45 protein-coding genes (2 of these 45 cut by a window edge) are annotated in these 57,671 nt (G+C 45.5%); 26 read left to right on the top strand and 19 right to left on the bottom strand.

Going from position 1 to position 57,671, the window contains the following annotated elements; all coding sequences use genetic code 11:
- On the bottom strand, window positions 1-1,628 hold the 5' end (the start) of the coding sequence (locus tag KDM92_RS14625; protein ID WP_212685187.1) for a PAS domain S-box protein. Its footprint begins 2,119 nt before the window's first position; 1,628 of the gene's 3,747 nt are visible here — the first part of the coding sequence; its start codon is at window positions 1,626-1,628; its stop codon lies beyond the left edge, outside the window.
- A 631-nt stretch (window positions 1,629-2,259) separates the two neighbouring features.
- On the opposite strand from KDM92_RS14625, the gene KDM92_RS14620 reads away from it, so the two are divergent.
- From KDM92_RS14620 to KDM92_RS14560, 13 genes are all read left to right on the top strand, one after another.
- Window positions 2,260-2,883, top strand: coding sequence for a uridine kinase family protein (locus KDM92_RS14620; RefSeq protein ID WP_212685186.1), 624 nt, complete (start codon window positions 2,260-2,262; stop codon window positions 2,881-2,883).
- A gap of 113 nt (window positions 2,884-2,996) precedes the next feature.
- The gene (gene rbsK / locus KDM92_RS14615; RefSeq protein ID WP_212685185.1) at window positions 2,997-3,947 is read left to right on the top strand and encodes a ribokinase; all 951 of its coding nucleotides are present in this window, start codon (window positions 2,997-2,999) and stop codon (window positions 3,945-3,947) included.
- 94 nt (window positions 3,948-4,041) lie between these two features.
- The gene (locus KDM92_RS14610) at window positions 4,042-5,037 is read left to right on the top strand and encodes a BMP family lipoprotein (RefSeq protein ID WP_212685184.1); all 996 of its coding nucleotides are present in this window, start codon (window positions 4,042-4,044) and stop codon (window positions 5,035-5,037) included.
- A 178-nt stretch (window positions 5,038-5,215) separates the two neighbouring features.
- The gene (locus KDM92_RS14605) at window positions 5,216-6,736 is read left to right on the top strand and encodes an ABC transporter ATP-binding protein (RefSeq protein WP_212685183.1); all 1,521 of its coding nucleotides are present in this window, start codon (window positions 5,216-5,218) and stop codon (window positions 6,734-6,736) included.
- Window positions 6,733-7,821: an ABC transporter permease gene (locus tag KDM92_RS14600; RefSeq protein WP_212685182.1), complete on the top strand. Its 1,089-nt coding sequence runs from the start codon at window positions 6,733-6,735 to the stop codon at window positions 7,819-7,821. Before KDM92_RS14605 ends, KDM92_RS14600 begins: the two co-directional genes overlap by 4 nt.
- Window positions 7,814-8,782, top strand: coding sequence for an ABC transporter permease (locus KDM92_RS14595; RefSeq protein ID WP_212685181.1), 969 nt, complete (start codon window positions 7,814-7,816; stop codon window positions 8,780-8,782). Before KDM92_RS14600 ends, KDM92_RS14595 begins: the two co-directional genes overlap by 8 nt.
- Window positions 8,783-8,855: 73 nt before the next feature.
- Complete coding sequence (locus KDM92_RS14590) at window positions 8,856-9,851, top strand: nucleoside hydrolase (protein ID WP_212685180.1); 996 nt, start codon at window positions 8,856-8,858, stop codon at window positions 9,849-9,851.
- Window positions 9,852-9,888: 37 nt separating this feature from the next.
- The gene (locus KDM92_RS14585) at window positions 9,889-10,731 is read left to right on the top strand and encodes an isopenicillin N synthase family dioxygenase (protein WP_212685179.1); all 843 of its coding nucleotides are present in this window, start codon (window positions 9,889-9,891) and stop codon (window positions 10,729-10,731) included.
- A 297-nt stretch (window positions 10,732-11,028) separates the two neighbouring features.
- Window positions 11,029-13,431, top strand: a complete 2,403-nt coding sequence (locus KDM92_RS14580; RefSeq protein ID WP_212685178.1) for a TonB-dependent receptor — start codon at window positions 11,029-11,031, stop codon at window positions 13,429-13,431.
- A gap of 218 nt (window positions 13,432-13,649) precedes the next feature.
- The gene (locus KDM92_RS14575; RefSeq protein ID WP_212685177.1) at window positions 13,650-15,362 is read left to right on the top strand and encodes a bifunctional metallophosphatase/5'-nucleotidase; all 1,713 of its coding nucleotides are present in this window, start codon (window positions 13,650-13,652) and stop codon (window positions 15,360-15,362) included.
- A 59-nt stretch (window positions 15,363-15,421) separates the two neighbouring features.
- Window positions 15,422-16,465 (top strand): S1/P1 nuclease, encoded by a 1,044-nt coding sequence (locus tag KDM92_RS14570; RefSeq protein ID WP_212685176.1) that lies wholly within the window; start codon window positions 15,422-15,424, stop codon window positions 16,463-16,465.
- 85 nt (window positions 16,466-16,550) lie between these two features.
- Entirely contained in the window at window positions 16,551-18,068 is a 1,518-nt protein-coding gene (locus KDM92_RS14565; RefSeq protein WP_212685175.1) for an amidohydrolase family protein, read from the top strand.
- Window positions 18,069-18,380: 312 nt separating this feature from the next.
- A complete protein-coding gene (locus KDM92_RS14560) occupies window positions 18,381-20,531 on the top strand; it encodes a putative bifunctional diguanylate cyclase/phosphodiesterase (RefSeq protein ID WP_212685174.1) in 2,151 nt (716 codons plus the stop codon).
- A 52-nt stretch (window positions 20,532-20,583) separates the two neighbouring features.
- Here the strand turns inward: KDM92_RS14560 and KDM92_RS14555 are convergent, their stop codons facing one another.
- Both KDM92_RS14555 and exaC read right to left on the bottom strand, forming a co-directional pair.
- Window positions 20,584-20,961, bottom strand: coding sequence for a DUF779 domain-containing protein (locus tag KDM92_RS14555; protein WP_212685248.1), 378 nt, complete (start codon window positions 20,959-20,961; stop codon window positions 20,584-20,586).
- 191 nt (window positions 20,962-21,152) lie between these two features.
- A complete protein-coding gene (exaC, locus tag KDM92_RS14550) occupies window positions 21,153-22,673 on the bottom strand; it encodes an acetaldehyde dehydrogenase ExaC (RefSeq protein WP_212685173.1) in 1,521 nt (506 codons plus the stop codon).
- Window positions 22,674-23,263: 590 nt separating this feature from the next.
- On the opposite strand from exaC, the gene KDM92_RS14545 reads away from it, so the two are divergent.
- The gene (locus KDM92_RS14545) at window positions 23,264-25,246 is read left to right on the top strand and encodes a sigma-54-dependent Fis family transcriptional regulator (protein ID WP_212685172.1); all 1,983 of its coding nucleotides are present in this window, start codon (window positions 23,264-23,266) and stop codon (window positions 25,244-25,246) included.
- A 171-nt stretch (window positions 25,247-25,417) separates the two neighbouring features.
- On the opposite strand, the gene KDM92_RS14540 is transcribed toward KDM92_RS14545, so the two are convergent.
- The 5 genes from KDM92_RS14540 to KDM92_RS14520 form a co-directional block, all read right to left on the bottom strand.
- Window positions 25,418-25,699: a hypothetical protein gene (locus KDM92_RS14540; protein ID WP_189347096.1), complete on the bottom strand. Its 282-nt coding sequence runs from the start codon at window positions 25,697-25,699 to the stop codon at window positions 25,418-25,420.
- Between the two features lie 569 nt (window positions 25,700-26,268).
- Entirely contained in the window at window positions 26,269-27,111 is an 843-nt protein-coding gene (locus KDM92_RS14535) for an SDR family NAD(P)-dependent oxidoreductase (RefSeq protein ID WP_212685171.1), read from the bottom strand.
- Between the two features lie 66 nt (window positions 27,112-27,177).
- Entirely contained in the window at window positions 27,178-27,912 is a 735-nt protein-coding gene (locus tag KDM92_RS14530; protein WP_212685170.1) for a histidine phosphatase family protein, read from the bottom strand.
- Window positions 27,913-27,920: 8 nt separating this feature from the next.
- Window positions 27,921-28,991 carry a phosphotransferase family protein gene (locus KDM92_RS14525; protein WP_212685169.1) on the bottom strand — a complete coding sequence of 357 codons (1,071 nt, stop codon included), beginning with the start codon at window positions 28,989-28,991 and terminating at the stop codon, window positions 27,921-27,923.
- A gap of 18 nt (window positions 28,992-29,009) precedes the next feature.
- Entirely contained in the window at window positions 29,010-30,236 is a 1,227-nt protein-coding gene (locus tag KDM92_RS14520) for an acyl-CoA dehydrogenase family protein (RefSeq protein WP_212685168.1), read from the bottom strand.
- 119 nt (window positions 30,237-30,355) lie between these two features.
- Here KDM92_RS14520 and KDM92_RS14515 point away from each other — a divergent pair, with 119 nt between their 5' ends.
- From KDM92_RS14515 to KDM92_RS14495, 5 genes are all read left to right on the top strand, one after another.
- Window positions 30,356-31,270 carry a LysR family transcriptional regulator gene (locus KDM92_RS14515; protein ID WP_212685167.1) on the top strand — a complete coding sequence of 305 codons (915 nt, stop codon included), beginning with the start codon at window positions 30,356-30,358 and terminating at the stop codon, window positions 31,268-31,270.
- Between the two features lie 249 nt (window positions 31,271-31,519).
- The gene (gene katG, locus KDM92_RS14510; RefSeq protein ID WP_212685166.1) at window positions 31,520-33,733 is read left to right on the top strand and encodes a catalase/peroxidase HPI; all 2,214 of its coding nucleotides are present in this window, start codon (window positions 31,520-31,522) and stop codon (window positions 33,731-33,733) included.
- A gap of 479 nt (window positions 33,734-34,212) precedes the next feature.
- Complete coding sequence (locus KDM92_RS14505; RefSeq protein WP_212685165.1) at window positions 34,213-36,597, top strand: bifunctional diguanylate cyclase/phosphodiesterase; 2,385 nt, start codon at window positions 34,213-34,215, stop codon at window positions 36,595-36,597.
- Window positions 36,598-36,860: 263 nt separating this feature from the next.
- A complete protein-coding gene (locus KDM92_RS14500) occupies window positions 36,861-37,562 on the top strand; it encodes a pirin family protein (protein WP_212685164.1) in 702 nt (233 codons plus the stop codon).
- A gap of 73 nt (window positions 37,563-37,635) precedes the next feature.
- Window positions 37,636-38,043: a DoxX family protein gene (locus KDM92_RS14495; RefSeq protein WP_212685163.1), complete on the top strand. Its 408-nt coding sequence runs from the start codon at window positions 37,636-37,638 to the stop codon at window positions 38,041-38,043.
- A gap of 117 nt (window positions 38,044-38,160) precedes the next feature.
- Here KDM92_RS14495 and KDM92_RS14490 read toward each other — a convergent pair whose 3' ends face one another.
- The gene (locus tag KDM92_RS14490; RefSeq protein ID WP_212685247.1) at window positions 38,161-38,493 is read right to left on the bottom strand and encodes a YnfA family protein; all 333 of its coding nucleotides are present in this window, start codon (window positions 38,491-38,493) and stop codon (window positions 38,161-38,163) included.
- A 287-nt stretch (window positions 38,494-38,780) separates the two neighbouring features.
- Here KDM92_RS14490 and KDM92_RS14485 point away from each other — a divergent pair, with 287 nt between their 5' ends.
- A complete protein-coding gene (locus tag KDM92_RS14485) occupies window positions 38,781-39,725 on the top strand; it encodes a LysR substrate-binding domain-containing protein (RefSeq protein WP_212685162.1) in 945 nt (314 codons plus the stop codon).
- 77 nt (window positions 39,726-39,802) lie between these two features.
- Here the strand turns inward: KDM92_RS14485 and ctlX are convergent, their stop codons facing one another.
- A complete protein-coding gene (gene ctlX / locus KDM92_RS14480; protein WP_268973427.1) occupies window positions 39,803-40,699 on the bottom strand; it encodes a citrulline utilization hydrolase CtlX in 897 nt (298 codons plus the stop codon).
- A gap of 257 nt (window positions 40,700-40,956) precedes the next feature.
- On the opposite strand from ctlX, the gene KDM92_RS14475 reads away from it, so the two are divergent.
- Entirely contained in the window at window positions 40,957-41,379 is a 423-nt protein-coding gene (locus KDM92_RS14475; RefSeq protein WP_212685160.1) for an Lrp/AsnC family transcriptional regulator, read from the top strand.
- A 79-nt stretch (window positions 41,380-41,458) separates the two neighbouring features.
- Here the strand turns inward: KDM92_RS14475 and KDM92_RS14470 are convergent, their stop codons facing one another.
- Both KDM92_RS14470 and grxD read right to left on the bottom strand, forming a co-directional pair.
- The gene (locus KDM92_RS14470; protein WP_212685159.1) at window positions 41,459-42,052 is read right to left on the bottom strand and encodes a UbiX family flavin prenyltransferase; all 594 of its coding nucleotides are present in this window, start codon (window positions 42,050-42,052) and stop codon (window positions 41,459-41,461) included.
- Window positions 42,053-42,059: 7 nt separating this feature from the next.
- A complete protein-coding gene (gene grxD / locus KDM92_RS14465; RefSeq protein WP_189347106.1) occupies window positions 42,060-42,371 on the bottom strand; it encodes a Grx4 family monothiol glutaredoxin in 312 nt (103 codons plus the stop codon).
- A 318-nt stretch (window positions 42,372-42,689) separates the two neighbouring features.
- Between grxD and KDM92_RS14460 the strand changes: the two genes are divergently transcribed.
- Both KDM92_RS14460 and KDM92_RS14455 read left to right on the top strand, forming a co-directional pair.
- Window positions 42,690-43,115, top strand: a complete 426-nt coding sequence (locus KDM92_RS14460; protein WP_212685158.1) for a DUF2141 domain-containing protein — start codon at window positions 42,690-42,692, stop codon at window positions 43,113-43,115.
- A gap of 25 nt (window positions 43,116-43,140) precedes the next feature.
- Window positions 43,141-44,655, top strand: coding sequence for a carotenoid oxygenase family protein (locus KDM92_RS14455; protein ID WP_212685157.1), 1,515 nt, complete (start codon window positions 43,141-43,143; stop codon window positions 44,653-44,655).
- A gap of 142 nt (window positions 44,656-44,797) precedes the next feature.
- Here KDM92_RS14455 and KDM92_RS14450 read toward each other — a convergent pair whose 3' ends face one another.
- The 4 genes from KDM92_RS14450 to KDM92_RS14435 all read right to left on the bottom strand — a co-directional run bounded on the left by KDM92_RS14450 (window position 44,798) and on the right by KDM92_RS14435 (window position 49,084).
- On the bottom strand, window positions 44,798-47,155 hold the full coding sequence (locus tag KDM92_RS14450; protein WP_212685156.1) for a Tex family protein: 2,358 nt from the start codon (window positions 47,153-47,155) through the stop codon (window positions 44,798-44,800).
- 170 nt (window positions 47,156-47,325) lie between these two features.
- Window positions 47,326-47,757 carry a GNAT family N-acetyltransferase gene (locus KDM92_RS14445; RefSeq protein ID WP_212685155.1) on the bottom strand — a complete coding sequence of 144 codons (432 nt, stop codon included), beginning with the start codon at window positions 47,755-47,757 and terminating at the stop codon, window positions 47,326-47,328.
- Window positions 47,748-48,584, bottom strand: coding sequence for a peptide chain release factor N(5)-glutamine methyltransferase (gene prmC, locus KDM92_RS14440; protein WP_212685154.1), 837 nt, complete (start codon window positions 48,582-48,584; stop codon window positions 47,748-47,750). The genes KDM92_RS14445 and prmC overlap by 10 nt, the downstream gene beginning before the upstream one ends.
- Complete coding sequence (locus KDM92_RS14435) at window positions 48,584-49,084, bottom strand: disulfide bond formation protein B (RefSeq protein ID WP_212685153.1); 501 nt, start codon at window positions 49,082-49,084, stop codon at window positions 48,584-48,586. Before KDM92_RS14435 ends, prmC begins: the two co-directional genes overlap by 1 nt.
- A 337-nt stretch (window positions 49,085-49,421) precedes the next feature.
- On the opposite strand from KDM92_RS14435, the gene KDM92_RS14430 reads away from it, so the two are divergent.
- Window positions 49,422-51,500, top strand: a complete 2,079-nt coding sequence (locus tag KDM92_RS14430) for a molybdopterin-containing oxidoreductase family protein (protein WP_212685152.1) — start codon at window positions 49,422-49,424, stop codon at window positions 51,498-51,500.
- Window positions 51,501-51,851: 351 nt separating this feature from the next.
- Entirely contained in the window at window positions 51,852-53,549 is a 1,698-nt protein-coding gene (locus tag KDM92_RS14425) for a long-chain-fatty-acid--CoA ligase (RefSeq protein ID WP_212685151.1), read from the top strand.
- 156 nt (window positions 53,550-53,705) lie between these two features.
- Here KDM92_RS14425 and KDM92_RS14420 read toward each other — a convergent pair whose 3' ends face one another.
- The 3 genes from KDM92_RS14420 to KDM92_RS14410 form a co-directional block, all read right to left on the bottom strand.
- Window positions 53,706-54,497 carry a substrate-binding periplasmic protein gene (locus tag KDM92_RS14420; protein WP_212685150.1) on the bottom strand — a complete coding sequence of 264 codons (792 nt, stop codon included), beginning with the start codon at window positions 54,495-54,497 and terminating at the stop codon, window positions 53,706-53,708.
- 315 nt (window positions 54,498-54,812) lie between these two features.
- Entirely contained in the window at window positions 54,813-56,015 is a 1,203-nt protein-coding gene (locus KDM92_RS14415) for a hypothetical protein (RefSeq protein WP_212685149.1), read from the bottom strand.
- A gap of 287 nt (window positions 56,016-56,302) precedes the next feature.
- Complete coding sequence (locus KDM92_RS14410; protein ID WP_189347117.1) at window positions 56,303-56,710, bottom strand: acyl-CoA thioesterase; 408 nt, start codon at window positions 56,708-56,710, stop codon at window positions 56,303-56,305.
- Window positions 56,711-57,030: 320 nt separating this feature from the next.
- On the opposite strand from KDM92_RS14410, the gene KDM92_RS14405 reads away from it, so the two are divergent.
- On the top strand, window positions 57,031-57,671 hold the beginning of the coding sequence (locus KDM92_RS14405; protein WP_212685148.1) for an ABCB family ABC transporter ATP-binding protein/permease. Its footprint extends 1,201 nt past the window's final position; the window shows 641 of its 1,842 coding nt (coding positions 1-641); it begins with the start codon at window positions 57,031-57,033; its stop codon lies beyond the right edge, outside the window.

Here is a 57,671-nt window from a genome sequence, read left to right as displayed (position 1 = left end):
AGGATGTGGCCTTGCAGGTCAAACTCAACTACGCCTAGCGAGCGGCTGATTGCATTGACTACGCCTTCAAATTCGGCATTGCGCCGCTTGTTATCGGAGATGTCGATGATGACGCCATCAATCCATTCGATCTCGCCGTTTTGGCCGCGCACGCCACTGGCACTTTCTGAGACCCAATGTTCTTTGCCGTCACGATCAATGATGCGATATTCCAACATATAGGGCATGCCACTATGCAGTTTTTCACTAACAATGTGGGCGGTCCACTCGCAATCTTCTGGATGCAGAATTTGCGAGAATGTTTTTTTGCCCGAGGTAAAATCTTCTGGCTTCCAGCCAGTTAGACGTTCCACAGCATCGCTTATGAAGAGCATGCTCCAATCTTGATCTAAGCGACAGCGAAAAGCGATACCAGGTAAATTGGCAATTAATGAACGGTATTGCAGTTCGCTATTGCGTAGTGCTTCTTCCATTCGTTTGCGTTCACTAATATCAGTGATAAAACCGACGAACAAAGTCTCGTTCTGCAATGCTGCTTCACCAAGCGCAAGCCGCATTGGGAAGCGTTCGCCATTTTTTCTAAGGCCGATCACTTCACGTCCAGAGCCCAAAGCTTTTGTGCTGATGTCGGTCAAATAGCCGCGTAAATAATTGGCTTCATTGTGACCTGTGGGAGCAGGTAAGATCACTTGAATATGTTGACCTATGATCTCATTCGCACGCCAAGCAAATATGCTTTCTGCGGCGCTATTAAATGCGCGAATGGTGCATTGATGATCAAAGGTGACGATACCATCGATAGCAGTCTCAACGATGGTGCGCGTGCGCGCTTCTGTATGGACCATGCGTTGATAGATGGTGCGGTAACGTAGCAAAATATTGCCAGCCACTGTAATGAGAATCGCCAGTGTCGTGATTCCAGCAATCGATAATGCCAGATCAAAATTTTCGACTGGTGCAAAATTAGATGCCGGATTATTTAAGAAATGCGTGGCTTTCATGCCAGTGTAATGCATCCCGGTAATCGCAATCCCCAGCACAATGCCGCTAATGATGTTGATTGGATTTGCTTTGAGTTTTTGATTGGCGATTAATTTAAAACGCAACCACAAAGCCAGAATCGATAGCGTGACGGCGACGATAATAGAGACACCAAAAATCACAGGATCGAAGCGCAGTGTTAATGATTTATGCACAGCTGCCATGCCGCTGTAGTGCATTACGCCAATTCCAGCGCCAACTAAAATGCCGCTGACTACAAGTTGCCAACGTGTGACACGTTCTTTGGCGATGAGTAGTAGTGCGACCCAGGACGCTAAAAAGCTTGGCAGCATCGAAAGCACCGTAATAATTCTGTCGTAACGAGCCGTGCTACATACGCTAAATGCCAGCATGCCAATGAAGTGCATAGACCACACACCAGATCCCAACACGAAGGCGCCCGATAGCAGATAAATTTGGCGATTGAACGGGCGCTTTTCCGTACGTGCCATGCCTGCTAGTTGGAACGCCATGATGCCCGCTAACACCGCGACAAAAAGCGATAGGGCGACTAAGGGGCGATCATAATCACCGGAGAGTATAGGCAGCGTTTGGCTGTCGAATAAAAAAAAGCGGTGAATTTGCATATCGAGCTTTTCATTGAAAGGGCGAAGCCCGAAATTAGAGAGGAACCAATGTTAAAAAGCTTACTTTGTGGCAATTGATTCTATTCGCTTCAACCTAAAGTCGCAAGCGTAGAAAATGCGTCATGTTGTGTTGCTTTACCTGGATTATTTGGATGAACCAAGTTCTTGCGTTGGAGTCGGTGACTTCTATGTTGATCGACTTACTGATGTGAATATGCAGATGTTAATGTTTGTACATGCTAATTGTTAATGAATTACTTAGTCGCCTTGATGAGCGCCACAAAAGTAATCAAAATTTGTGTGTAATTGTCTAGGATTTTGTCAAGTGTTTAAGTTGATAAGCAATTTAGGCATGATGTGAATCATCATAGAAAACCGCTATACTTCCGTCTTCATAAAATCCGGTCATTGTAAATATTTGGTTTGAAGTGGCTTTTTAAACAAGCTTCAATGTAGAACGCAAGCTCGTCATGTTTGGTAGCAAACTTTTGACACACAATGAATGCTTGGCACGGTTTGTAAAACATCTCGCGCCTGACTTAGCCGGTCACAGTCAATCATAATCAACTAAGTTTATTGCACTCGTATTGCGCTTAGTTGATTTTTTTATTTGAAGTTAGGTATTAGATCAATGAAACCATATCTTGTCGGCATTACCGGCGGTAGCGGTAGTGGCAAAACTACATTTATTAATTCCTTGCTGGCGGCGATGCCTGAAGGAAGTGTGGCGCTGTTGTCGCAAGATAATTACTACAAGTCCATCGATCAGCAATCCAAAGACGAAAATCGAATTGAGAATTTTGATATACCGTCTTCTTTAGATCTCGATAAATTCTATCAAGACGTATTGCGTTTGCGTGATGGTCATAGTTTAGAGATCAAAGAATATACCTTTAATAATGCGGATGTTGTGCCAAAGATTTTTCATATTCCAGCCGCACCAATCGTGCTGCTAGAAGGTATTTATGCGCTGCATAATCCGGCTTTGTACGACATCATTGATTTAAAAGTTTTTATCGATGCAGAAGAACATCATCGTCGCTATCGTCGTGTGCAACGTGACGCGGTCGAGCGTGGCTATGATCAAGACGATGTTTTGTATCGTTTAAGTAATCATCATCAACCCGCCTTTGAAAAATATATCCTGCCACACCGTAGTAATGCCGATATCGTGATTCCAAATAATCATGGTTTTGATAAAGGCTTAGCAATGTTGAGTGTGTTTTTGCAATCAAAAATTGGTAAACCCCTCTAATTTATTCTTGGTCAATTGAAGCTGTAAGTCGTTCGGAATGCATGATTTGTTGAGAGCGATGTCATCTTGGTACTTGTCGCAAGTTTGATGGAAATTGAAATGAGGCACTTGGTATGAAACCGCACATCGCTGTTGTTGGTAGCATCAATATGGATTTGGTTTTTCAGACGCCACGGATGCCGCTGCCGGGCGAGACTTTGATGGGGCATCGTTTTCATTTAGTGCACGGTGGTAAAGGAGCGAATCAAGCGGTGGCGGCAGCCAGAATGGGCGCTGCGGTGAGTATGATTGCGTGTGTTGGCGATGATGCGAATGGACACAGTTGCCTGCAAGCCTTGCAAGCTGATGCAATTGATACAGCGCGTGTGCGCGTAGTGCCAGATTGTGCGACGGGTGTTGCGGGAATTTTGTTGGACGATGCGGGACAGAATAGTATTGTCTTGGCAACTGGTGCAAATGCCTCTTTAGTTGAGTCTGACATAGATGCTGCGCGCAGCACTATTACACAAGCTAAACTGTTATTATGCCAGCTGGAAACACCGCTCTCGACGGTGTTGCATGCGATTCAATCTGCGAAGCAGGTTTCAGTCGCAGCGCAAGAGACCGGACAAGAGCCAGTGAAAGTGGTATTGAATCCAGCACCAGCACAGAAGTTAGATGCGCAGGTATTAAGGCAAGTCGATTATTTGGTGGTGAATGAAACCGAGGCGAGTTTGCTAAGTGATGTCAGCGTGACCGATTTGCCGAGTGCGCAAGCGGCAGCGACAGTGTTGCAGCAACTTGGCGCGAGTGTCGTGATCGTGACACTTGGTGCGATGGGGATTTGGGTGGCTGATGCAGATCAAGCCTATTCTCTGCCAGCGTTTCAAGTCAAGGTCGTCGATACGACGGCTGCTGGAGATACCTTTGTCGGTAGCTTCGCAGTAGCGATCGCAGAAGGAATGGATTTACGTGCTGCTTGTATGTTTGCACAAAGTGCGGCGGCATTAGCGGTGACCCAATTGGGTGCGCAGACCTCGATCCCACATCGAGGCGCGGTAGAGCGGCAGTTACAGAGTCTGTGAGTGCCATAAATTTTATGCTAATAAATTGGCGAGGCGCTGAATTCAAAGCCCCTTGCAAATGAAGCTTACCAAGCTATTCAGGAGTTATTAAAAAATGAAATTGCGTTCATCACTTCTATTCAGTGCATTGCTTTCCGTGTCCGCATTGGCTGCAGCGAACCAGCCTAAATATGCTTTGGTTTATGACGCGGGTGGTAAGTTTGACCGTTCATTTAATCAGTCTGCTTATGAGGGTGCGGAACGCTTCAAAAAAGATACCAAGATCTCTTACATAGATGTGCAAGTGATGAGTAATGCGCAGGGTGAGCAAGTGTTGCGCAATTTGGCTCGCAAAGGTATTGATTTAATTGCGGCGATTGGTTTCACGCATGCACAGCAAGTGCAAACTGTCGCAAAAGAATTTCCAAAAACGAAGTTTGTGATTGTGGATGGTGCAGCTACTGGTGCTAATGTCAGTTCTATCTTGTTTAAAGAACAGGAAGGTTCTTATTTGGTTGGCGTTGCCGCCGCGATGGCATCAAAATCAAAAAAACTTGGCTTTATTGGTGGTATCGATATCCCACTGATTCGCGCATTTGCTTGTGGTTATACGCAAGGTGCAAAATCGGTTGATCCGAAAGTTGACGTTGCGCAAAACGTGGTCGGTACAACTGCGACTGCTTGGAATGATCCAGCCAAAGGTAGCGAATTGGCGCGTGCGCAAATGGAGCGTGGCGTGGATGTGATTTTTGCAGCAGCTGGTGGTAGCGGCATGGGGGCATTACAGGCAGCAAAAGAAAAAGGCAAGATGGCGATTGGCGTTGACTCCAATCAAAATTATCTTTATCCAGGTGTGATGTTGACTTCAATGGTCAAACGTGTTGACAATGCTGTGTATGAGAATTTTATGCAGATGAAAAATGGCACATGGAAAGCCGGTGTGGCAAATTTAGGTCTGAAAGAAGGTGGCGTGGATTGGGCGCTCGACAAAGACAATCGTAGTTTAATCACCCCAGAAATTGAAAAGCGCGTCAACGCAGCGAAGCAAGATATTTTGAGTGGTAAAGTCAAAGTAGTTGATTATCGCGAAGCAAGCCGTTGCCCCTTATAAGTTTGATCAAAGCCGTAGCATTGGATGATGCTGCGGCTTTGCTTTATCTAAAAAGATTGTTCTAAAAATTTCACTGTAACTTTGCCTTGGTACTTTCGTAAGGCATTGGTTAGGTCCAAACTAAGCGCAATCTAAGCTAACACTGAGCTCAAACTGAGCTAATACCCAATTGAACAATATGTCCACAGCAGTAGAATTTCGCCAAATTTCAAAGCGCTTCGGGAAAGTTCTTGCGAACGATGCCGTGAATTTCTCCATCGCGCAAGGCACGATACACGGCATTATTGGTGAAAATGGTGCTGGTAAATCGACCTTGATGAGTATCTTGTATGGATACTATCACGCTGATGCTGGCGAGATACTCATCAATGGCGAAGTGCAAAACATACGTAATAGCCACACTGCGATTCAGCTTGGCATTGGCATGGTGTATCAACACTTCATGTTGGTTGAAGACATGACAGTGTTAGACAACATTATGCTTGGTATGGAAGGCGGTTTCCGTCTGCGTCAACAGCGTAAAAAAATCGCGGCTGACTTGGTGCAACTGTGCGAAGACTACGGGTTGGAAATCAAACTCGATGCGCGTATCGATTCCTTATCTGTTGGCGAACAACAGCGCGTAGAAATTTTAAAACAGCTGTATCGCAACGCCAGTATTTTGATTCTGGATGAACCAACAGCAGTGTTAACGCCGCAAGAGACCGATGCCTTGTTTGCGATTTTGCGTTTGTTTAAACAGCAGGGAAAAACCGTGATCTTAATCACGCACAAGCTCGCTGAGATTTTAGCGATCACCGACGCGGTGACGGTAATGCGCGCTGGTGGTGTCGTCGCAACGCTAGAGACTGTGCAATCAAATCAAGAGGATTTGGCGCACAAAATGGTCGGACGTAAAGTGGCGACCGAGTTGCCACGTCAAACTTTATCAGCCGGAGCGACCGTGCTGCGGGTTGATGATCTCAGCCTACAAAATGAACAAGGTGTGCATTTATTACGCGGCTTAAATTTTTCTGTGCAAGCGGGTGAGATCGTCGCGATTGCCGGAGTCTCCGGTAATGGACAGTCGGAATTACTCGAAATTTTGGCGGGAATGCGCAATTTAAAAGGCGACAAAATTAGCGGCAATGTGCATATTCAAGATTTAACGCTTAGCTTCAATAAGAAAGATCCTACTTTGGCAGCGACGCTGCGTAAGTTAGGCGTCTCGCATGTGCCAGAGGATCGTTTGCGCGATGGTGTCATCAAGGATTTTCCTGTTTGGGAAAATATTTTGTTAGGCCAGCAAAGCGATCAAATTTATTTGGATAAAAAACAATGCGTAGCAGCTAGCGATGCATTACTGGCGCAATTTGAAGTGCGTCCGCTCGATTCGCATTTGCGCCTGTCGCAATTATCCGGTGGCAATCAACAAAAAATTGTTTTAGCACGCGAAATCGCAGCCCGTCCTAAATTGATGCTGGTCGGCCAACCAACGCGCGGCGTTGATATCGGCACCATTCAAAGAATCCATACCGAGTTATTAGCCTTGCGTGATGCTGGCGTAGCGATCTTGTTGGTTTCTGCAGAATTAGAAGAAATTCGGGCTTTGGCTGATCGCATTTTAGTGATGTCGGGTGGCTGTATCACGGGCGAATTAAATATCGCTGATTACGACACGACACGAATTGGTTTATTGATGGGTGGCTTACACAAATGAATTCTGATTTACCTCGTTGGGCGACCAATGTCGCTCTGCCTATGCTGAACTTGCTATCCGCGATGGTGGTGGCGGCAGGCGTGATTTATTTGCTAGGTGAAAGTCCATTAGAAGCATTGGGTATTTTGGTTAACAGCGCGCTTGGTAATGCTGAGGGATTTGGTTATACCTTATTTTATGCAACCACTTTTATCTTTACTGGCTTGTCGGTATCGATCGCCATGCAAGCAGGTTTATTTAATATTGGTAGCGATGGTCAAATGTATTTAGGTGGACTGGGTTTGACCCTCGCCATGCTGCAATTTGACGCGAGTTTATCCCCCTGGTTGTTGATTCCTATGGGAATTACGGCGGCTGCCTTGTTCGGCGCGACATGGGCATTTATCCCTGGTTATTTGCAAGCTAAACGCGGTAGTCATGTGGTCGTGACGACGATTATGTTTAACTTTATCGCTGCGTCCTTGATGAATTTCATCATCATTACTTACATGATCCCGACTGGTGAGCAAAATCCAGCAAGTAGAGTATTTGCTGAAGCAGCTTGGGTTCCTCGGATTGACACATGGTTGCCCGTGTTGGGCGAAACCCCCTTGAACTTAACTTTTCCAATCGCGATTATTTGTTTGATTGCCTACGGCTTGCTGGTGTGGCGTACGCGCTGGGGCTATGCATTGCGCGCAGCAGGTAAGAGCCCGCATGCCGCTTTGTATGCAGGTATTTCGATGTCGACAGTGATTATCGTCGCGATGCTGGCATCGGGTGCATTGGCTGGCGTGGCCGCTGTCAATAGCGTGGCGGGTTCTATGCATTATTTGAGTTTGAACTTTACCGCGGGTGCAGGGTTTATTGGTATTGCGGTGGCATTGATGGGGCGCCAACATCCTATTGGTATCTTTTTGGCGGCGCTGTTATTCGGGATTTTGATACAAGGTGGCTTTGATCTGTCTTTAGAAAAATCGAATATTCCTTCTGAGACCTTTGTGTTTATTCAAGGCTTAATTATTCTATTTTGTGGTGCGATGGAAAACATGTATGCACCCTTCTTATCACGCGTGCTCAAAATGAAGTGGGGAAAAAATGTTTGATGATTTTCAATTCTCTACAATTCTAGTCGCGACGATTCGCAACGCGCCAGTGTTGCTGTTTGCCGCTTTCGCAGGTGTTTTCGCTGAACGCAGTGGCATCATAGACTTGGCGTTAGAAGGAAAAATGTTGACCGCAGCATTCGCTGCGGCGGCTTGTACCTTTGCCACACAAAATCCGTATATCGGGATTGCCGCTGGTATGTTGGTGTCGTGTGTGATCGTTTTATTGCAAGGTTATGTGTCGATAAATCAAAAGGGTAATCAATTGGTTTTCGGTATCGCGATCAATATTGCGATGTCTGGTTTGACTTTCGTTTTGGCGCAATACTTTTTCCAATTGGGTGGTCGTAGTCCGGATTTAGGTGAGGCGAGATTACCCGTGCTGCACTTTCCGTTTGCTGATTGGTGGTCAAACATTCCCGCTTTAAATTGGTTGCTCGGTAAATTTTTAGGCGGGCATACGATCTTGGTGTATCTAGCGTTTGCACTAATTCCTTGCATACATTGGTTGATCAATCACAGCCGTTTTGGCTTGCGTCTACGTGCGGTTGGTGAGAACCCTCATGCAGCAGATGCCGCTGGGATCAATGTGGCGCAAACACGTTATTTGGCCTTGTTGTGTGGTGGCGTCTTGTGCTCGTTTTCTGGTGCTTACTTAGCGATTGTACAAAGTGGATTTTTCTTGCGCGATATGTCTGCAGGTAACGGTTTCTTGGCATTGACGGCAATGGTGTTCGGTAATTGGCGACCATTGCAAACTGCATTAGGTTGTTTGATGTTTGGCTTCTTTGCTGCTTTGCAAATCCAGATGGAAGGTGTGGCTTTCCCTGTTGTTGGGCAAATTCCTGGCTCTTTAATACAGATGCTGCCATTCGTTGTGACGGTTGTTGTATTGGCTGGTGTGATGGCGAAATCGGTGGGGCCAAAAGCCTTGGGTGTGCCATTTGTGAAGTCGCGTTAAAAAAATTTGCACAATGGTTTGTGCACGAGTTCGGCTCAAGCTTTGCGAGTTCGACGTTTGAATAGAGATAGATATGGTTCATAAAGTTATTTTTGATACAGACCCAGGCGTGGATGACGCGATGGCTTTGTATTTTGCGTTAGCGCATTCTGAAATCGATGTAGTTGGTATTACCTGCACGTTTGGTAATGTCACCGTTGCGCAGGCGACCGCGAATGCTTTGTATTTAACCCGCTTGGCAGGACGCGAAATTCCAGTTGCTGAGGGTGGTGCTTTGCCCTTGATGAAGGCAGCTGGAAAACCACCAGGCTTTATTCATGGCGATGATGGTTTGGGTAATTTGACTTCACGTCTACAACATTCCGCCAAAGCTGAATCCGTATCGGCGGCAGAATTTATTGTGAACATGGCGCGTCAGTATCCGGGCGAGATTACCTTGGTGGCGGTTGGCCCTTTAGTCAATTTGGCTTTGGCTTTAAAGCTAGAACCGCAATTGCCAAGTCTGATTAAGCAAGTAGTGTTGATGGCGGGTACCGTGATTGAACCGGGTAATGTGTCGCCAGTCGCTGAAGCGAATGTGTGGAATGATCCACATGCAGCGGACTTAGTATTCACTGCTGGTTGGAAACTTGCGATGGTTGGCTTGGATGTGACGCATCGTGTAGTGATGTCGGCGAGTTACTTTGCTGGTTTAGCACAGCACCATCAACAACACATTGCGATGACGACCTTGTCGCATGCGGTTAATTTCTACAGTGATTTTTATCAGCAAGCACGCCCAGATCTTGGCCATGCTTGCTTTTGCCATGACATTCTGGCGTTTGTGTATTTGGTTGCGCCAGAGTTATTTGAAACCATGGATGGGCGTGTACGCGTGCAATTAGACGGTATGGGTAACGGTCAAACTATGATGGATAGACATGGCGGTGGCTTGGTGTATGCACAGTCTGGTTGGGGTAGCGAGCAGCCAGAGGCGCGAGTTTGCTTGAAGGTGAATGCGCCAGCGTGTTTGCAATTGATTGAACAAACTTTGGAAAGCAATTGGTTACGTGCACCGTTGGCGGAATGAGCGTCATCTGTGTTGAGAGAATGTGAGGAATTGAAGCATGATAATTACACCTGTCGATTTTACTAGTCCGACCGCCGCCAAAGATTTTGCAGAAAGTTTGCACAATACTGGATTTGGCGTGCTGACCAATCATCCACTATCACAACAACTGCTCAATACAGTTTATGAAGAGTGGTATGGTTTTTTTCAAAGTGAAGCGAAACATGCTTACGCTTATGATCCGCAAAAATACGATGGCTATTTTTCACCTGCGGTGTCAGAAACGGCGAAGGGAAATACCAAGCGCGATTTGAAAGAGTTCTACCACATCTATCCTTGGGGACGTTATCCAAGTGAGGTATCGGCTGCCGCTCGTCAATATTACGAACAGGGTGCAGCATTAGCGGCGACCTTGTTGCAATGGGTAGAGCAATACACGCCAACTGAGGTGCAAGAGAAATACTCGATGCCTTTATCGCAGATGATACAAGGCAGCGAACAAACGCTGCTGCGGGTTCTGCACTATCCACCATTGCGTGGCGATGAAGAGCCGGGTGCGGTACGCGCAGCAGCGCATGGCGATATTAATTTACTGACGATTCTGCCAGCAGCGACAACCGCTGGTTTACAAGTGGTAGGTAAAGATGGTGAGTGGCATGATGTGCCATGTGATTTTGGGATGTTGATTGTGAATATCGGCGATATGTTGCAAGAAGCCTCCGCTGGATATTATCCATCGACGATCCACCGCGTATTAAATCCAACTGGAGAAGAAGCGAAAAAGTCACGTGTTTCTTTACCGTTGTTTTTGCATCCGCGTCCAGATGTGGTCTTATCAGAGCGCCACACGGCAGGTTCTTATTTGACTGAGCGTTTGCAAGAATTGCATTCCAAAGTTTAAATTTCATGCACAGAAAACCACACACATGTTGTATTCATGCTGTATTTGAGTACTTACTCTAGAATAAAAATGCGACTGTCATCGAGCGGAAGTAAATCTGAGTTCAAATGCAGTACTTTGCGTAAAAAAAGTTGCGTGCAATGGTCTCGCAATGTGTGTTGTTAAGCTGCGCAATAGATTTTTTTGCACGTGTTGATGTCGCTTGAAAAACGCTGGACACAAACTAGATCGATTCAAGACATCAATTAAATCAAACAGATTACAGGTTTTAAACAAACGAAAAGCAAGGAGCTATGAATGAAGCAACTCAATAAATCATCAACTGCAGTACCTTCGCGCGTGAAGATGCTAGTCATCGCATGCCAATTGACATGCCTTGGTATGTCAACTGCTTACGCACAATCACAAACACAAGAGAAGACGGAAAGCAATGAACCGATCAGCTCTTCACAAGTGACGATCACTGGCAAAAAAGTCGGTATGGGTTTGATGGTGCAAGAAAGCACACCAAAAGCACGTAGCACGATTACTGCTGAAGAATTGGCGAAGCAACGTCCAACTGGTAATGCGTATGAAGCGTTGGAATTGATGCCAGCGGTGAATAGTTACAATCACGATGCAACTGGTTTGTTTGGTGGTGGTTTGACTTTGCGCGGTTTCAATAGCGATCAGATCGGTGCAACGATTAACGGTGTGCCAGTGAATGACTCAGGTAGTTTTGCGGTGTATCCACAAGAATACGTGGATCAAGAAAATACATGTACACAATTTGTGACACAAGGTTCAACTGACGTTGACTCTCCACAAATCGGTGCAACTGGTGGTAACTTCGGTATCACAACTTGCGATCCATCTAAAACTAAGCGTATCCGTGTTGCGCAAACTTTGGGTCAATTGAATTTGTCCAAAACCTATGTACGTTATGACACAGGTTTGCTCGAAGGCGGTCGCACACGTTTCTTCATCTCTGCATCGCATGCACAATCTGATAAGTGGAAAGGTAAAGGCGGTGCAAACCGTGACCACGTCGATATGGGTTTCAGAACCGATTTCGACAGATTCAACTCTATCAGCGGTACTGTATTGTACAACCGCGCGATTAACCAAAATATCAGTTCTTTCAGCTTAGCTGATTTAGACAAGTATGGTTACTACTATGACTTCGCGCAAACTTTCGTTGGCCATGCAGCTCCAACGCCAGGTAAAGCAGGTAGCGATACGAACTCTGCATTTGGTGACGCTTATTACCAATTGACGAAGAATCCATTTGAAAATGCGATTGCTTCTGTTACTGGCAAAATGCGTGTTGGTGATAACACCGATATCAAAGTCATTCCATATTTCTGGTATGGCTACGGCACTGGCGGTAATCAACAGAAGTTGCAAGCAGAAAACGCTTTCTTGAACAAAGCAACTGGCAAGAACACAGCGGGCGTGGATTTGAATGGCGACGGCGATACTTTGGATCGCGTCATCGTGGCGAATAGTAGTGTGACTCGCACTTATCGTCCAGGTGTAACTGCTTCTGTTACACACACTATCGGCGATCATCAAATTTTGGCGGGCTTCTGGTTCGAACGTGCAACGCACGAGCAATTTGGCCCTATGGTATTGGTTGATGCGAATGGTAACGCGAACGACATTTGGTTGAAAGAAGGCCGTGTATTGCGTCCAGATGGTACACCTTTCCAATCACGTGACTGGAAAACGATCAGTACATCAAACCAAATCTTCTTGCAAGACACCATGAGTCTGATGAACGACAAGTTGACAGTCAACGTCGGTGTTCGTGCACCAACCATGAAGCGTGACTTCACGAACAAGGCAAACGAAGGTACTAACTCTGGTACTGATTACAACATCGAAAAAACGTATCGCGAAATCTTGCCGCAGTTGGGTGCTCGCTACCAGATCGATAACAACAACCAGTTGTTCTTCAGTTTGGCACGTAACATGAAGGCGCCACCAAACTTTGTTTACTCCACAACCAATAACGTAGTTTTGGTGAACGGTAAGCCAACATTGCCAGTTGATGTACAAGCAGAAACTTCAACCAATATCGACGTTGGTTATCGTTTGCAAAGCGATAAATTGACAGCGCAAGCAACAGCTTACTCTGTTGATTTTAAAGATCGCCAAGCAACTGCCTATGATCCAGTCGCGAACATGAGCAGCTTGACTAGCGTTGGTAAAGTGAAGACACATGGTTTCGAAGTTGAATTGGGTAACACACCAGTTAATGGTTTCTCATTCTACGGTTCGATTGGTTATGCGAAGAGCGAAATCAAAGACGACATCCTGATCAGCCGTACAGCGACTTTGCCGACCAAAGGTAAGCAAATGACTTTGACGCCAGAATGGAAAGCGGGCTTGAGCGCAATGTATGAAACAGGTGCTTTCTACGCACGTTTGAAAGTGAAATACACTGGCGAACAATGGGCAACGATGACCAATGATGAATTGGTTCCAAGTTACACATTGTTAGGTTTGGATTTTGGTTACCAATTCCCAAATACAAGCTGGGTGAAGAAGCCAACTTTGCGTTTGAATATCAGCAACTTGACTAACGAAAAGTATCGTAATCCATCAAGCTTTAACGTTACTAATGCAAAAGCTTACGGTACTGCTGGCGCGAGAACAGTGTTCTACTACATGGGTTCACCACGCTTTGCATCTGTGACTTTGTCAGGCGATTTCTAAGCCTTGCTCAGTTGATCAACATCGGGCCATTGTGACTGGTTTTTGCAATGGTCTGATTTAGTCATATCGATGGTCTGCAACCCTGTGGTTGCAGACCTTTTCACTTGTAGAAAGCTCTGCATAAGTTATACGCAAATGTAAGCTTCGACCGCGTGACGGTTGTGCAGAGATTTATTCTAAATATCGACTTTTTTTAGCGTGATGTTGGCGCAAATCCTATGAACTTTTCTCTCCCATCTTTGGGTCGTCTGACCCGCACCACCATTAGTGTTAGTTTGTCTTTGATGCTGCTTGCATGTGCAACGCCAAAGACGGAATCGGTGGTGCTTAATTTAGTCGCGATCAACGATTTGCACGGACATCTTGAGAAAGAAAAGTTTAGTTATACGCCACGTGGAGAACAAATTGCGAAGACCGTCGTTGGTGGCGGTATCGAGACCTTGGGCACCAATTTGGAGGCATGGCGCAAGGAAGATAAAGATTTGATTTTTGTTGGTGGTGGTGATTTGATTGGCGCGAGTCCAGCAATCTCCTCTTTGTTTGCTGACGAACCAACTTTACATGCTTTGGGGCGTATGGGCTTGCGTGTCAGTGCTTTAGGTAATCACGAATTCGATCATGGTTTGCAAGAATTGCAGCGACAAATTCACGGTGGTTGTGAGTCGCCGCGTCCTGAGCGTGCCTGTCAATTTGATGGACGATTTCCTGGTACGCAGTTCTCGTATATTGCTTCCAATGTCTTGAGCAAGCAAACTCAAAAACCGTTCTTCCCTGCCTATCATGTAGAAGAGGTGAAGGGCGTCAAAATTGCTTTTATCGGCGCGGTCTTGCGCGATACGCCATTCATGGTGGCAGGTGATAAAGTAAAAGATTTAAGCTTTATTGATGAAGCGGAAGGAATCAATCGTACGATCCCTGTGCTGAAAGAAATGGGCGTGAAAGTATTTGTGGTATTGATTCATGAGGGCGTTAGTTCACCAGACGTTTTTGATCAATTTTCTTGTTCACAAATTAAAGGGCCGATTGTTGATATTGTTAAGCGGCTTGATCCCGCGATCAAACTGATTGTCAGTGGGCATAGTCATACCGGATTTGTTTGCAATGTTGAAGGCCGCACGGTAACGCAAGCGCAAATGTATGGACACTTACTGACACGCATTGCGATTAAGTTAGATGGTGCAACTCATCAAGTGGTGGATATTCAAGCAAAAAATTTAGTGATGGAACCAAGCTCAGTTCCAGCACCAGAAGAATTGTCAAACTTACTGCATAAAGCGCGTGAAGGAAGCAAAGCAATCATTGCGGAACCCGTGGCGAAATTAGCGGTGCCAGTGATTACGCGTAAGTTGAACGCTGCTGGAGAATCTGCATTAGGCAATATCGTCGCGGACGCTCAGCTTGCAGCGGTAAAAGATATGGGGGCACAGATCGCTTTCATGAACAATAAAGGGATACGCAGTAATCTCGAAACTTTGGCCGGCAATATCAGTACTTACGGACAAAATGCGACGGTTTTCCCGTTTGGTAATACCTTGGTGCTGATGAGTTTGAGTGGCGCGCAAATTCGCCGTTTGCTGGAGCAACAAGTGTGGCTGGATGAAGAATCGCAAGATGGCAGAAACGTGCTGCAAGTGTCAGATGGTTTCACTTACACTTGGGATGCTAAACGCAAAGTGGGTGAACGTGTGATTCCAGAAAGCGTCAAGTTAAACGGTGTGCCGCTTGACGATCAACGTGAATATCGCATCGTTGCGAATAATTTTATCGCAGGTGGTGGTGATCGGGTTCCGATGTTCTTACAAGGTAAAAACGTGATCGATACGGGTATCAAGGATATTGATGTGTTTATGGCCTACATAAAACAGAAGGAAAAAGCGGGAACCCCTGTTGGTAGCGAGAAACCAGTTGGTCGTGTGCAGCGACAAAACTGATTGATGGTGATTGTAGAAATCATCGTTTTGTTGTCATTGAGTTGAAAAGGTTTTTAATCATGAAGAAGCTGAAATTGTGGGTGCTACTGAGTGCGGCCCTATTGTCCGTGAATGTGTTTGCTTCTGGCGATGAAGGGCACAAAACTATCGGTGCTATAGCCGATCGTTTATTGGCTGGGACTAATGCTGGCGCGCGCGTTAAAGCATTGTTGCAGCCGGGTGAGAGTTTGCAATCGATCTCGATTTGGGCTGATTGTGCTAAAGGAAGTTTTTGTGGTCCGCAGACGCCAGAAATGCAAGCCTTCACGATTCAAAATCCTGCGCATGCTGCTTATCACTATACAAATACCCCAGTTGAAAACAAATCCTATGTCGCTGGTGGTGTTGGCACAACTGATCACGATATTGTTCAAATTTTAAAACAAGCGATTGCTGTTTTACAAGGAAATGATAACGAGAAAACCAATCCACATCGCTTCACGCCACGCCAAGCCTTGTTGATGATTGCACATTTGGTTGGCGATATTCATCAACCTCTGCACGTGGGAGCGGTTTATCTCAATCAAGAGAATCAATTCGTTACGCCAACTAAGCAAGCTGAAGTCGATGGTGTGCGTATCTTTGATGTACAAGGCGGGAATAATTTATTGATCGAAGATCAAGCAACTTGGACTGCACGTGATTTGAAAAATTTCAAATCTGAAACCGCGAATACTAACCCCGCTCGTGTTGGCAAAGCTTTGCATTTGTATTGGGATGTAACGGTAGTAGAAAATGTAATGCGTGATTTAGGTGCGAAGAGCGTTGTCGAGTTCACAGACAAATTGCTGGCATCAAAAGTGAATGTGCCTTTAAACACAGGAGAGCCAACGAGCTGGCCAGAGCAGTGGGCGACAGAAGGATTGTACTTAGCGAAATCCGCGTATGCCGATATTGCCATTGTCGATAAAGTGAAAATGACGAATCGACGTGGAGTTGAATATGCGTCGTGGTATGCAAAATTGCCAGCGGCTTATATCCAAGATAGTACGGCGGTAACACGCAAGCAACTGACGATTGCTGGCCATCGACTCGCCGCATTATTGCAAAGTATCTGGCCTTAGGTTTGATAGGCTTGGAACAAAAATTTAGCTTAATGGTTAGCGCTACAATTAAAAGTACACCTAAAAGTACATCTGAAAGATTGTCATGAAAAAAATCATCCTTGCCGTTTGTTTGAGTTCTATCGCCTGCAGTGCGATCTCGTTTGAAAGCAAAGATATTCCAAACAAGCTCAAGCAAAATCGGAATGCGACTAATCAGTACTATACGCAACTGATTCAATCGACCAATAGCGCGCAACCTCGACTAGCAGAATTGAGCATGTTGATGACCATGTTGCCGAAAGGTGGCGATATTCATCATCATTATTCTGGCTCGATTTATGCCGAGACGTATCTTGATTGGGTAGGTCAACACGGTTTTTGTGTGTATCGTGAAAGTGATGCAGCGAATAAGCTAGAAAAATTTAAAGTTGAATCGCGTCCTGCGCAAATTGCCGCGGCAAGTAAAATTTGTTTAAGTGCTGACGCGATACGTAAAGATGTCAATTTCTATCGCGAGTTAATCTCTGCGTGGTCGGTTCAAGATTATGAGCATCAGGTGCATGCACAACCAGCACCAGATCAACATTTTTTTAATACCTTTGGCTATTTTTCTGGAATTTCAAAATATTCAACCAATCAAGGTTTGCAGATTTTGAAGCAACAAGCAAAAGCCGAAAATCAACAATATCTAGAAACGATGTTGAAGAGTGCGCCGGTCACAGATCATCCCGAATTAGCCAGCAAGATCGATAGTTTGCATTCGCTATCAAGTCAAAGTGAGATGCAACAGGCGTTTAGTCAATACGCTGATTTTTTAGCTAACGATACGATGGCGCAAACAAAGATTCGTGATTTTGTAAAAGAATTGAATGCCGATGCAGCGGGCATTGATGATGCAGAATTTACTTTGCGTTTTCAAACCTATGTGTCGCGTAATAGTGCACCATCAAAAGTTTTCTCAGGTTTGTATGCAGCCTTTGCTGCGAGTCATCTCAATCCCTTGATTGTCGGCGTGAATATTGTTGGGCCGGAACATGGCGTTGTGGCGTTGCGTGATTACACCTTACACATGCAGATGTTCGCCTTTTTGAAACAACGCTTTCCACAAGTTCGATTGGCAATGCATGCTGGTGAATTGAAACTTGGTTTGGTGGCGCCAGAGCACTTGCAACATCATATCAGTGGCGCTGTACAAATTGCAGGCGCAGAACGCATCGGTCACGGTGTCGGTATCATGCATGAACGTCAAGCCGATCAATTGTTGGCTGAGTTGAAGCGCAGAAAAGTGGCGGTAGAAATTAATTTAAGTAGCAATGCGTTTATTTTAGGATTGCAAGCGCAGGCACATCCAGTCACGCTGTATTTACGTCACCAAGTACCTATTGTCATCAGTAGTGATGATGCGGCGGTATCGCGTAATAATCTCAGTCATGAATATTTTTTGTTCACGAGTCGCTATCAACCTTCGTATGCGGTCTTAAAGCAGACGGTATATAACAGCATTCATTATTCATTCTTAAACCCAAGCGAAAAGACGCAGCAATTACGTCAACTCGATCAGCGCTTCATGCAATTTGAAGCTGCAGCAGCGAAACTCGCCGCATCTGCAAAACCGAAATGATGGATTCCGTCTAGGAAATCTATTGCTTTCCAAAGTTGGAGATTAATGTTTGAAGCAAATTATTCGATTTGCTTCAAACATTAGTAAGTTGTTCAATCAAAGCAACTAAGTCAGCGTAATGAAGAAAGTTGCTGCTACTTTATTTCAACACATATATTCAAATTGGTCATACCAATGATTGCCATGCGGAAATCATCGCAGTATAATTAAATATATTAAATTCACCCATGCTGCTTGCTTCTTCACAAGAGAGGCAAATTTTACAGATGGCGTGTTTGTTTGATTTTTCCATATTTAATCAAGAAAGCAGAAATGAATACGCCAGTTGCGACACTGTATTTTATTTCGGTTGGCGTGTTTGCATTAGGTGCTTTTCAGGCAGCCATCATGGCACGTGGCAGTCCCTATGCAAGAACTTGCTGGGTGTTTTCTGCTCTGTGTTTGTTCTTCTCTCTTTTCCAATTTGCTTGCGGCGTGCAATTTACGGCGAGTAATTTTCAAGCTGCGATGGTCGCGCATAAGTGGGTTAATCTTTTCTCGATATTGTTAATCCCATTGATATGGTTTTTGGTTGCTTCGCTAGAAGATAAAGCCAGTGCGTTTCGGTCCGCCTATTTCGTTGCCGCTTTTGCAGCTGCGGTGATGGTGTATAACTATTTTAGTGAGTATGGCTATCGCTTTGATACGGTGTCAAAAGATGGTTTAACCACCTACGCGTGGGGTGAAAAACTGTGGATTTTCTCTGGTGAGCCATCCTTAGTTTTTCGCGCCATGCGTCTGATGTCTTTGGGTTTATTGATTTACACCATGATCTTCTCGATCAAAATTACGCGCTTGGGTGAGAAGCGAACCAGTCGATTATTTTGGGTCGCGCTAGCGCTGATGTTGATCGCTGGTTTGTTGGCTGGGCTGTCTGATTCGGGGGTGATCAAACTGCCTTATTTGGGTGGATTTGGCTTCTTGCTGCTTTCTGTTTCGTTTTCGGCTTTGGTAGGAAAGGATGTGTCGAGTCGACGGATTGAGGAGTTGCGTATCTATAACGAGCTTCAACATGAAATCGAGCATCGTAAGATCGACAATCAGCGCTTTGAGCATGTCATGAACAGTGATTTGCTGACGGGTTTGCCCAATCGTGCGGGTGCTTTGCTTGGCTTGCGTCAGCTATTGGAATTGAATAGTCAGAATCAAACCAAGCTAGGCATATTTATTTTCGATGTGGATCAACTAGGCATCGTGAATGGCACCAGAGGTTATCAAGCGGGTGATCAATTGTTGATCGAAGTTGCGCAGCGACTGCAAGCGCATGTGCGCGAAACCGATATCGTGGCGCGTTTGGGAAGTGGTCGATTTATCGTTGCTGCTTCTGGCTTAAAGACTGAGCGTTGCGTTACTTTAGTCTACGAGAAATTGGCGGGAGCTTTAGCTTCACCGTTTTATGTTTGCGATAGTTTATTAAGTATCACGTCGAGTGTTGGTGCCGCCGTGTTTCCCGATAATATCAGTGCCGATGAGGATTTATTGTCGGCGGCAGAGTTAGCCCTGCATGATGCAAAAAGTGCGGGGATAGGCAAATTACGTTTTTACCAGCCCTCTCTCAAAGATAAGATGCAAGAGCGTATCGCCTTTGAAAGTGCATTGAAAGAAGCATTGACGAAGCAAGAATTTTTCTTATGCTATCAACCCCAAGTTTCCGCTAGCAATGGCAATACGATTTGCTTAGAGGCATTGATACGGTGGCAGCACCCTCAGTATGGTTTGGTGATGCCAGATCGATTTATCCAGCTAGCTGAAACTATGGGCATTATTGCGCCAATAGGCGCGTGGGTGATTAATGCGGCATGCGCACAATTAGCACGTTGGCATGCGATGGGGTTTAACGATTTACGCGTCGCTGTGAATTTGTCTGCGCAACAATTGCTGGTCTCGGAGCTAGAACAAACGGTGAGTGAGGCATTACAAACTTACCATCTGGAAGGTAAGGATTTAGAACTTGAAATCACTGAATCGGTCTTGATGCAAGATCCTGAGCGCGCAATTGAACGTTTGGGTGCCTTGCAAAAGTTGGGTGTACGTTTGTCGATTGATGACTTTGGCACTGGCTATTCATCGCTGGGTTATTTGCGAGTGTTGCCAGTCAATTCCTTAAAACTAGATCGCAGCTTTGTGTGGGATATGGACAAAGGCGGCAAGGGATTAGAGATTTGTGCGACCGCGATCGGTTTAGCGAAGAAACTGGATTTAGAAATTGTTGCTGAAGGTGTGGAAACCAAAGAGCAGTTAGCGCAGTTGCGACATTTGGGTTGTGATCTCTTGCAGGGTTATCTATTTGCGAAGCCATTAACGGTTGATGCTGCTGATACCTTTCTAGAAAACGTACACATGCCTTGGCTTGCCGCCGCACATCCTGATCTGGGTTTGCATCTGCCTTTGGTGATGAGTCCTGTTTACTTACCGACTAACTGATTGCACGTCTCAAATTTTTCTTGCATGTATTTCGCTTGCTGAGCAAGTTCGACTAGGCCAAATCGGCGAGCACTTGGGCTTCGATTTGTTGCCATTCATCGTCAGTAAAAAGACGTGAGCGTGTGTGAAAGGCTTTGCCGCTTGCACCTTCGAGAGAAAAGGTGCCGCCATGCCCATCGATGACATCTAAAATTAATTGCGTGTGTTTCCAATAGTCATACTGCAGCTTACCGATATAAAACGGTACGCCATCTAACTCGCCTAATTTGACATCATAGGGGCCTATCGTTAGATCGCTGGGTAGATAACAATTCGCTGCACTGTTATCACAGCAGCCGCCAGATTGATGAAACATGATTTCACCATATTCCGCTTTTAGTTGAGCGATTAATTCTAACGCTGCCGCGGTGGCGATAACACGTTCTACCATGATTCCTCGCGCAAAATAACTCACTAAATAATTCATCAAATTACTCAATGAGGGAAGCCAAAGACAAAGCCAGTTAACGAATTCTCTGCACAATCACGACGCGACACGTCGCTACCTTGGGCAGAGATTTCCTCGTAAGAAAGCAACGCACTGCTTAGATATGCAATGCGCTACTGTTACCTAGATTGATGTCAGAAGAAACCTAATTTATTTTCACTGTAGCTAACCAAGAGGTTCTTGGTTTGCTGATAGTGATTGAGCATCATCTTATGGTTTTCACGACCTATGCCAGACTCTTTGTAACCACCGAACGCAGCATGGGCTGGATACGCATGATAGCAATTGGTCCAAACGCGGCCAGCTTTGATCGCACGTCCCATACGATATGCGACATTGCCGTTGCGGCTCCACACGCCAGCACCCAGACCATACAGCGTGTCATTGGCGATTGCTAATGCTTCTGCTTCATCTTTAAAAGTGGTGATGGCGAGCACAGGACCAAAAATTTCTTCTTGGAAGATGCGCATTTTGTTATGTCCCTTGAACAAGGTCGGTTGGACATAATAGCCGCCAGCTAAATCTCCATCTAGATGGGCCTGCGCGCCACCCGCTAACACTTCGGCACCTTCTTCCTTGCCTAGTTCAAGATACGACAAAATTTTGGTCAATTGTTCTTTCGATGCTTGCGCGCCCATCATGGTGTCGGTGTCTAAGGGATTGGCATGCTTAATTGCCGCAACGCGTTGTAATACGCGTTCCATAAACTTATCGTAGATACTTTCTTGAATCAACGCACGTGATGGGCAGGTACATACTTCGCCTTGATTAAAGGCAAATAGGACTAAGCCCTCAATTGCCTTGTCGAGAAAGGCATCATCTGCATCCATGATGTCAGCAAAAAAGATATTAGGTGATTTGCCGCCGAGTTCTAATGTTGCTGGAATCAGATTATTCGCCGCTGCTTGTGCAATCACACGACCAGTTGAGGTCGAGCCTGTGAACGCAATCTTCGCGATGCGCTTGCTATTTGCTAATGGCATACCAGCTTCCCGGCCATAGCCATTGACGATATTGAGCACGCCAGCAGGCAATAAATCGGCGATCAATTCTGTCAAGATCAAGAGTGAGATCGGGGTCGATTCTGCTGGCTTTAAGACCACGCAATTACCCGCGCCTAAGGCCGGTGCTAATTTCCACGCCGCCATTAAGATAGGGAAATTCCAAGGGATGATTTGACCGACTACGCCGAGTGGCTCGTGATAGTGATATGCGACGGTGGTTTCATCGAGTTCAGACAATGCACCTTCTTGCGCACGAATACAACCAGCGAAATAGCGGAAGTGATCGACGGTGAGTGGGATATCAGCATTGAGTGTTTCGCGTATCGCCTTACCATTATCGACGGTTTCGGCATACGCCAATAATTCGAGGTTCGCTTCGATGCGATCGGCGATTTTGTTGAGTATATTCGCGCGCTCAGTTGGTGAAGTTTTGCCCCACGCGTCTGCCGCTGCATGCGCGGCATCAAGCGCCAATTCGATGTCTTCTGCACCTGAACGCGCCGCTTGCGTATAGACCTTACCGCTAATCGGTGTAATCACGTCAAAGTATTGTCCTTTTACTGGCGCAGTCCATTTGCCTCCGATGAAATTGTCATAACGTGCTTTGTATTGAATTTTGGCGCCTGCTGCACCTGGTGCTGAATAGATCAAGGTGGTCTCCTTCTGTTATTTGTGATTGACACTTTTTTGTTGGGATTTTGTCGAGCTTTTGTCGAACAACGGCAACGCGATGATGCTGATACAAGCTTGCATTGTGGGCGTTACTGCTTTGAGTAATTGCAAATGGCATGCCATGTTTGAGAGTTGCGTATCGATAATTGCATTGTTGCGCTGCAACCTCCTATGAGATTGCGTAGGTAAATTGTGATGATGAACTTTTTAGAACGTATCTTGACATTCTTGCTGCGAATTTTGTCCTCAATGATTGTCAAAAAAAGTGACAGTGGTGTCACAGAAGGCGATGCAAAAAAGTGACAGGTGTAACATTTTGAGACAGTGAAATGAAACCTAGAACTGATCGTAATCATAAGTCTGTGCCTAGATAGAATCGAAGCAGCACGCAACTGTTAAACTAAGTTAGACTGAGAAAAAACAAAGCGATAGAAATCACTGTAATGCGGGCATGAGTACGATTTGCATTTTGGCATTGAGGATATTGCTGTACGTGAGATCATTTCGCGTTACTGAGTATCGTTGCGAATCATTGCGACTGTTCTCGACCCAATATAGGAGACAAGTTCATGCGCCACCAAGCCATACTTCCTGCTTTACATTTAAAGCAGGCGCGTCTGCAATTTGTTGAGCGTGGAATCACGCCTGCGTCCGGCATCGATTTGCGCTTGGCGCAATCATGGCAACGCAGTTTGTCGGCTGGATTGTCGCCCGTTGGTCGAGCTGATTGCGCAGACAATTTGAGTTCGGCAAATCTGCAATATGCGCGTGATTTTAATCATGAATTAATTAGTCATTCCGAGCCCGTGATTGAGTATCTATTTGATCAAGTGAAGCATAGTCATAGCATGGTGATTCTAGCCGATGCACAAGGCGTGCTCATGCACACACTGGGTGACTTAGATTTTTTAAGTAAGGCAGAGCGCGTTGCCTTGAAATGTGGGGCGAACTGGGCAGAAAATCAGCGCGGCACAAATGCGATAGGAACCGCGCTAGCCGAAGCGGCGGAAATTGAAATCAATGGTGCCGAACACTATCTCGAACCGAATGAATTTCTGACATGTGCGGCAGCGCCTATCTTATCCGCACAAGGTCATCTGCTCGGCATACTCGATATCTCTGGAGATCAACGTAGTCGTCATCCGCACACCTTGGGTTTGGTATCGACTGCTGCACAAATGATAGAAAATAGTATGGTGTTGGGAAGTTGCCAGCATCCTATTTTGTTACAACTACATACTCGTGCCGAAGGTATTGGCAGCGTCGCTCAAGCGATCTTGGTTTTTTCAGAAGATGGCTATTTGCTTGGTGCCAATCGTCGTGCATTAGCGTTGCTGAACCTAGGCTACAGCGATTTGGCGCGTATCGATTGGCGTCAATTATTTGATCAAGACTTGCATGCCTTCATGTCACGTCAACGTCGTTCAACTAGCCATCCCGAAGCTTTGATTTGTCGTGATGGTAGGCGCTTATTTGCGCAAATTCATCCACACAGCAAATCGCTGAATACGATTACTACTCACTCTCATGTAGTGCAGGAGGCAGTGATCCCCAGTAGTGAGTTAGATCGTCAGTGGCAAACGGCAGCGGACAAGGCGCGCAAGTTAATTGATAAAGGGATTCCCTTGCTTCTACATGGCGAATCTGGCGTTGGTAAAGAAGTTTTCGCGCAAGCAGTTCATCATAGTTCACAAAGGCGAGAAAAAGCATTCGTTGCTGTCAATTGTGCAGCGATACCTGAGCATTTGATTGAATCGGAATTATTCGGCTATGTCGCAGGCGCATTCACGGGCGCATCGCGTCATGGCGCACTTGGTCGACTTCGTGAAGCACACGGTGGCACTTTATTTCTGGATGAGATCGGCGATATGCCCTTAATGCTGCAAACCAGATTGCTGCGTGTTTTGCAAGAGCGCAAAGTCACGCCTTTAGGAAGTAGTAGTGCGATTCCAGTTGACTTCAATTTGATTTGCGCAACCCATCGTGATTTGAAAGAAAGTGTCACGGAAGGGCGATTCCGTGAAGATTTGTTTTACCGAATTAATGGACTAACTTTAGATTTGCCGCCTTTGCGACAACGTACTGACTTTGCTGCGCTGTGTCGCAATTTGTTACGCGAATTTTCTCCGCATTCACAAGTGTATATCGATGCCGAAATACTGTCGGCGATGCAGCTCTATGCTTGGCCAGGTAATCTCCGACAACTCAGTCATGTTTTGCGTGCAGCGGCTGCATTGTTAGATGAGGGGGAAATCGAGATTGGGTGGGAACATTTGTCGCAGGATTTGGTTGAGGATTTACGTCGATCGGCTGCACAAATAGAGGATCTACATCAGCGAACTAATTCTACGGTTGGAACTACGCCTGAGTCCGTAATGATGTCGCAAAGTCAAAAAAATCTTGTACCGAATTTGCAGCAGAACACTTGGCAACTGATACAGCAAGCTTTACAAGAAAGTCAGGGGAATGTTTCTGCGGCAGCGCGAAACTTAGGGATTAGCCGCCAAACTTTGTATCGAAAATTGCAAGAACACGTCTCGACCAAAAAATAAGCTGCAAACTTGGTAGGTCGCATACGAAATTACAGCACGAATAAAAATAGATGATTTTTGCTGCGATGCTGGTGCGTATCTTCATTCATTTTTTACGTGCAAAAATTCAGGGCAGATGCATCGCTGCATCTGCCCTGATGGTATTACTAAAGCTTTGAAACGAATCTGTGATTACAGTTGATCCGGCATACGGAATTTTTCTCTGCGGTCGCCCATCAGATTACGAATTTCTCGGATACTCAAACCAGATTCTTCATGCATACGAATTAATAACGATGGGCCGACTGGCAAAATTTTGTGACGGATTTTGCTAATCACTGGTGGAGCTACTTCTAAAGCACGTGAAAGCGCAGCATCATTTTTTATGCCCAAAGTTTTAATCAATGTATCAAGCAAATTATTTGGATCGTATTGAAACTCTTCGGAACTTGGGATGTCGAGGATATTAGCCATAGATATGATGAATCCTAATTAAGTGGTTTATGTGAAAAAACTTTAACTTCTGATTCGGTTTAATCTTGTAAATCAATACAGCCACTATTGCACTTGCACTTTAGGGCAATCACCTTTTGCTTCAGGGCTTTGCCCTTTCACTTCAATGAACTCTCAGCACTAGTTCAAGATCTTTTTTGATTTAGCACTTCGATAATGTTAATGTATTCACCAGAGGTTGATATTTCAAGGTAAATTATTAAGTCTTTTTATTTTGATCAAATTGACTCGATATTTCGGGTCAAAAAGTGTGGCAAAATGGTTCAAAGAACAGGGTGTTGCAAATAGTTCTAATTTAAAAAACACTTCAGATAATTAAAAAATAGCGCTGCTGGTATTTCGACATACGAGCCTGTCTATACACTATTGTAGGATATTTTGGAAAGAGCAATTGTCAAACATTGTCTCGTGATTTTGCAGTGCACATAAACTGCAAATGTGGCGTGAGAGTCAGCGACACGGATAGCCGCTTTTGTACTATCCGTGCTTGATTCGGTAAATCTGGATTGGTATCAGTTTGGCGATGAGGCTCAGATTGGAAGCAAGGTTGGCGCGCGACCTTGTAGGATATCGTCGCTACGAATAGCCACTGCCGCTTTGGTTTCGGGATGCGTCAAAATATAAAAGGTATTGTTCTTTACCGCATTGATGACATCACGCGCCACTTGCTGCGGTGCGATCCCTGCTTCTACTGCCTTGTTAATGGCGGCGCCAGTTTTTACACTGACTTTTTCTAGCTGTTCGACTTGAATACGATCTTCTGTTTTGCGATTGCGTTCGGCATCGGTGATGCGGGTTTTTACCCAACTCGGGCACAGCACGGATACGCCAATTTTTGCTTGGCGTAAGTTGAGATCGTGCTGCAAACTTTCGCTCAGTGCGACCACCCCAAACTTACTCACGTTGTATGCAGCGAGCGCGGGTTCGGCGATTAAGCCAGCTACTGATGCGGTGTTGACGATGTGTGCGACTTCGTTGCCGGCTAACATACGTGGCACAAAAATACGAATTGCATGGGTGATGCCGTAGAGGTTAATTCCCATGATCCACTCCCAATCTTTGGCAGTCGTTTCCCAAGCCGATTTAGCAAAAGCGACACCTGCATTATTGACGAGTAAATGCACTTGACCAAATTGTGCGTAGGCCTGATCTGCCAAATTTTGTATCTCGTTTTCTTTGGATACGTCGGTCACCACGCCGATCACTTCAGCACCACTCTGGCGTAATTCTGTGACGGTCTTATCGAGTAGTTCTTGATGAATATCGGCGAGTATCAGTCGCATACCTTCCGCCGCTGCAGCTACAGCGATTGCTTTGCCTATGCCTTCTGCTGCGCCAGTGATAACGGCCACTTTTGCTTTGAGGTCTTGCATTTGTTACTCCAATCTTTGATTGCGTTATAAACGAATATCGTGTTTTGTTTGTTCTATAAATGTTTATCAGCGATAGCTAATTAATTCTGGACGTTGATAGATTTCTAAGTGAGCGGGGTTGTTTAAATAATTCAAGCGGGTGCGATTTCTACCCACGGTCAGCTTGCTGACACCTGAATTAATTAAGCTCGCGTTAAGATCGAAAATCTGTTGATCAGGAATCCCTAAGACAGATTGAATCAAGGTCGAAATCGTGCCGCCGGAAGTAAATACCCAGTAGGTTTGCTGGCTCGCTTGATTTGAGTTAGTTTCATTCTCAGCTGCCTCACTTATGCGCACTAAGGCAGCGCGACAACGTTGTTGAAACTCTTTCCAACTTTCGCTGTAGTCCGCGTAATCGCCACTGATCCAACGTTTGACTGCCTCTGTGAATACTTGTTGAAAAGCGCGTTGAGGGTGGGCTTGTTTGTTTAAGAATTGTTTGAGTGACGCGAAGTCGCTAAATTCGGAACAGTGCCTGAGCACCACTTCTTCGTGATCAAATTCGTTAAAGCCAGGATCAAGTAACCAATCTTGCTCCGCTAGTTGTTGTGGTGAGCTTCTAAATTGCTGCAGACAATGTTGTGCCGTTTGTCGATGACGACGATTGCCGCCAATGATGATTTTATCGGCGGATTGGCCGCTGTGTTTAAGCCAAGCACCTAATAGTCGCGCTTGCTCCTCTCCTAGTGTGGAGAGCTGATCATAATCGTCGGCATCAAAGCTGGCTTGACCGTGTCGGATTAAATAAATGTGTCGCATAGTTTGCTTTACAAGCTGGATGCCTTGATTAGACGTAGGCAACGTTTTTCAAGATAATTACTGAATTTGCCAAAGTCGGCGAAGCTAGGATTTGTTGTTTGGCCGTGAAAGTAACGATAGTAGATTTGTTGCACAATCACTGCTAATCGGAATAAACCAAAGATCGCGTAAAAATCAAAGTTATCGACACGGTAGCCGGTTTTCTCGCCGTAATAAGCGATTACTTCTTGGCGCGTTAACATCCCCGCTAAATGCGTCGGTTGGCGCCGTACCGATTGAAATACCGCGTCATCGTCGGCTTGCACCCAATACGCCAGAGTGTTACCTAGATCCATCAACGGATCGCCGAGTGTCGCCATTTCCCAATCGAGTACGCCTATCACTTCGGTCGGGTTTGCTGGATTCAAAACGACATTATCAAAACGGAAGTCGTTATGGATGAGGCAGGTGGCGAGATCTTGCGCGGGCATTTTGTCGTGCAGCCACTGCATGACGTTTTCAAAATCGCCGACATCCTCGGTTTTTGCTTGACGATAGCGTTCGCTCCAACCTGCGACTTGGCGTGCCACATAGCCCGCACCTTTGGCGATTGAGGTTAAACCCGCTTGTTGATAATCGATCTGATGTAGCTCTATCATTTTGTCGATCACGTTCAGACACAAACGGCGCGTGTCGTCGACTGAAAGCACTAATTCTTTGGGGAGATTTTGTCGCGGAATAATCCCGTGCAGGCGCTCCATCACGTAGAAGTCACAATCCATGATAGCGGGATCGCTGCAAGTGGCAATCACGCTGGGCACATAGCGATACACAGGCTTGAGTGCGCTCATGATATTGGCTTCGCGCAGCATATCATGCGCTGACTTGGCGCGGTGCCCGAATGGTGGACGACGCAAGATGAGATCGCGTTCTGGGTAACGTAATAGGTAAGTTAGATTCGATGCGCCACCAGCGAATTGTTCGATGACAGGCTCGCCTGTTAAGTCGGGTAAATGCTGGTGAATAAATGCGTCAACTTTTTGGCGATCAAGTTCTTCGCCAGGACGCACTGCGCTTGCCGTATCTAGTAAATGATTCATGCTCATAGCCATTTTTGTTTAGTTAGAAATGCCGAGGCGTTTAGCTTGTCGTTTCAATTCGAGTTTGGCGATCAAGCCGCGATGTACTTCATCTGGGCCATCGGCAATACGCAACACACGGGCATAGGCATACAAAGCCGTGAGTGGAAAGTCGTCAGATAAACCGGCGCCACCATGCATTTGCATCGCGGCATCAATGACTTGGGTGGCGACATTTGGTGCAATCACTTTGATTTGGGAAATCTCGCTCATCGCGCCTTTGACACCAACAGTATCCATCATCCAAGCCGCTTTCAGAGTCAATAATCTGGCTTGTTCTATCGCCATCCGTGCATTGGCGATGATGTCGGCATTGCCACCGAGTTTGGCTAAAGGTTTGCCAAAGGCGACGCGTTGTATTGCGCGTTTACACAATAATTCCAATGCGAATTCTGCTGCGCCTATTGCTCGCATGCAGTGATGAATGCGTCCTGGTCCTAAGCGCCCTTGAGCGATTTCGAAGCCTCGACCTAAACCACCAATGATCGATGAAAGAGGGAGGCGCACATTGGTAAAGCTAACTTCGCCATGTCCATACGGTTCGTCTAGAGTATGGAATACAGGTAGCATGCGCTCGATTTTGACGCCAGGGGTATCGAGTGGCACCAAGATCATGGAATGCTGTTGATGTTTGTCTGCGCTGGTGTCGCTCAGTCCCATAAAGATTAGCACTTTGCAGTTCGGATGCCCGATGCCTGAACTCCACCATTTGCGACCGTTTAACACGACTTCGTCTCCTTCCAAGATCGCGCTTGCTTGCATATTGGTGGCGTCACTGGATGCGACTTCTGGTTCTGTCATGCAAAAAGCGGAGCGGATTTCACCTGCCATTAAAGGCTTGAGCCAGCGCTGCTTTTGTTCTTCACTGCCGTATTTGACCAGCACTTCCATGTTGCCAGTGTCGGGCGCATTGCAGTTGAAGACTTCGGGCGCGATCATGGAACGTCCAGTAATTTCCGCTAGGGGGGCGTAATCGACATTGGATAGACGTGCGCCGTCTTCCGGTAAGAATAAGTTCCATAAGCCAGCAGCACGCGCTTTGGCTTTTAATTCTTCCATCACTGGTGGTTGTTGCCACTGCGTCCAATCGGCACCACCACGCAATTGCGCTGCGTAGGTTTGTTCGGCAGGGATCACATGCTCTTGCATGAAGGACTGCATACGTGCAATCAAACTAGTGGCGTTATCGGAGTGGGCGAAGTTCATGGTGGGCTTTCACATGTCAGGTGTAGAGCTGCATCACAGATATAAGTTATGTTGTAGCAGCATACGACCTCGGTATGAATTATTCAAATGAATGATTTGAATATGCCATAATTCATTTCATGCATTTATCTCGTACCGATCTCAATCTCTTTGTAGTACTTGACGCAATCTATAGTCAAGGCAGCATCACGCGTGCAAGCCAGGTTTTGAATTTAAGTCAGCCTGCGCTCAGTCATGCCTTGGCGCGTTTACGCACCATGTTTGATGACCCTCTATTCGTGCGACAAGGCGCAGCGATGGTTCCCACCCCATTTACCCGTGGGATCATTACGCAGGTGAGACAGGGTTTGCAATTGTTTGAAGCCAGCTTGCAAACTGATCAAAGTTTTCATCCATCACAAACGCAACGACGATTTCACTTGGGTTTGCGCGATGTATTCGAAGCGACCATTTTGCCGCCACTGGTACAGAAAATTAGTGAACAAGCGCCGGGAATTACCATTGCAAGCGTGCGAGTGGATCGACGCGAGATTGAAACAGCCTTAAGTAGCGGTGATCTTGATATGGTGTTAGAAGTACCGATCCCACTCAGTAATCAGATTCGGCAGCAACGTGTCTCGCGTGATCGTTTAATTGTGTTGTCGCGCAAAGGACATCCGCAGATGCCGAAGAAAAAAAATCAAGTACTTGCTCTCGACACCTACTTGCAGCAAGCGCATGTCTTGGTGTCTTCGCGGCGTCAAGGTGTAGGACTAGAAGATTTTGAATTGAATCGTGAGGGTTTGCGTAGACAAATCAGTTTGCGTTGCCAGCATTACTTTGCCGCTTGTCGTGTTGTTAGTGAAACTGATTTATTGCTGACCATGCCTGAGCAATATGCAAGTATCGCCAATGCACAGTTTATGAATCGGATTGACCCATTTCCTTTAGCGACTCAACCTATCGATGCCCATTTGTATTGGCATAGCAGCGCAGATAATGACCCCGCGAATAGTTGGTTGCGTGAACAATTGCTGAATTTAATGCATCCTTAATCTAAAGCTTTTGCTGATCATTTGCATCGATCACTTTTCTTGTAATGCACTACAATGACTCAGCACGTACGCATTTCAGCCTAGCGACTTATATCCCAATTATGTTGACGTAAATTACATTCAATTACCTTTATTGGATTGTTTTAGTTAAAATTTATCGATTGTATAAATTTAATTGAGTTGATCTATCAAAGTTTGATCTCTAGAATCAATTCCGTAGTCGTTTTGAACTAAACCAAGGAGATAACTATGTCAAACGAAGCAAAATGCCCTTTCCACCACGGCTCACCGAAAAACGCTGTTGCCGCTGGCGCACCAACGAATGCAACTTGGTGGCCTAACCAATTAAAACTCAATATCTTGCATCAACATTCTCCCAAATCCGATCCAATGGGAGAGCAATTCAATTACGCAGAAGAATTTAAGACCCTCGATCTGGATGCCTTGGTCAAAGACTTACATGCCTTGATGACCGATTCTCAAGATTGGTGGCCTGCGGATTGGGGTCACTACGGTGGTTTGATGATCCGTATGGCTTGGCATGCTGCAGGTACTTATCGCGTGTCTGATGGTCGCGGTGGTGCGGGCACAGGTAATCAACGTTTCGCGCCACTCAATAGTTGGCCAGATAATGGTAATCTTGATAAAGCACGTCGTTTGCTATGGCCAATCAAACAAAAATATGGTCGCAAGATTTCGTGGGCGGATTTGTTTATCTTGGCTGGTAATGTGGCGCTCGAATCGATGGGCTTTAAGACTTTTGGTTTTGCTGGTGGTCGCGAAGATATTTGGCAACCAGAGGAAGATATTTACTGGGGTTCTGAAACACAATGGTTAGCGACAAGTGACAAAGAAAACAGTCGCTATTCAGGCAAACGCGAATTAGAAAATCCTCTAGCTGCTGTACAAATGGGTTTGATTTATGTGAATCCAGAAGGTCCAGATGGCAATCCTGATCCAGTCGCATCAGGTCGCGATGTACGCGAGACTTTTGCACGGATGGCGATGAATGACGAAGAAACCGTGGCCTTGGTGGCGGGTGGTCATACCTTCGGTAAAGCGCATGGCGCTGGCGATCCTTCTTTAGTTGGACCAGAACCAGAAGCTGCAGGAATTGAAGAACAGGGCTTGGGTTGGATCAATCAATTTGGTTCAGGTAAAGGTGTGCATACGACGACCAGCGGTATTGAAGGTGCATGGAAACCTAATCCGACGACTTGGGATAACGGTTATTTCGATATGTTGTTCGGCTATGAATGGGAATTAACTAAGAGCCCAGCAGGTGCGAAGCAATGGGTTGCTAAAAATTGCAAACCTGAGCATTTGATCCCAGACGCACATGACCCAAGCAAGTCACATCCACCAATGATGACGACCGCTGATTTGTCTTTGCGTTTTGATCCAGCTTACGAAAAAATTGCACGTCGCTTCCATCAAAACCCAGCCGAATTTGCTGATGCATTCGCACGTGCTTGGTTTAAGTTAACCCATCGTGACATGGGGCCAGCGGCACGTTACTTGGGTTCCTTGGTGCCGAGCGAAACTTTGATTTGGCAAGATCCGATTCCTGCTGTGAATCACGCCTTGGTGGATGCACAAGACATCGCTAACTTGAAATCGAAAGTGCTGGCTTCAGGTTTGAGCATTGCGCAATTGGTGAATACGGCATGGTCATCAGCATCGACCTTCCGTGGCAGTGATAAACGCGGTGGTGCTAATGGTGCACGTATTCGTTTGTCGCCACAGCGCGATTGGGAAGCTAATCAACCACAGGAACTAAGCAAAGTCTTGGCAACACTAGAAACGATCCAGCAGGAATTTAATGCTGCACAAACTGGCGGCAAGAAAATTTCTTTAGCTGATTTGATCGTATTAGCTGGTGCTGCAGGTATTGAAGCTGCTGCTCACAAGGCGGGACATGCGGTGCAAGTGCCATTTACACCAGGTCGTATGGATGCGTCGCAAGATCAAACCGACGTTGACTCTTTTGCTGTATTGGAGCCAGCGGCAGATGGCTTCCGTAATTATGTTCGTGCAGGATTAGAATCCCACGCAGCAGAACTCTTGATCGACAAAGCGCAATTGTTGAATTTGAGCGCACCAGAAATGACGGTGTTGATCGGTGGTATGCGTGCATTGAATGCCAACACAGGTAAGACACAACACGGTGTATTCACCAAACGCCCAGAGACATTGAGTAATGATTTCTTTGTGAATTTATTGGATATGAACACCAAGTGGCAAAAGTCCAGCAGCCTTGCTGGCGTGTTGGAAGGTCGCGATCGTCAAAGTGGCGAATTGAAATGGACAGGTACGGTCGTAGATTTGATCTTCGGTTCAAATTCACAACTACGTGCGTTGGCAGAAGTATATGCAAGTAGTGATGCAAATCAAAAATTTGTAAGTGATTTCATCGCTGCGTGGAATAAAGTGATGAATGCAGATCGCTTTGATTTGGCATAATTTTGGTTTGGATGCACCGTAATAAAGTTCGTGCATCACTATTGAAATTGACTTGGAACAGTCCCTGATGAAGATGCTTCATCGGGGACTTTTTTTTGCTGTTGTTTGTTCGATGGTTTAAGTGATCACGATTGTGCCGTGCACAAGTCATTCTAGTAGAACTGTGATGCGCTAATCTATTAACTTGGCAATCATGTGCATCAATACTCTTGATACGAATTGCATCGAGCACCGTTTTGGAGAGATTGGCATCTATTTGGCACGATATTTGCTTAATTTTATTTTTTCATGTGTTCTTGGTAGAAGTAATCTGTCTGGTCGATTCGAAGAATTGTCACATTTTGTAATCAGTGCTGGACTTAAGTGCGGACACACTATAAAAATATAGTGATGTGAATCAAGATTTTCCCATATTGAAGCAAGCGTACTGGCGATAGCATTCGGCCATTATGCTGATTACATTCCGGAAGCAATCGATGATGAATCAGTTACTAGCGAAGTTATCTCCTTCTAGAAGTATGCGTGCCCGCATATCGATTGTGATGGGACTGCTGTGGTTAGTGTTTGGGATTGCATTAACTCTATTCATGGAAATGCGCTTTGAGTCAGGTTTGCAGAATGCGGCGCAAGATTCTCTCAATGCCACGGCAGATGAGATTGCACACACCTTAGTAAAAGATTTGCAAGATCGACAAAGAGAGATTGCTTTGTTGGCTGATCTTCTTGGTGCGACGCAAATTATTCGGCCAACTTCCGCTTCTAATGTCATTAACGGATTGAAGTCACGTCAGCCAATTTATGCATGGATAGGGATTGCGGATGCGAATGGTCGTATTACTTCTGGCTCAGATGGTTTGTTACTCGGTGCCGATGTGTCAGAGCGCACTTGGTTCAAAGAGGGGAAGCGAAGTGAGTTCCTTAGTGACCCACATGATGCTAAATTATTAGCGAGTCATTTCAAGCGAGCTGTCGCAGATGAACCAGTTCGATTCGTCGACGTCGCAATACCAATTTTCGGAGAAAAAAAAGAAGTAAAAGCGGTTTTATCAGCCCATCTGTTCTGGAATTGGGTTCATGATGTGGTCACGAACACTTTAGTAAAGCGCCGTAAGACGAAGTCTTCTTTGGAAGTCTTAATAGCTAATCGTGAGGGTGACTGGTTATTAAAGCTCAATGTCGATTCTGCAGCGTCAGTAAGGCAATTGAAACAAGTTGTTAGTGATGAGAACTATTTGATATCGACGCAAGAAGTTGTAACAAGTAGCCCCAAAAATGGACTTGCGTGGACTGTGGTGGTGCGAGAACATAAGCGAACCGCACTGGCATTGGTCGAGCAAAGTCGTCAAATACTGTTCGCTACTAGTGCGTTTATGGCGGTTATATTTGCGTGCGTGGCATGGGTCGTGTCTGGTCGCATCGCGAAGCCATTAATTCGATTAGCGGATATTGCGCGTGATTATGCGGCGAGCCGCAGCAATGTGCTTCGACCATCGCAAGGCAAGGTCATCCAAGATGAAACGAGCGTACTAGATGCTGCGATGGATCAACTAGCACACTATGATCGGTTAACCGGATTATGTAATCGCGCTGAGTTTTTAATTGGCTTACAAGCGGCGATTGATAATACCAAAGAGGCTACCAAAAATTCGTCTACTTACTATTCATTGATTTTGATTAACCTAGACAATTTTGGCGTCATCAACAGTACCCGTGGCCATGATATAGGCGATCAATTATTGATCGCTGTCGCTAAACGGCTTCTACATCTCGAAGATAAATTCACCGTGATATCGAGGTTAGGTGGTGATGAGTTTATTGTTATGACTCAGCATCCCGACTGTAGTTTGCAGCAAGCAGAAATGAAGGTAAGTCAAATCGTGCAGCGCGTCATGAAGAAATTCAGTACTGCTTTTGTAATTGAGAGCGGAGAGTATCTTTGTCCGGCATCACTCGGTACGACGATGATCGGTGATGCTGAGATGACGCCAGATGATGCCTTGAAATTTACTGAATTGGCAGTAGCGGAGGCAAAGCGTCGTGGCAAGCATCAATGGGTTAAGTTTGAATCATGCTTGTTGGAGCGACTGTATGAGCGGGAACAGTTTAAAGAAGACTTTTTTGCTGCAATTCCATCTCAACTCTGTGTCTATTATCAAGCCCAAGTGAATCAGCAAGGCGAACTAGTTGGGGCAGAAGCTTTGGTTCGTTGGATACATCCGCAACGCGGCTTGATTTCTCCAGCACTATTTATTCCTCTGGCTGAGGAGACTGGAATGATCATTCCGGTTGGTCTATGGGTATTACGAACAGCCTGTCTGCAATTGCAAAAATGGGAGACTGATCCAGTCCGGCAAAATTTAACCATTGCGGTGAATGTGAGTTCACAAGAATTCAATGAAGTAGATTACGTGAAACAAGTAGAAACTTTGTTGATTGAGACCGGAATACGCCCGTATAAGTTGAAATTGGAATTAACCGAGAGTGCTCTGGCGTCGGATGTCGATGCAGTTGTCGAAAAAATGAGGCGTCTGAAAGACATCGGTCTGCGCTTCTCCCTCGACGATTTTGGTACAGGATTTTCGTCTCTGAATTATTTGCGTCGTATGCCACTCAATCAACTGAAAATCGATCAATCCTTTGTGCGTGAAGTGACCGACAATGCTAGCGATGCATCAATCGTGAAAACGGTGATTGCGCTTGGCAAAGGATTAGGTTTGAGCGTGATTGCTGAAGGGGTCGAAACTGCCGAACAAAAACAATTGTTAGCAGAATTCGGCTGTGATTTATATCAAGGCTACTTCTTTGGACGCCCTCAACCAATTGATGAATTTGAAGAAGCGATGACGAAACCGGAACATGCATAGCATATGTCGCGTTTACATTATGGTTCCATGATTGAAGCTTGATTCGTCTCTGATAAATACTTGTTTCCAGTATTTGTTTCATGTTGTCCCTACGTAATTAGCTTTTGGTTAGTGATACCTCATTATTCGAAAAAATTTGAATGATGAGGTGAAATTCATTCAATCTAAAACAATTCACGCTGCCGCATAATCTCACTTATGACATCAAGTCAAACGCAGTACACAAACGATATTGCTGCGTTCTATTCAATAAGGAGAAGACCATGTTGACATTAAGAAAATCCCAAGATCGTGGCTACGCGGATAACGGTTGGCTAAAGAGCTTTCATAGCTTTTCTTTTGCAAATTATTACGATCCTGAACATGTCGGCTGGGGTAATTTGTTGGTGATTAATGAAGATCGTATCGCTGCTGGTACCGGCTTCGGCACTCACGGACATCGTGATATGGAAATCATCAGCTATGTTTTGTCAGGTGAACTTGCGCACAAAGATAGCATGGGCAACGTCAAAGCGATTCCACCCGGAGATGTACAACGTATGAGTGCGGGTACGGGTGTTAGACATAGTGAATTTAACCATGCTGAAGGGCAGCAAACGCATTTTCTACAAATTTGGATACGTCCAAATCAATTGAATGTGGAACCTAGTTATGAACAAAAAACGATTCCTGCAATGAAAAAACGTGGCGCCTTGTGCCTGGTTGCATCGCCAACGGGCGCTGAAGATGCAGTGGCAATGCACGCTGATGCAGCTTTGTATGCTGGATTGTTTGATGGTGCAGAACAAGCAGAGCTTGATTTGAATCCTGCACGTAAAGCTTATGTACATTTGATTCTTGGCGAACTGACTGTCAATGGACAGCGATTACATAGCGGTGACGCGCTACGCATTGAGCACGAACAGCATTTGCATCTCAGCCAAGGCATTGACGCTGAAGTTTTGGTATTTGATTTGGCGGCTTAGTTTTTCAGTTTAATTTGCGCATATAAGCCAGATGCAAATACCTCATTCTCGAATTCATTTTTAAGGAAAAACCATGTTTACTCAATTACAAAATCCATTCACTTTCGTCGCTCGTTTATTACTCGCTGCGCTCTTTCTGCCAGCTGGGATTGCAAAAATTACCGGGTTTGCTGGCACTGTTGGATACATCGAGTCCGTCGGCTTACCAATGGCAACGCTGGCAGCGCTCGCGGCGATTGCGCTGGAAGTTGCTGGAGGCATCGCTTTGATCATCGGCTTAGGTACACGTTTTGCCGCGCTCGCTTTAGCTTTTTTCACATTGGTCGCATCGTTTATTTTTCATGCGTATTGGGCGGTACCGGCTGATCAAGTGTATGTGACGCAACTTTTGTTCTTCAAAAATATTGCCGTTGCTGGTGGCTTGATGAGCTTGGCGGCGTGGGGTGCAGGTGGATGGAGTTTGGATGCGCGCCGCGCTTGATAAGGAGCTGCGTCTTGCATGATCCGAATTATTGAATCTGTAAAGCAGGTGATTGATTTGCATAATTCGGATCAGGCGAAAGCGTTGGCGAGCGTCTTCGCTCAATAGTGAAGACGCTTAAGAATTTTTTGGGGCAAACATAATGATTGCCATACCGAGTAAAGCAACACCAGCACCGACAAGATCCCAAACACTTGGTTTGATGCCATCAACCACATAGAGCCACAACAGCGCCACCGCGATATACACGCCACCATAAGCGGCATATACACGACCAGCCGCCGCTGGGTGCAGTGACAGTAACCAAGCAAATAGCGACAAACATAGCGCTGCTGGTACTAATAGCCACATACTCTTATTTTCTTTCAGCCAAAGATAAGGCAGATAGCAACCGAGAATCTCGGCGATAGCAGTTAGAAAAAAGAGGGCGATGGTTTTTAATTCGAACATACGATACGGAAAAATTTTGTGAAGAGAAATGACTGTGCCATCTTGGTGCACCAAGATTGGCAACACAGATTGCGATAAGTATAGGCTAGTGCTTGTATCAGTAGTAAATAAAGATGATCGAGTCCAGCCAAACGGATGATGTAAGATTTGCCCGTGTTATGTCTGATTTTGTAGCTAACTATACTGACCAAAATAAGACATTAGAGCTTATCATGATGGAGCGCGTTGAATGACATGATCACTAAAACAATGACACGTACAAATCAATTCAAAAATGAGAGGTAAGAATGACTTCTGCGCGCGATGTATTAACACCAGCTTCACTGTCGATGTTGCAAATGATTGCAGACGCTGGAAGTTTTGCGGCGGCGGCACGAAACTTAGATATGGTACCCAGCGCTTTGACTTATCGCGTCAGACAGATTGAAGACGCCTTAGATGTTTTATTGTTTGATCGTTCTTCACGCCAAGCGAAGTTGACGCAGGCGGGTGCGGAACTATTGCGAGAAGGTCAGAATTTATTAGTGGAAGTTGATGCGATTGCGAATCGCGTTAAGCGCGTCGCCACAGGATGGGAGCCACAATTGACGATTGCGGTTGATAGCATTATCGATCGCAGTACAGTGATGGAATTATGTGAGAGCTTTTATCAACTAAATCCACCCACTCGCCTAAAGCTTCGCGGCGAAACTTTATCGGGAACCTTAGAAGCCTTGACTTCGGGACAAGCTGATTTGGCGCTTGGCGCGGTGATGGATGGCAGTGGAACTACGGGTCTGCAAAGAGAAAAATTAGGAACCGTTTATTTCGCTTTTGCGGTCGCACCGCATCATCCATTGGCGAATGTGCAGCAAGCTTTGTCGGATCAATTGATACGCTCCTATCGCGCAGTCGCAATTGCCGATAGCGTGCAACTTGGTAGTAGTGTATCTATCGGCTTGCTGCACGGGCAAGACGTGTTCACTGTCGCGGATTTGCCATCCAAACTCGATGCGCAAGTACGTGGCTTGGGCGTTGGTTTTTTACCGACCTGTGTAGCACAGCCATATATCGACAGTGGGCGCTTGGTAGAAAAGAAAGTCGAACGCGCGCAACAGCAAGTGCAAAGCTACTACGTTTGGCGTCAAACAAAAGCTTCTCAGCAAGGACGCGCTTTGCAATGGTGGCTAGATCAATTACAGTCGCCGACCACACGTGCTTCATTGCTTGGGCAACGGGCAAGTTTACCTTGAAGAGGCTCGATAACGTCGATCAAATCACGAGCGAATTTATGGGTAGCCTCATTTGTTTGCTTTGATCTTTTGGTGATTTATTTCACAGGTAAATGATTCCCAGCCATCATGCAACGTACTGATCCACCTGCAAGTTCTATGGTGGGCACTTCTAATGGCAATAAATTCGCGTATTTTTCTATTTGCTGTCGCTGATTGGTGTTTAGGGATTGAAAGGCGGTAGTGGACAAGGCGAATACTTTACCGTCTCGCGCTTGTAACTCTAATGCATTCGCTGCGAATTTATGAATTTGATCGTCGCTGAGATGAATCACGGTTTTGCCTGAGGATTCGAGTTGCTGGATGAGTTCAGTACGTTCTGTTTGATCAGGTATATTGTCTGTACCGAGTAATGCGAAATTTGTTGCCACACTTAGTACCACATTGGTGTGATAAATCGAGATACTGTTCTTGGAGTATGAATGAAAGCAATGTGCTTGATAACCGATTTGCTCGCATAGTTGATTCAACGGTGCGAGACATGTACGTGGCCCCAAAGAAGCATACGCGATGCGCTGCGTATGATCGAATACGATAGAGCCAGTTCCTTCTAAATATTGCTCTTTGTCTTGAAAATAACGTAGGTCAATTGTGTCATTCAGCTGGTAATGTTGCAGGAGGAAATCGATCATATCTTGTCGCACTTCACGTCGTCGGTTTTGGCAACGCATAGGGTAGATCACTAGCTTGCCATCGTGATGTGTGGAAAACCAATTATTGGGGAACACAGAATCTGGCGTGTCATTTTGTCCGTGGTCCTCAAAGACATGTACGCTTACACCAGCATTGCGTAATTGTTGTACAGCGAGGCAATGTTCTTGATATGCTCGATTTGCGATCGTGTTTTTTGCTATTGAATTATCTGTGTCGCGTCGTTGAAAGACATTGTCGCGCATGGTTTCATGGTTGGAATAAAACTGGTGTGGTCTGATCATGAGGATGGAGGCGGGTGTTTGTGCCAGCATGTTCTTTATCTTTCAAGTGTTAGAGTCATCTTGGTGACAAGGGCATGATTGTCGTTTGCTTGGCTGCCAACGACTAGTTGGCAAATTGTCGGTTTTGGTTTGAAGGTGTAACAAAGTGCAACCAATGCGGTGCGTTTTGTAATCAGAGGGATTGTTCTTCTCGTCTTCATACCTTAGGCTTCACAACTATTGATGGATGATGCCTAGAATTGAGATGACGATTTTTTATGGATGATATAGATCAGCACTTATTAAGTTTGTTACGTGAAGATGCGCGCATACCGGTACTCAGCTTGGCAAAAAAACTACGGCTTTCGCGTACCACGATACAAAAGCGTATCGATAAGCTAGAAAAAAATGGTGTGATTCTTGGTTACAGCGTGCGTGTAAAACCAGATGCTTTACATCATCAGATTCGGGCAATGATGAATATCGCTATTGAAGGCAATAGTGCTAGTGCCGTTCACCTCGCCTTGCGCGCGATGCCACAAGTGCAGAGCTTGTTTACAACTAATGGTAAGTGGGATGTGATTGCAGAAATTCGTGCAGATTCTTTAGAAGCCCTCAATCTTATTTTAGGAAAAATCCGTGCTATTCCTGGAATTGCGGGATCTGAGACAAATATTCTTTTGGGTGTGTTAAAGATCTAATCGCAAATTGAATGACGCTAACTTGCACCAAGCTAGCAGCTCGGTAGGCGCGCAGTTAATTGGATTCCTTATCGGATTCTTAATCTGATTCTTTTAAACCAGCCCAACGCGGTGCCAGCTGATGTTCGATTTGAAATAAGTCTAGTACTCTAGCTAAACTATGATCGACCATATCCTCGATACTGGCAGGACGATGATAAAAATTCGGCAGTGGTGGGAACACAATTCCCCCCATTTCGGTAACTGCGGTCATATTGCGCAAATGCGCCAAATTAAACGGGGTTTCTCTGACCATTAAGACTAGCCGACGGCGTTCTTTTAAGACTACATCCGCCGCACGGGTAATCAAATTGTCGGCAAAACCGTGCGCAACAGCAGCCAAGGTTTTCATTGAGCAGGGAGCGATGATCATGCCGTCAGATTGAAACGAACCACTGGCAATCGTGGCTCCTACATCGCGCACAGAATGCACAACATCTGCCATCGCTTCAATATCTTTGCGTTTCAGGTCGAGTTCTTGATGGATGTTAAGGACACCTGCGTCAGAGATCAGTAGGTGACTTTGTAGATTGGGAATATCGCGTAAATGCTGCAATAAGCGCACGCCATAAATAGCGCCAGTCGCTCCGGTGATGGCAATAATGATGCGTTTCGGTGCGACTGGATTTGACATGGTGGAATTAGCCTTTGATCAAAGCTTGCAATTCACCACTTTCAAACATTTCATTCATGATGTCTGAACCGCCAATGAATTCACCGTTGATGTACAACTGAGGAATGGTCGGCCAGTTCGCATAGTCTTTGATACCTTGACGAACTACTGGGTCTTCCAGCACGTTAATTGTCACTAAATTTTCAGCACCACTAGCTTTCAATAATTGAATTGCACGACCAGAAAAGCCACATTGTGGAAATTGGGCTGTGCCTTTCATAAATAGCACGACTGGGTTGCTAGTAACGGTTTCTTTAATCCAAGCTTGTACGTCGCTCATGATGTTTCCTTCAATGATAAAAATCGATGGTGTGCATTATAAAGGAAACTGAATAAACATTTTGGCGGCAGAAGAACTAGGGCAAGTGACTAGGCGCTAGTCAATTTAATATTTAATATCATTTCAATAAAATTTGGCGTATCGACGTTAGCAACAAGTGATAAGCAAGTGCAAATTCACAGTCTCTTCTCGTGGTTCATGAAATTCGCGCCCTATATCAACCACTCGCGCCGTGAATGCTTGGCCTAGTCGCAAATTTTCCCTAGCTAGATTTCACCCAACTACCATGCAAACCTACTTAATCAATTAGGAGGTCGTATGAAATCAATAGTAACTTTATTTGGCGCAGTGGCATTGGGCTTGAGTCTAACTAGTGGTGCAGCACGGGCTGGTGAATTAAGCGTAGAAGTGCAGGGCTTGACCGAAATGAAGGGCAATTTATTGGTTGCGGTGTTTAATCAAAAAGGACAATGGTTAAAACAAGCAACATTGAATAAGAAGACCGAAGTCACGCAAAAAGTGATGAGTGTGCAATTTGATAATTTGCCTGAGGGTGAATATGCGGTATCGGTTTTTCATGATTTAAATGGAAACGGTCGCCTCGACAGTAATCCAGTTGGTATGCCAATTGAACCGTATGGATTCAGTAATAATGCGCCGAGTAATTTTGGCCCACCATCCTACGATGCCGCCAAAATTACGCTTGATCAAGCGAAGACAGTAATCAGTATCCGCGTCAATTAATTCGTTAATCATTCGGAGTTTGATCATGAATCGTCGGAACTTCTTTCAATCCTTAGGCGCAGTTGCTGCTTCTGGTATCGCGTTACCTACTTGGGCTGCTCAAACTGGTTTGCAGCAGACCAGTGACATAGGTAAGGCCAAGCCCTTATTTCACGCTAACCCGAGACTAACTTGTTTGCGTGGTTATCAAGGTCAAGATGTTAGTTGTGAAAGTGCTTGGATAGAAGGCAAAATTCCTAGCGATTTACGCGGCGATTTTTATCGCAATGGCCCCGGTTTGTTTGAACGTGGTAATCAACGCTATCACCATTGGTTCGATGGCGATGGCATGGTGCACGCCTGGCGTTTTGGAGAGCAAGGCGTGTCGCATCAAGCACGCTTTGTGCGGACAAAAAAATTCCTCGCAGAACAACAGGCAGGTGAGTTCTTGGTTCCGGCTTTTGGTACACCAATCGAAGCTAAAATCCCGATGCGCTCGTCAGATACGATGAATACGGCGAACACCAATGTGATTCAATTAGATGGACGTTTATTGGCGCTGTGGGAAGGTGGATCAGCGCATGCGATGGATGCCAGCAGTTTGCAAACGCATGGCATCGTCTCTTGGGCGCCTGAACTAGCAGGCATGCCATTTTCAGCGCATCCCAAAGTCGAAGCCGATGGAACCATGTGGAACTTTGGCACCATGATGGATAGGTTGGTGATGTATCAAATTTCTGCACAAGGAAAATTAATTAAACATCACGTCATGAAGTGTCCGCGAACTGCGATGGCGCATGATTTTGCAATCTCGCAAAAGCATTTAATTTTTTTACTTTCGCCAATCGCCTTAAACATGGATTTGCTGCGAGCAGGACGTAGCATGGTCGATTCTATGGAATGGAAAGCAGAAGAATCCACCAAGGTATTAATCGTAGAAAAAGCCGACTTCACCAAGAGTCGCATTCTCGAAATTCCGGCATTGATGTTGTTTCACTTTGGTAATGCATGGGAAGAAAACAATATCATTCATCTCGATTTTGTGAAGAGCAATGATCTAACTAATTTTAATACATGGATGCCAAAAATCATGCGTGGTGAGGATGTCGCTTCAGAGCCATCGAATCCGGCATTTCTCCGCATCGATTTAAATACCAACAAAATTAGGTTGACGGAACGGCCTGAAAATGCCGAGTTTCCGCGAGTCGATCCGCGTGTCGTTGGGCAAAGAAATCAGTTTTTGTACTATCCGCACGCAGTGAACAAACGCGAGAACAATGCCTTTAATGGTCTGATGCGCTTAGATGTCGACAGTGGCAAGAAAGATGTCTTCGATTTTGGTGAGCGTTACCGTTTAGAAGAACACGTCGTCGTGCCAAAACGCGGCTCACGAAATGAAGGTGAGGCATGGTTAGTTGGTGTTGGTTTTGATGTGGATAGACAGACTAGTTTTGCCAGTGTGTTTGATGCGCAAAACCTATCGGCAGGGCCAGTTGCATTAGCGCATTTGCCGTATTGGCTGCCACATTGTTTTCACGGGAATTTCTATTCGCGTACATGAGTGTATGTTTGAATAGATGTTTCAATCCAATCGAAGATTGACACCCATTTTGATTCGCATATCAGTAAGAACAGCAGCCCAAACCACAAAGCAATTAGCTATGTGATTTGCGCTGCTTTATTTCTTGGAGTGCAGCTTTTTCTTAGCGCTTTAGTTTTGCAAAAGCAGAAGCCATAGCGCTATTCATCGGCGACGCTGATTGGACGTGTTGTGATTGATTACGATGTTGATTGAGACGTTTTGCATCATCCCGATCTGCACGTTGCTCTGGCTTGCTACCCGCTTGTGGTGCAGAATCTGTTAGGCGCATCGTCAAGGCAATGCGTTTGCGTTTTTCATCGACTTCTAAGACTTTAACTTTGACCACTTGACCTGCTTTCACTACTGTGTGCGGATCTTTGACGAAGGTGTTAGACAGTGCAGAAATATGCACCAAACCATCTTGATGCACGCCGATATCAACAAAAGCACCGAAGGCAGCGACGTTGGTGATCACACCTTCTAAAATCATATCGGGACGCAAGTCCTTGATCTCTTCTACACCATCTTTGAATGTCGCCGTGGTAAATTCTGGTCGTGGATCGCGACCAGGTTTTTCCAATTCTTTCAAAATATCGGTGATGGTTGGAATACCGAACTTTTCATCGGCATATTTAGACGGACTAATGCTTTTTAAGACACTGCTATCACCAATAATGGTTTTCACATCCTTCTTAATATCGGCAAGAATTTTCTCAACCAAAGGATAGGATTCAGGATGAACCGCCGACGCATCAAGTGGATTGTCACCATTCATAATGCGTAAGAAACCCGCAGCTTGTTCAAAGGTTTTGTCGCCTAAACGTGGTACCGAACGCAAATCGGAACGTGATTTAAACATGCCTTTAGCATCACGATAATTGACGATGCTTTGCGCTACGCTACTGGATAAACCAGACACGCGTGCTAACAAGGGAGCAGAAGCTGTATTGACGTCGACACCGACCGCATTCACGCAGTCTTCTACTACTGCATCGAGCGAGCGCGCTAATTGAGATTGCCCAACATCATGCTGGTACTGGCCTACACCAATCGATTTCGGATCGATCTTGACTAGCTCTGCCAAAGGATCTTGCAAGCGACGTGCAATCGATACGGCACCGCGAATCGTGACGTCTAAATCAGGTAACTCTTTGGAGGCGAATTCGGAAGCCGAATAGACTGACGCACCAGCCTCAGAGACCACGATCTTGGTCAGTTTTAATTCCGGCTTCAATTTGATTAAATCCTGCGCCAATTTATCGGTCTCGCGTGATGCGGTGCCGTTACCGATAGAGATCAGCGATACATTATGCTTCGCCGCCAACTGCGCCAATACATGTAAGGAACCGTCCCAGTCATTACGTGGTTGATGTGGATAAATCGTTGCGTGTTCCACTACTTTACCGGTCGCATCGACAATCGCTACTTTGACACCAGTACGTAAGCCGGGATCAAGACCCATGGTTGCACGTGGTCCAGCAGGTGCTGCTAGTAACAAGGCTTTCAGATTGCGCGCAAAAACATTGATCGCTTCAACTTCGGCTTGCTCGCGCAAATTGGTCATCAATTCAGTTTCCATGTGCATAAATACTTTGACGCGCCATGCCCAACGCACGGTGTCACAAAGCCATTTGTCTGCTGCACGGTTTTTGTTGCTGACACCAAAATGCGCGGCGATACGGCTTTCGCATGGATTGAGCGGCGCATCCCATTTTGGTTTTTCTTCTTCAGTATCGAGACGCAAGTTGACTGTTAAGAACTCTTCACGACGTCCACGGAAAATCGCTAAAGCACGATGCGAAGGAATTGTTCCCAATGTTTCTGAGTAAGCGAAATAATCGCTAAACTTTGCACCAGCTTCTTCTTTGCCAGCGACGACGGCGGTCTCAACGATGCCGTGATCAAGCAAATATTCGCGAATCGATTGCAATAAAGTCGCGTCTTCAGAGAAGCGCTCCATCAAAATTTGGCGAGCGCCATCCAGTGCTGCTTTCACATCTGCGACGCCAGGGTTGTCGCCCGCAGCGGTGCTGAATGCTGGCTTCAAATAGGCTTCCGCAACGGTTTCTGGAACCAAAGTTGGATCAGCTAATAAAGCGTCTGCTAGTGGTTGGAGACCTGCTTCGACCGCAATTTGCGCTTTGGTGCGACGTTTTTGTTTGTAAGGCAGATACAAATCTTCTAAGCGTGTTTTGTCTTCTGCCAAGCTGATCGCGGTCAGCAATTCTGGCGTCATTTTGTTTTGCTCTTCGATAGAGGCAATAATCGCAGCACGTCTATCTTCTAATTCACGCAGATAGCGCAGACGTTCTTCTAATAAACGTAGCTGTGTGTCATCGAGTCCACCAGTGACTTCTTTACGATAGCGAGAGATAAACGGCACGGTAGCGCCTTCGTCCAACAAGGCGACGGCAGCGGCAATTTGATTCGGTTTAGCGGCAAGTTCTACGGCGAGACGTTGTTCTATAGAAGGCAACATAGGGTGTTTAGAATTGAAGTAAAGTTAAATGAAGCCCGTGATCATACGCAATCTGTGCGATTGCGCCAGTCTTGACAAGGACGAAATTGACTGTGATTGGACGTTATTGGGTGAGAATGGGGGTGATTCAAGCGCCTAAATGGATATTTTGTACAGAAACGACATGAAATTTATATTTTTGTCATGTGTTTTGCATAGATATCTGGCACGTTGATTTCCATCATGATGTCGGGATTGGCCAATTGGCGAAAGCCAAATCCTTGGTACAAGCCACGTGCATTGCTGCTCGTCAACATAAAACGTCGCAAGCCTTGTAGTTGCGGATGCCCGAAAACTGCTTTGAGTAATTGCAAGCTGTGACGGCGTCCTTGATGTTCAGGTAACACAAAGACATCCATCAAATAAGCAAAAGTAGCGTAATCGCTGACCACGCGCGCGAATGCGATTTGTTGATGATTCTCATAACCACCAAAACACAATGAATTGGCGATCGAGCGCTCAACGACTTCGCGAGGAATACCGATTGCCCAAGTGCTTTGGGTTGATAAGAATCGATGAATCACATCAAGTTGTAATCTTGATTTGTCGTGGCTTATTTCCATTGCCCACCCGTTACGCGCCAAATGCCGGCAAGGTCTTGCCAGCTTTGCACCGCGCTAAACCCACGCGCTTGCAAAAGTGCCTGCACATCTTGCGATTGATGGTAACCATGTTCCATCAATAAGTAGCCATTCGCTGTCAAATAATTGGGCGCATCATCGATGATCTTGCGATAGGCACTCAAACCATCCGCGTGGTCGGTTAGGGCATCGATAGGTTCAAAGCGCAAATCACCTTGGCTCAAATGACTATCGTCTTTGACGATATAGGGTGGATTGCTGACGATCGTATCAAATCGTCTTGGTGGAATTTGTTGATACCAATCGCTTTCGTAGAATGTGATGGATGAGCGATGCGGCAGTAGTTTGTTGGCATTGAATTTGGCGATATCGAGCGCCGCCACGCTGATATCGCAGGCGTGCATATCGAGATCATTTCGTTGCGCAGCGATGCTAATCGCAATTGCACCAGAACCTGTTCCCATATCTAATAGACTGGCATTTTGCGGTGTCAATTGCAGGGCGAGTTCGACCAATAATTCAGTATCAGGACGCGGAATTAATACCGCAGGACTCACCTTGAAGTTCAGCCCATAAAACTCACGCTCACCAAGCAAATACGCTAAAGGGTGGCCTTCCAATCGTTTTTGGACTAATTGATTTAATTCGGCGATTTGTGTGGCGCTTAAATACCGCTCATGTTGAGTGATTAACTGTACTCTGCTCAATTGACCCACATGAGATAACAACATGCGGGTTTCTAATGCATCTAAGGGAGACTTTTGTTGACAAGCGGCGAGATTATCGTCAACTGAAAACCAAGTATTCATTACAGCTTGTTCGCAAAAATGCTTTGTTCTTTTGGTTTGTTCACGAGCAAATAGATAGACCCAATTGCGAACACGACAAACCAAACACAAGCCCAAGCTGGAATCGATAAGCCCAAAATTGGATCATAAGGTGTTTCGCACAAACCATTGGCTTGGAACATCGTTGGAAATAGTTTTGCAATAAAGAAGCTATTTAATGGCCCTGAAAGAGGATCAACACCGCAGGAACCCATCGGTTGTGCAATAACCCAGAGTTGGTAACCAGCAAGACCTCCGCCAATTAGACTAAACAATAAACTCGCTGACATCGCAGCGCGTTTGAGCTTGGGCACGATCAAAGTTAGCAAACAAGCCAAAGCAATCAGAGCAAATGCATAACGTTGCATCACGCACAGTGGACAAGGCAACATATCTAACACCAGTTGTAAGTACATTGCAAAGCCAAGCAAACCGAGGCAGGCAAGAATGATGGTGACTAAGATGGCATTTGTACGATTCATGGTGTGTTCCATTCGCTTCGGTGGTAATCAATAATCTAAAAATACTTCCACTGCAGTGCATAAGAAGGGTTCAGATCAAGCGGGCGTAAGCATACTAGATTTCGTCTGCTTTACGCAAAGTTATCCGGGCTTTCTTTTGCAGCTTTGGCATGCTTGCAGTGATGGACTGTGTGAATTGGTAAAAGTTCCTATTTTGCTTGCTGGCAGAGTTTGTTGAAGCAGTCTATCATCACGTTATCAACGCGAAATGAATGCTGATGATGGTTGATGAACGCTACTTCATTCGTCCATTCGGTCGCCAAATCCTCTAAATGATTGCAGAAACAAAGGAAGTACCATGTCTAGTAATGTCGTTCGAGCTGTTTGCCCTCATGATTGCCCTGATACCTGTGCTTTGTTAGTGACGGTGCAAGATGGTGTTGCCACTGAGGTTAAAGGTGATCCCGATCATCCGACGACGGCTGGGGTTTTATGTACCAAAGTGGCGCGCTACACTGAGCGCACTTACCACCCAGATCGTTTGTTATATCCACAAAAGCGTGTTGGCAAAAAAGGCGAAGGGAAGTTTGAGCGGATTAGCTGGGATGAGGCGATTGAAACCATAGCCTATCGTTTAAAAGAAATTGCGGCACGTAATCCACTAGCGATTATGCCTTACAGTTACGCCGGCACGATGGGATTGGTACAAGGCGAGAGTATGGCTGCGCGTGTTTTGCATAAACTCGGCGCGTCATTTTTGGATAGAACAATTTGCGCCTCGGCTGGTGGCGTTGGCTATAAATATACCCTGGGTGATCGGATAGGCACGGATGTTGAACAAACGCAAAATGCGCGTCTGATCATTATTTGGGGCGGCAATCCAATTGCATCGAATTTACACTTTTGGACTCGGGTACAAGAAGCCAAGCGTAATGGTGCCAAAATTATTGCGATTGATCCGTATCGTTCCTTAAGTGCTGAAAAGTGCCATCAGCATATTGCGGTGCGTGCTGGGACGGATTCGGCACTCGCTTTGGGCATGATGCATGTGTTAATCAAAGAAGATTTGCTCGATCATGATTACATCGCGCAATACACATTGGGATTTGAGCAATTACAACAACGCGTCGCCGATTGGACTCCAGAAAAAGTAGCGGAAATCTGCGGGATCAGTACCGAGGAGGTGATTGGCCTCGCGCGTGATTATGGCGAAGGCGCTAAGCGTGGCGAGCCTAGTCTGATTCGTATGAATTATGGTGTGCAACGTACCCATGGTGGCGGTATGGCGGTGCGGAATATTTCTTGTTTGCCTGCCTTGGTTGGTGCTTGGCGTCATGCCGCTGGCGGCGTCTTACTATCTTCATCAGGTGGTTTCGTCAAGAATTCAGATGCCTTAGCGCGTCCAGATCTCTTCCCAGCAAATCATCCTAGCCGTACCCTAAATATGAGTGATGTCGGCAATACTTTGCTGCATCCGGGCTCAGATGAATTTGGTCCTAAGGTAGAGGCGGTGATTGTTTATAACTCTAATCCAGTAGCGATTGCGCCCGAATCTGCTGTGGTTGCGCAAGGTTTTGCGCGTGACGATTTGTTCACCGTAGTATTGGAACACTTTCAGACTGATACCGCTGATTATGCGGATATTTTGCTACCAGCGACTACTCAGTTAGAGCATCTGGATGCGCATTCTGCTTATGGTCATCGCTATATGATGGCGAGTAATCCAGCTATTGCGCCAATCGGTGAAGCGAAGCCGAATACCGAAATCTTCCGCTTATTAGCAAAGGCCTTGGGCTTCACGGAAGCGTGTTTTACTGAGAGCGATGATGAATTAGGTGCGCTGGCGTTTAACTATCAACATGCGCGCACCCAACACACTAATTGGGAACAGTTAAAGCAAACAGGCTGGTCAAAATTAAACATGCCTGAAATTCCATTCGCGCAAGGCGGGTTTACGACGCCATCCGGCAAGTGTGAATTTTATAGTCAGCAAATGTTGGATGCAGGTTTAGATCCCTTGCCAGCTTATATTCCACCTTATGAATCGGTGATTAGTAATCCACAATTGGCGGCGAAATATCCCTTAGCTATGATCTCTCCACCTGCACGTAATTTCTTGAATTCGACTTTTGTGAATGTGAAGAGCTTGCGTGATACCGAGGGCGAGCCACATATCGATTTACATCCTGAGGATGCCGCAGCACGCCAAATTGCAGCGGGCAATATGGTCAGAATCTTCAACGACCGCGGTAGCTTTGTGGCGAAAGCAAGAGTTACCGAGAAGGCCAAGCCCGGCTTGGTTGTTGCATTGTCGATCTGGTGGAAGAAACTCGCGTCGGATCAGAAAAACGCAAATGAAGTGACTAGTCAGCGATTAACCGACATGGGTGGTGGGCCAACTTTTTATGATTTATTGGTGCAAGTAGAAAAGCTGTAAGTTGATTTTATTTGGTCACGAAATCGGTAAATTGGTTTTGTAAATTTATGTTGCGTCGCAAAAAATCCTAGAGAGCTTATTCAGTTTCAGCTGTTTTTGCGCGGCTAATTTGCACCAGCAATAGTCATGGCGCAAGGCTTGGTGTATCGTGTGGGGGCTTGATGTTTTCAATGTTTTGATAGAAATCGCAAGCAGAAAATAGCCTGCTTGCATCTTGTTTGACTTGAATAACATCGTTGAGATCGCTAGTGAATTCACCGCGATTCGATGTAGGTGTATGCAAAGAGATGGCCGGGGTTAGAGTGTTCATCAATAATTTAACGACCATATAAAAAAGATTGGAGACAACAAATGACGACAATAAATACAGATAAATTTTGGCTCAAACATTACCCGCCAAACGTTCCAGCGGAGATCGATGTTACCCAATACAAATCCCTAGTTCATTTATTGGAAGAGGCTTTCAAAACATTTGCTGATCGCAATGCGTATGTCTGCATGGATAAGTTTTTAACTTATCGCGAAGTAGATGTGATGTCGAAAAAAGTTGGCGCATGGTTGCAAAGTCGCGGCCTACAACGCGGTGCTCGCGTTGCTGTGATGATGCCGAATGTCTTGCAATATCCTGTTGTTTTGGCAGCGATTTTGCGTGCTGGCTATGTTGTGGTCAACGTCAATCCTTTGTACACGCACCGTGAACTTGAGCATCAATTAAAAGATTCTGGCGCAGAGGCGATTTTCGTACTAGAGAATTTCGCGACGACCTTAGAACATTCAATCGCCAATACCGATGTGAAGCATGTCGTGGTGTGCGCGATGGGTGATTTGTTGGGTGGCTTAAAAGGCACGATCGTGAATTTCGTTGTGCGCCATGTCAAAAAATTGGTACCAGCTTTTTCTTTACCAGGTTCATTCCGTTTCAATGATGTCGTCGCTCAAGGCGCGTCCATGAAGTTTCAACCAGTGGAGATCAAGCTTGAAGACGTCGCTTTCTTGCAATACACAGGTGGTACAACCGGCGTTTCGAAAGGTGCGGTATTAAGTCATCGCAACGTGGTTGCTAACGTATTGCAAAATCATGCTTGGCTCAAACCAAGTATGGACGCGCACAAAGAGACGCCACAGTTAGTATTTGTTTGTGCTTTACCGCTGTATCACATCTTCGCTTTGACGGTATGTAATATGGTTGGTACGCGTATCGGTGGTTTGAATCTTTTGATTCCAAATCCGCGCGATATCCCCGGCTTTGTGAAAGAATTGAAGAAGTACAAGATCAATATTTTCCCTGCGGTGAATACCTTGTACAACGCCTTGTTGAATAATCCAGAATTTGCAAACACCGATTTCTCTGGCTACTTGTGCTGTACCGGTGGTGGTATGGCGGTACAAAAAGCGGTCGCAGAACGTTGGAAGGCAGTGACGGGTTGTGCGATTGCAGAAGGTTATGGCCTCTCTGAAACATCGCCAGTTGCGACTGCTAACTACGCTGACTCCAAAGAGTTCACGGGTAGTATAGGCTTGCCAATTTCGTCGACAGAAATTGCGATTTTGGATGATGATGGTAAGCCAGTGCCGCTAGGTGAAAGCGGCGAAATCGCGATTCGTGGTCCACAAGTGATGATGGGATACTGGAATCGTCCCGACGAAACCGCAAATGCCTTCACACCTGATGGCTTCTTTAAGTCCGGTGATATTGGCATCATGGACGAGCGCGGATTCACCAGAATTGTCGATCGCAAGAAAGACATGATTTTGGTTTCTGGCTTTAATGTTTATCCAACAGAAATCGAAGGCGTAATTGCAGGTCACCCTGGTGTTTTGGAATGTGCATGCGTTGGTGTGCCAGATGAGACTTCGGGTGAGGCAGTCAAACTGTACGTTGTCAAGAAAGATCCGGCATTAACAAAAGAAGCATTGATGGCGTTCTGTAAGGAAGAGTTCACCGGTTACAAAAAACCGAAGTACATTGAATTCCGCACTGAGCTGCCAAAAACCAATGTAGGCAAAATCTTGCGTCGTGCATTGCGGGACGAGAAACCAAGTTCCTAATATTTCTGCATGCTTATTTAACGATAAGTTAGCAATTCGTCTGCTGCAAATTAGTTAGAAGCTAGTTGGAATTCGCTGCAAAATGAAAAGCTCGGTTAAAACACCGAGCTTTTTTTATGTCTGAAAGATTGAGGTGCAGACGATTGCAAGAGTAGTTTATTGTTTTGATTTGAGCGAAGGTGTTGCGGGTAATGTCGGCGAGATTTGTCGTCGATATTTTTGTTCGATTTTCATAAACGTTTTATCTTGCCTCATTTGTTCTAGCGCTTGATTCCATTGCTCGACTATGTGTTTATCGGTGTTTTTTGAGACGGCAATGTATAACTCACTTTTGAATAATTCAAAAATCAGCTTGACGTCACTTGCTTGATAGCCAGAGGCAATCGCCAGACTTTCAACGCCGAGTTTAGAATCGGTATAGGCGGGAATGCGTCCCATCATTAATTTCTTAAAGCTAGAGATATTCGAGCTTGCGCGATCAAGGTTGGTGAACCCCAGCCGAGTTAAAGTTTGATCGCGAATATCATTTCGATAGACACCAATTAAGCTAAGTTGTTTGGCTTCTTCAATACTGTTAATGCGTAAGTTAGAGTCCGATTTGGCGTACAGTCCATAGATATTCGACATTATCGGACCTATCCATTGATAAGCGTCTTCACGCTCAGGGGTGCGTGCCATACTAAACAAGAGTGTATTGGGATTGTTATTAATCTTATCTAAGCCACGTGCCCAAGGAACCACTTGAATTCGGTCTTTATTGCCAACACGTTTTTGGATTTCTTGCACGATTTCGATAGTAAAGCCAGTTAGCTTGCCATCGGTGCCATAAAACTGCAAAGGACGATCTTCTTCGCAATACAGCGCTAAGTTTTGTGCCATACAAGAACCGCTCAGTAGCGAGCTACAGAGTGCAATTAAGCGCAAATTAAATTGAAACAGTTTTAGCATTGGATTAGAGATATTAGCCAGAAAACTAAAGATCTAACGAACCTAAACAATCAATTGTGCTGCTGAACTTGGTATGCCTGAAGCTACTGCGGTGGTGTATTGAAAATTTTAGTGTCGATTATGTTGCATGAAAATAGAAACAGACTAGTGATAGCAACAATCGAGTAAGCTGATAATGCCATTAGTCTGTGTTTCTGTCTATGCTGGTTAGAGGAATGAATGCAGTACTTGAGCGCACCCGTACAATTTGAACCGCTTTGCTTGTTGCACCATCTCCGCCTTGTTGACACATTTAGTAGGAAAGTGTGGCGTGATTTATTTGCGCAATACTGTTTGGATCATGCTTTCGTTATATGCGGTCGAACTACGATCACTCTCATCCATGAGCTTTTTCCATAGTTGTAAAACATCAGTGTTGTAGCTCTTGAAGCGTTTAAATCCACAGGCGTACGCGATTCGTACAGGATCTTTGGTGTCGTCACATTCTTTGATCAGTTTGTCTTCAAATTGGTCTACTGCTTGTTTCGACCATAACCCAGTTATGAGTAGGGTCTCTGTGGTAATCGCATCAGCACCACCTTCATTGATCCATGATTCGGGGAATGAAGCCCAAGCGCGATTGGGAATCGATTGCCAGATATGCGCTAGCTCATGCGCGATCATGTAAGTGAAGCGATTGCGGCTTTCGGGTTTGTCGATAATGCTTTCGTTGCCTGCTAAGCGGTAAGCCAGTTGACCTGGTAAGGCTCCACCGCTGATGGAATAGCCTTTTAAATGCAAGTCACGGATCGCAAAGAAAATCATTGCTGGTTCGCTTGGTATGCGTTCAAATGATTTAGCGTAAGACGCGGTTACCCGTTCGGTTGTAGTTGCCAATACTTCGCGCATCCATGTCGGTGTAAGTGGGTCCAGCACCAAAATACCGTGCGAGGCAATAATAGGTTCTTGTGGGCCAAAATACGCAAATAGGCTAACACCTTCTTGCGCCTTTTGCGGCAAGACGATTTTTTCACCAGGCAATCCATGCGCTATAAATTGGGTCTTGAGCGGACGATTCACACCAGCTACGCTAACTTGGCCAGTTAGATGTCCTAAAAACAGTGCGACTCCGCCATCAGAAAAGTGAATCATCGGCACATATTGATTATGTGAGAATGGGTGATACGACTTGACCGCAATCGTGGCGCGTTGAAAGCGACCTTGCTCATGTTGTAATACTTCGTTGCCAGCCTTGTTGGCAATTTTCATCGCTGGGTTGCTTGGCTTCCATGCATCTTGTCGGAACTGAACAACTGGTGGACCAAAATCTAAGGCATCGATCTCTTGTGAGAACTGATAATCGAATTCCCAATCATCCTTGCTTAAACGCTTGATAGTAATCGTCGCGGTCACGGCTTGTTGGGATTGTGCTTGCTCGCCTTGCTGTTTGGCAGCGTGGTTTGAAATCGTATCAGCGGCCTTGCTATATAAGCTAGAGACGCACAAGATGATGCCTGCAATGAGGCTAAATCGATTCATAGTTAACTCCTTTGTTTGGCTATTCGATCGTGACGGCAATGAAGATGGGTAATGCTCAAAGCGAGCGTCGATTCTCGACGATAGCGAGAAAAGTTTGGATCGTAGCGTTGATTGGTGTGAGGCGCGTTTAGTTTGCGATACACCGACAAATCGGAGGAATGAACAGCACAATCGATGTGCGCATTGTGCGGAGCTATGAATGAAGGTGAAGCAGCGGCAGAGATGATTCAATCAAAGCAGTCGAGATTGAATCACGACGGCTTTGACGGATAATAAAACCAAGCGACTTACAGTAAGTCTAATGGCGGAATGGCGCGTGGTTTGCGATGTTCGTCAGTCGCTACATATGTTAATGTGGCTTCGGTGACTTTGACGGTGTCCGCTTGTAGTCGATTACGTTCTGCATATACTTCAACCGATACGGTGATCGAGGTATTGCCGACCTTGATGACTTCTGCGTAGAAAGACAATAAGTCACCGACAAACACAGGTTGTTTAAATAGAAAAGAATTCACCGCAATCGTCGCTACCCGCCCATTCGCGCGCCGTGCAGCCGGCACAGCACCAGCAATATCGACCTGCGCCATAATCCATCCGCCGAACACGTCGCCATGAATATTGGCATCCGACGGCATTGGCATGACGCGTAAGGTCGGCATGCAATTGGGTAATGAAGTTTTTGAGCTTTCTGACATGGCTTTCTCTCTAAGATCGATTGAACGCGATACAATCGCATGAATATACTTTGTAGACTTGATTCTCGTACGCATTGCCCCAACATCAAGTCAACACGTCTTCGTATCTATTTTTATTTCTATTGCTAGGCATCGCTAGTAAATAAATGGCTTGCATTGATTGCTTGCACTAATCATTTGCGTTAGTTATTAGCATTAGTTACTAGCATTAATTATTAGTGCTAATAATTTGTATTAATTGCCAAATCATTTATCGCATTTATCATGCTGTGGCGCAATAAAGTTGAATAATATAGTAAATCCTTTTTTGATGGTAAGCCATGCGTCGCGACTCTCGTCCTTCTTCTCCTGTTAGTCCTAATGCCGTTCGCGGTGACTGGTCCACTGTAAAGACCTTATTGCCTTATTTATGGGCATACAAATGGCGTGTGTTATTAGCGCTGAGTTTTTTGGTTGGTGCTAAGTTAGCCAATGTCGGCGTGCCCTTGGTTCTAAAGGAATTGGTTGATCGCTTAACGGCAAATCCTAGTAGCCCAGTGAGCTTAATGGTATTGCCAGTGAGCGTGCTAATCGCTTATGGCGTGTTGCGTTTATCTACCACCTTATTTACAGAATTACGTGAATTCGTATTTGCCAAGGTAACACAAAGAGCAGTGCGCACCATCGCCTTGAAGGTGTTTAGGCATTTGCATGCCTTGTCTTTACGTTTTCATTTGAATCGACAAACTGGCGGAATGACGCGTGACATCGAACGTGGCACGCGGGCGATTTCTTCTTTGGTGTCATTTGCCTTATTTAGTATCGTGCCAACCCTATTAGAGATAGGTTTGGTATTGACTTACTTATTTCTGCAATACGATAAATGGTTTGCGATTATTACTATCGCTGCCTTGATTATTTACATCGTGTTCACGATTGCGGTCACCGAGTGGCGTACGAATTTTCGTCGTACCATGAATGA

It is taken from the genome of Affinundibacterium baiyunense (genome assembly GCF_018139645.1).
Lineage (GTDB): Bacteria > Pseudomonadota > Gammaproteobacteria > Burkholderiales > Burkholderiaceae_D > Undibacterium > Undibacterium baiyunense.
Note: the sequence above shows the minus strand (reverse complement) of the source record. Positions and strands in the feature narration are given on the sequence as shown.

Excerpts from the sequence above, each read along its gene's own strand:
- KDM92_RS14620 (WP_212685186.1), top strand. The coding sequence starts at position 2,260 with ATGAAACCATATCTTGTCGGCATTACCGGCGGTAGCGGTAGTGGCAAA.
- rbsK (WP_212685185.1), top strand. The coding sequence starts at position 2,997 with ATGAAACCGCACATCGCTGTTGTTGGTAGCATCAATATGGATTTGGTT.
- KDM92_RS14610 (WP_212685184.1), top strand. The coding sequence starts at position 4,042 with ATGAAATTGCGTTCATCACTTCTATTCAGTGCATTGCTTTCCGTGTCC.
- KDM92_RS14605 (WP_212685183.1), top strand. The coding sequence starts at position 5,216 with ATGTCCACAGCAGTAGAATTTCGCCAAATTTCAAAGCGCTTCGGGAAA.
- KDM92_RS14600 (WP_212685182.1), top strand. The coding sequence starts at position 6,733 with ATGAATTCTGATTTACCTCGTTGGGCGACCAATGTCGCTCTGCCTATG.
- KDM92_RS14595 (WP_212685181.1), top strand. The coding sequence starts at position 7,814 with ATGTTTGATGATTTTCAATTCTCTACAATTCTAGTCGCGACGATTCGC.
- KDM92_RS14590 (WP_212685180.1), top strand. The coding sequence starts at position 8,856 with ATGGTTCATAAAGTTATTTTTGATACAGACCCAGGCGTGGATGACGCG.
- KDM92_RS14585 (WP_212685179.1), top strand. The coding sequence starts at position 9,889 with ATGATAATTACACCTGTCGATTTTACTAGTCCGACCGCCGCCAAAGAT.
- KDM92_RS14580 (WP_212685178.1), top strand. The coding sequence starts at position 11,029 with ATGAAGCAACTCAATAAATCATCAACTGCAGTACCTTCGCGCGTGAAG.
- KDM92_RS14575 (WP_212685177.1), top strand. The coding sequence starts at position 13,650 with ATGAACTTTTCTCTCCCATCTTTGGGTCGTCTGACCCGCACCACCATT.
- KDM92_RS14570 (WP_212685176.1), top strand. The coding sequence starts at position 15,422 with ATGAAGAAGCTGAAATTGTGGGTGCTACTGAGTGCGGCCCTATTGTCC.
- KDM92_RS14565 (WP_212685175.1), top strand. The coding sequence starts at position 16,551 with ATGAAAAAAATCATCCTTGCCGTTTGTTTGAGTTCTATCGCCTGCAGT.
- KDM92_RS14560 (WP_212685174.1), top strand. The coding sequence starts at position 18,381 with ATGAATACGCCAGTTGCGACACTGTATTTTATTTCGGTTGGCGTGTTT.
- KDM92_RS14555 (WP_212685248.1), bottom strand. The coding sequence starts at position 20,961 with ATGGTAGAACGTGTTATCGCCACCGCGGCAGCGTTAGAATTAATCGCT.
- KDM92_RS14545 (WP_212685172.1), top strand. The coding sequence starts at position 23,264 with ATGCGCCACCAAGCCATACTTCCTGCTTTACATTTAAAGCAGGCGCGT.
- KDM92_RS14540 (WP_189347096.1), bottom strand. The coding sequence starts at position 25,699 with ATGGCTAATATCCTCGACATCCCAAGTTCCGAAGAGTTTCAATACGAT.
- KDM92_RS14535 (WP_212685171.1), bottom strand. The coding sequence starts at position 27,111 with ATGCAAGACCTCAAAGCAAAAGTGGCCGTTATCACTGGCGCAGCAGAA.
- KDM92_RS14530 (WP_212685170.1), bottom strand. The coding sequence starts at position 27,912 with ATGCGACACATTTATTTAATCCGACACGGTCAAGCCAGCTTTGATGCC.
- KDM92_RS14525 (WP_212685169.1), bottom strand. The coding sequence starts at position 28,991 with ATGAATCATTTACTAGATACGGCAAGCGCAGTGCGTCCTGGCGAAGAA.
- KDM92_RS14520 (WP_212685168.1), bottom strand. The coding sequence starts at position 30,236 with ATGAACTTCGCCCACTCCGATAACGCCACTAGTTTGATTGCACGTATG.
- KDM92_RS14515 (WP_212685167.1), top strand. The coding sequence starts at position 30,356 with ATGCATTTATCTCGTACCGATCTCAATCTCTTTGTAGTACTTGACGCA.
- katG (WP_212685166.1), top strand. The coding sequence starts at position 31,520 with ATGTCAAACGAAGCAAAATGCCCTTTCCACCACGGCTCACCGAAAAAC.
- KDM92_RS14505 (WP_212685165.1), top strand. The coding sequence starts at position 34,213 with ATGAATCAGTTACTAGCGAAGTTATCTCCTTCTAGAAGTATGCGTGCC.
- KDM92_RS14500 (WP_212685164.1), top strand. The coding sequence starts at position 36,861 with ATGTTGACATTAAGAAAATCCCAAGATCGTGGCTACGCGGATAACGGT.
- KDM92_RS14495 (WP_212685163.1), top strand. The coding sequence starts at position 37,636 with ATGTTTACTCAATTACAAAATCCATTCACTTTCGTCGCTCGTTTATTA.
- KDM92_RS14490 (WP_212685247.1), bottom strand. The coding sequence starts at position 38,493 with ATGTTCGAATTAAAAACCATCGCCCTCTTTTTTCTAACTGCTATCGCC.
- KDM92_RS14485 (WP_212685162.1), top strand. The coding sequence starts at position 38,781 with ATGACTTCTGCGCGCGATGTATTAACACCAGCTTCACTGTCGATGTTG.
- ctlX (WP_268973427.1), bottom strand. The coding sequence starts at position 40,699 with ATGATCAGACCACACCAGTTTTATTCCAACCATGAAACCATGCGCGAC.
- KDM92_RS14475 (WP_212685160.1), top strand. The coding sequence starts at position 40,957 with ATGGATGATATAGATCAGCACTTATTAAGTTTGTTACGTGAAGATGCG.
- KDM92_RS14470 (WP_212685159.1), bottom strand. The coding sequence starts at position 42,052 with ATGTCAAATCCAGTCGCACCGAAACGCATCATTATTGCCATCACCGGA.
- grxD (WP_189347106.1), bottom strand. The coding sequence starts at position 42,371 with ATGAGCGACGTACAAGCTTGGATTAAAGAAACCGTTACTAGCAACCCA.
- KDM92_RS14460 (WP_212685158.1), top strand. The coding sequence starts at position 42,690 with ATGAAATCAATAGTAACTTTATTTGGCGCAGTGGCATTGGGCTTGAGT.
- KDM92_RS14455 (WP_212685157.1), top strand. The coding sequence starts at position 43,141 with ATGAATCGTCGGAACTTCTTTCAATCCTTAGGCGCAGTTGCTGCTTCT.
- KDM92_RS14450 (WP_212685156.1), bottom strand. The coding sequence starts at position 47,155 with ATGTTGCCTTCTATAGAACAACGTCTCGCCGTAGAACTTGCCGCTAAA.
- KDM92_RS14445 (WP_212685155.1), bottom strand. The coding sequence starts at position 47,757 with ATGGAAATAAGCCACGACAAATCAAGATTACAACTTGATGTGATTCAT.
- prmC (WP_212685154.1), bottom strand. The coding sequence starts at position 48,584 with ATGAATACTTGGTTTTCAGTTGACGATAATCTCGCCGCTTGTCAACAA.
- KDM92_RS14435 (WP_212685153.1), bottom strand. The coding sequence starts at position 49,084 with ATGAATCGTACAAATGCCATCTTAGTCACCATCATTCTTGCCTGCCTC.
- KDM92_RS14430 (WP_212685152.1), top strand. The coding sequence starts at position 49,422 with ATGTCTAGTAATGTCGTTCGAGCTGTTTGCCCTCATGATTGCCCTGAT.
- KDM92_RS14425 (WP_212685151.1), top strand. The coding sequence starts at position 51,852 with ATGACGACAATAAATACAGATAAATTTTGGCTCAAACATTACCCGCCA.
- KDM92_RS14420 (WP_212685150.1), bottom strand. The coding sequence starts at position 54,497 with ATGCTAAAACTGTTTCAATTTAATTTGCGCTTAATTGCACTCTGTAGC.
- KDM92_RS14415 (WP_212685149.1), bottom strand. The coding sequence starts at position 56,015 with ATGAATCGATTTAGCCTCATTGCAGGCATCATCTTGTGCGTCTCTAGC.
- KDM92_RS14410 (WP_189347117.1), bottom strand. The coding sequence starts at position 56,710 with ATGTCAGAAAGCTCAAAAACTTCATTACCCAATTGCATGCCGACCTTA.